This window comes from Ruegeria sp. AL7, assembly GCF_056536105.1.
The window spans coordinates 3,160,824-3,217,125 of sequence record NZ_JBQFJF010000001.1 but is presented as its reverse complement, the minus strand read 5'-3'; the positions used below and the strand labels follow the sequence as shown (position 1 = coordinate 3,217,125).

Below are 56,302 nucleotides of genomic sequence, written 5' to 3'. Positions count from 1 at the left end.
CGCTGGATGCTGGGGCTGGCAAAGGTGAAGGCGGTCGCAAAGTCATCCGCCCGGAAGGCCTGTATCTGTGCCGCGATATTGGCCTCGATCTCGGCACTCTGCGCAAATGCGCCCGACGCCAGCCCGGCGCTCAGGGATAATGCAAGCAGTAGTCGACGCATGGGGCCACCTCCTGTTCCAAGGATAGCCCCATGCCGGTTCAGGTCAAATCAGACCAGCTCTCCGGCCAGTGCCTTGTCGATCAGCGCGATGGTCTCGGGCACGCCGTAAAGCGCGATAAAGCCCCCGAAACGCGGCCCTTGCGAGGCCCCCAGCAGCACCTCATAAAGCGCCGAGAACCACCCTTTCATTGGATCAAACCGCTCGCGGCCGATGGCATAGACCACCGATTGCAACGCTTCATCCTCGGTCGGGCCATCATATGCCTCAAGCGCCGCCTTCAGCGCTTCCAGCGCCTCGCGCTCCTGATCCGTCGGCGCGCGATGCTTACGCGTCGGTTTGACGAAATCGTTGAAGTACCGCACGGCGAAACCGGCTGCCTTGTCCAGATCGGGATGGCTCTCTGCCGTTGCCTCGGGCGCATAGCGGCGAATAAAGCCCCACAGCGCCTCCTTGTCTTCGGCACCGGAAACCGATGCCAGATTCAGCAGCATCGCAAAGGGAACGATCAGGGTCGATTCCGGCACGTCGCCGCCGTGGATATGCCAGACCGGGTTGTTCAACTGCGCCTTCAGGTCCTGCCCCGGATAGGCGCGCAGCTGCTGATGATACTCATCATAGGCTTTCGGGATCACGTCGAAATGCATCCGCTTGGCCGTCTTGGGCTTTTGGTACATGAAATAAGCCAGCGACTCGGTCGGCGCATAGGTCAGCCATTCGTCAATCGAGACACCATTGCCCGACGATTTAGAAATCTTCTGTCCGTTCTCGTCCAGAAACAGCTCATAGCTGAAATGCTCGGGCGCGCGGCCACCCAAGGCCCGGCAGATCCCGTCATAGATCTTTTCGTTGGTCGCGTGTTCCTTGCCGTACATCTCGAAATCAACGCCCAGTGCCGCCCAGCGCGCCCCGAAATCCGGCTTCCATTGCAGCTTCACGTTGCCGCCGGTGACGGGAACGGTCCATTCCTTGCCGTCTTCATCATCGAAGGTGACGGTGTAGGTCTCGGCGCAGACCTTTTTCATCGGCACATACAGAACCCGCCCGGTTTCCGGGTGGATCGGCAGGAAGATCGAATAGGTCTGCTGGCGTTCTTCCCGCAGGCTTTTCAACATGATGGCCATCACGTCGTTATAGCGTTCAACCGCACGCTTCAGAATCTCGTCGAACTGGCCCGAGCGATAAAAGTCGCGCGCCGAATAGAACTCGTATTCGAACCCGAAGGTATCAAGGAACCGGCGCAGCATCGCGTTGTTGTGCTCGCCAAAGCTGTCATACTCGCCAAACGGATCAGGAACCGAGGTCAGCGGGCGCTGCAAATGCTCTTCCAACGCCTCGGGGTTCGGCACGTTGCTGGGCACCTTCCGCATCCCGTCCAGATCGTCCGAGAAACAGATCAGCTTGGTCGGGATGTCCGACAGCGCCTCAAAGGCACGCTTGACCATCGTGGTCCGCGCCACCTCGCCGAACGTGCCGATATGCGGCAGGCCCGACGGGCCATATCCGGTTTCAAACAGCACATACCCCTTTTCCGGAGCACCTTTCTGATAGCGTTTAAGCAACCGGCGCGCCTCTTCAAAGGGCCAGGCCTTGGACGACATCGCGGTTTCGCGCAGTTCAGACATTTCAATGTGCTCCATTGGGGAAACGGTCGCGGCTGCACCACGCAACCCGACCGGCCCCTCCTATTGTGCCAGTGCAGCATGAGTCAATGACAGGCAACACTTTTCGCGATCCTGCGGCACCAGATCACTGGCGCCACCCCGCAAGGACTGTCAGTTTTCCCAATAGGCACACGACCCTTCTTCCTCCACGTCCAGGCGCGAAAGCAACTCATGTACAGAATGAAACCCGGTGTTAAGAAAGACCCCGAGCGCAGGTGGGCGCTTCCGGACCGTATATTCTTCGGCAATGGCGCCTGCCACATACTCGCTGGCGTCTATCTGAAGATGTCGCCCCTGCCCGGTTTTTATGCAGAAAGAATTGTCCCTGCCGAAGGGTTTGCCGGAAGCCACATCTACGTCACCAATGGCTTGCTCGCGTTCGATTGCCACGGGTATACGATCCGGAACCGGCTTGTCAGGTATTACACGAACAATTGGGCCGGCGAATATGATGAAGGGTGGAATTGCTGGCTGGAACTGGTGAATTTCGACCTTCTGAGTACCGCAGATCTGAATGCACGCAAGTTTCTTGGCCCCGACCAGTACAGATATGACCCGGTTGAGCGGGCACAGAACTATCTCGCACGGATTGACCACAAAAATGCTTCAGAGAAAACCATGCTCCGGCACCTCCGGGTTATGCCCGACCGGGGTTAAACAGAATTCCTAACCCCCAGAACCTGCTTTTCCGCCTCAAATCACGAGCTAGGTGTTGAACCTCACCGCCCCCCCTCATATCGTGCGCGATCAGAAACACCCAAGCAGGATGCCCCGAATGACCGAGCAAGTTCCCCACCCGATGTCCCCACAGGATTGCCTTGTGGCGATCATGGTTGCGATCTCGGCCTCCGACGAAACCATCCGAACCGCCGAGCTGGTCAAGATCGAGGTCGCCGTGAACATGTTGCCGGTTTTCGCCGGGTACGACATCGACCGGATGCGCCACGTGTCGCAGGTCGTGTTTGACCTGTTCGAACAGGAAGACGGGCTGGATGCGCTGTTCGGCCTGATCCGGGACAACCTGCCCGAACGCCTGAACGAAACCGCCTATGCCCTGGCCTGTGACGTCGCTGCCGCTGACGGAACGCTGGCCGAATCCGAACTGCGCCTGCTGGAAGAAATCCGGTACGAGCTGGACATCGACCGCCTGCACGCGGCCGCGATCGAGCGCGGGGCCCGGGCGCGCCATACTGTCTGACGCCTGCTTCAGGCCGGTTTCAGGTTTCAGCTTCCGTAAAGTGCCCCCCAGCGCTCCAGCAAGGCGCGCTGCAATTTCCGTGATCTGCTGTTCCAGCTGCGTGCACCATCCGGGCGTTCACGCTGCGCGCGTGGGATCGTGGCGCGATGATCCACGTCGGCGGTGAATATCGCGAATGCCAGATCGACCCCGTCCGCAGTTGTCAGGAAACCGCCCAACCCGGATACAAAGTTCAATGTTCCGGTCTTGGCATCAACCTTGATCGGGTGGTTCTTGACGGGCCGCCCGTTCCGGTCGGTCAGTGCAAAAGGTTTCATCAGGGGCCGCAACATCCCCGACTTCTGCGTTGCAACAAGGGCCGCAACCAAATCCGCCGGTACCATGCGAGAGGCATCGCTCAGGCCCGAATGATCGACCATGGCGATCCCGGTCACGCCGAAACGACTGGCGGCCCACCGGTTCATCTCGGCTGCCGATTCCGCCAGGGTGTGCGGGTCAACACCGCGCGCCCTGGTCGCGGCCAGCCCGACCATCTCGGCCGTCAGGTTGGTCGAGTATTTCAGCATCCCGCGCAGGACATGGTCCAAACTGTCGCTGCGATGCACCACAAGATCAACACCCCGCACGCTCTGGTGTGTCACCTGAACACGCTTCAAAACGATCCCGTTCGACCGCGCCAAGGTGCGAAACACATCACCCGCGTACAAAGCGGGCTTGCGCACCGGCAACCAGCGGGCCCCGCCATTGCCCAACGCGCCCTTGGCCACGGTCCAGCGATCCTGCCGCGCGCTTGCCTGATAGGTATAGATCGGCAGGCTGCGATCCTCGACCCGCATGGCCGAGACATCCACCGCAGGCACATAACGCGCGCTGCGGGCATCCATGGTTATGTCATAGCCATTGCCTGCGCGTTTCCATTCAAAATGGACACGATTGAAGTTCAGGGAAATGCCGCTGACAGCCGGGCTATAGCCCACATGATCCGGCTGTTCGGGATCGATGCTGAACACATAAGGCAACGCCCCGTCATAAACCTTGAACGCGCCGCGCACTTCGATAATCCCGGCCTCGCGCAAATTGGCCGCCATCGCGGCCAGCGCATCCGTATCCAGCAGCGGGTCGCCGCCCCCAACCAGAATCAAATCGCCGTGCAGAACGCCGTTCTCGATCCGGCCATCCGCCACCAGGCGGGTCTCGAACCGGTGTTCCGGCCCCAGAACATCCAGCGCATAAAGCGCGGTCATTGCCTTTCCAACGCTGGCCGGGGGCAGACTTGCGCCCTCGCCAAACACTTCCAGTTGCGCCCCGGTCGCCACATCCGCAACCGCAAACACAACTTCGCCTTTCAGGCCTGCTGCGGCCACCAATCGCTCGGCACCGCTTAATATGACCCCACGCGCCTGCGGCCTCAGCGATACAAGCGGTGCCTGCGCAAGGCCCGCTGCCGGGATCAGGGACGCCCCTAATCCCCCCAGAAACAATCGACGTGAAAAACGACCAGCCATAGCCGAATTAAAATCCCACAGATCAAAAGCACACAACCACTGTGTTAGATTATGCGCCCGTTGGGGCTATTCCGGCAACACTTCCGCGCCCCATTCCCCGCGCGTCCGAAGATCGGTCGAACTGACATCGATCATCGGCACGTTCACGAAACACCACGCCGGGGCCTGTGCCTGCCCCAGAAGATGCCGCGCCTGCCCGTCGATCCGGTACTTCGCATAAACCCGCGCCGCAGGCGACATCCGGGCCGAGATCCGCTCGCCCGGCCGCGCCACCACGCCCACCGGCACAGTGTCCATGATCAGCCGCCAGTCTTTCCAGCGATGAAACTGCGCCAGATTATCCGCGCCCATCAGCCAGACAAACCGCACCTGCGGGTAAAGCCGTCTGAGCGCTGTCAGAGTGTCCGCCGTCGCCCGCGTGCCGACCAGCGCCTCGATATCCGTCACATCCACCTTCGGATGCTGCATCACCTGACGCGCCGCCGCCATCCGCCGCGCAATCGGCGCAGGCCCCCGCTCTTTCAACGGATTGCCGGGTGACACCAGCCACCACACCCGATCCAGCCCAAAGGCCTTCATCGCCTCACGCGTTACATGCACATGGCCCCGATGCGGCGGATCGAATGACCCGCCGAACAGCCCAACGACCTGCCCGGGCCGCGCGTATGGGATGTCGTATCGCTCCATACCCTGCTGATGTTCAGAACCGGGCCGCGTTGTCAATCAATCGGTTGCACGGCGTCGCCCAGCGCAACCCGCCCCGGCCTGACAACTTCGGCGCACCATCCCCCATGCCCCCGCACGGCAGAATAGCCGCCCTTGCCCAGCGCCTCTTCCATCCGGCTGCACGGCGCACAGATCACGGTAAAGCGCAAAACGGCCTCACCCACCTGCACCTCGCGCCCCTTGAGCGCGGCAAGATTGATCCCCGAAACCACCAGATTGCGCCGCAGGGTTTCCGGGGCCACGGGTCCCTGCCCCAGATAAGACCCAATCGCCGCCAGATGCTCCTGCTGGATCAAAGAAACCGCCCGCTTGCCCGCACGGCCCCGGTCGCCTTCCAGCCCATCGGCCGAGACCACCGCCTCCCTCACCACCTCCACCCCAACCCGCCGCTCGGGCCGGACGCCTATCCATTCGACACGTCCTGGCTGCGCCCAGCCTGATATCAGTTCCGCCAGTTCCACTACTTCATGCCCCTCATACAGCCCGGCAAACCTAGCCCATGCAGATACGGGACGAAATTCACAAAACCACCAGCTTGCCCCGCCCGCCCCGCTCGGATATCCAGCGTTTCAACCCAATTTCCCGACCCAGAGGACGCGACATGGCCGCCTATCAATATGTCTACCACATGCAGGGTGTCTCCAAGACCTATCCCGGTGGCAAGAAGTGCTTTGAAAACATCCACCTCAGCTTTCTGCCCGGCGTGAAAATCGGTGTTGTCGGCGTCAACGGCGCCGGTAAATCGACGCTGATGAAGATCATGGCCGGCCTCGACACCGACTTCACTGGCGAGGCTTGGGCGGCCGAGGGTGCCAAGGTCGGTTACCTGCCGCAGGAACCGCAATTGGATGAATCGCTCACCGTCCGCGAAAACGTGATGCTGGGCGTGGCCGCGAAAAAGGGCAAAGTTGACCGCTTCAACGAGATTGCCATGGAGATCGCCGAGAATTACTCGGACGAGCTGATGGAGGAAATGACCACCCTGCAGGACGCGATCGACGCGGAAAACCTCTGGGACCTCGACAGCCAGATCGACGTGTCGATGGAGGCGCTGCGCTGCCCGCCGGACGATGCCAATATCGCCAACCTCTCGGGGGGTGAGAAACGCCGCGTGGCGCTTTGCAAGCTGCTGCTCGAAGCGCCCGACATGCTGCTCCTGGACGAACCGACCAACCACCTGGACGCCGAAACCATCGCCTGGCTGCAACAGCACCTGATCGACTACAAAGGCACCATCCTGATCGTCACCCATGACCGTTACTTCCTGGATGACATCACCGGCTGGATCCTCGAACTCGACCGCGGCCGCGGCATTCCTTACGAGGGCAACTACTCCGCATGGCTGGAGCAAAAAGCCAAACGGCTGGAGCAGGAAGCCCGCGAGGACAAGTCCAAGCAAAAGACGCTGCAGCGCGAACTGGAATGGATGCGTCAGGGCCAGAAGGCCCGTCAGGCCAAATCCAAGGCCCGGATCAACGCCTATAACGAGCTGGCCGAACAGTCCGAACGCGAAAAGCTGACCCGCGCCCAGATCGTCATCCCCAACGGCCAGCGTCTTGGCGGCAAGGTGATCGAGGTCGAGGGCCTGTCGAAACACATGGGCGACAAGCAACTGATCGAAGGGCTGGACTTCGCCCTGCCCCCCGGCGGCATCGTCGGCGTCATCGGCCCCAACGGTGCCGGTAAATCGACGCTCTTCAAGATGCTCACCGGTCAGGAACAGCCCGACAGCGGCACCATCACGCTGGGCGACACGGTCGAGCTGTCTTATGTCGACCAGTCCCGCGACGACCTGAAAGACAACGACACAGTGTGGGAGGCGATCACCGGCGGTGCCGAGATCATTCAGCTGGGTGACGCGCAGGTCAATTCCCGCGCCTATTGCTCGTCCTTCAACTTCAAGGGCGGCGACCAGCAGAAAAAGGTCTCGCTGCTGTCAGGCGGTGAGCGCAACCGCGTCCACATGGCCCGCCTGTTGAAAGAGGGCGGCAACGTCCTGCTGCTTGACGAACCCACCAACGACCTCGACGTCGAAACCCTGCGCGCGCTGGAAGACGCGCTGGTCGATTTCGCCGGCTGCGCCGTCGTTATCTCACACGACCGCTTCTTTCTCGACCGGATTTGCACGCATATTCTGGCGTTTGAAGGCGACGCACACGTGGAGTGGTTCGAGGGCAACTTCGAGGATTACGAAGAGGACAAAAAGCGGCGGTTGGGGCCTGATGCGCTGGAGCCCAAGCGGTTGAAGCATAAGAAGTTCGTTCGATAAATCGCAAAGCGATTTTCGAACGGGCGCGAGGCAGCGTCCGCATAGCGGGCGCGTTCGCGCTCCGTTGAATTGAGTGCAAGCGTGAACATCTATTGTCAATCCGCTGCACAGCTACTATATTTAGCGCTGGTAGCGGAGGTGTTCAGACCACCGCGTGGCGGACCTGAAGACCCACGGAGTGGGCAACGTCAGCGTCTACCCAGAAGCTGCAAGCGCTTAGCGGCGCTGTGTTGAAACCCTAGCGGGAAGTAAGCTAAGGCGGTCCGACAGGCCTCGTGGCGGTGCCACGAATAATCTGAGCGGGTGGCCGTCGAAAGGTAGCTCCAAGTGATCATAGGAGCATACCAAACCGCTAAAAATTGGGGCGGTATATAAACACTGAGCGAAGTTTAACGCTCATCCGGATGAGCATCGCTGAGGTAAACTCCAATGCGGTTTTCATTCAAATTGAAAGGGCGAGTGTCTTATGCCGATGTTATTGGCACTATTGCACTCTTGCTAACGATACTCGGATTTTTCGTGTGACGTTGGGCGGTCTCTGGACCGCCCTTTCTTACTCCAGAGCAATCCTAGGATGAGCGCCCGCACCCCTCACACCAACTGGTAGGCCGGGCTTCAGCCCGGCACCACTCGAAACACCCACACCTTTACCAACATCCGCCGATGAATGGCCTCAAAACCCTTCAATCGCTCTGAGGGGAATGGTGAATGCCGGGCTGAAGCCCGGCCTACGGGGGGTGTTCTTTGTGTCACGGTTCTCCGAACGCGCCGCCCGTCACACCGCCGCTCCATTCCGGATCAACCCGGCCCGCACGGATATCGCGATGGATCGACGAATACGGCCAATCGGTCGGGCGCGCCACCAACCCGTGCTTGACCGGGTTCCCCCAACAATACTCCATGTGATTGCGGTAATCCCGTTCGTCACGAATGGTATGTTCCCAAAACCGACGCTGCCAAACCGCCCCTTCGCGTTTGTTGGCCCGTAGGCCGGGCTTCAGCCCGGCATATCTGCCGGATGTGACGACGGGTAGGTGCGTGAGTTCGGGTGCCGGGCTGAAGCCCGGCCTACGGTTTGCCTTGTTCACGCCCATGGTGAACCGCGCCTTGATCGCACCCCACCGCGTGGAATAATCCGCATCGCCCAGCGGCAGGGTCCACACCGCGTGCAGATGATCCGGCAACACCACAAACGCATCACACCAAAACGGACGCTCCCGCTGCGCTTCGGCAAAAGCCCCGCGCAGATGTGCGACCTCGCGGGTCAAAAGGTCGGATGACCGGTCGGCCAGCGACACCGTAAAGAAATATCTGGCTCCGGGAATGCGGACGCGGCGATAATCACTCATGCGCGCAAGGTGGCGCATGTATGACTACCAAGTGGTTAACACACACGCCTTTGCAGGCCACTGCCGCAGGTCGGCAGGTCCACCAACCTTCGGTGTCCCATATCACAGCATTCAAGGATGATTGCAGGTGCAGCGCTTATCCGAACCGGTTGCCGCGCAGCCGCCCGACGCCGAACAGCCCTGTCAGCGCCCCAACCAGCAGCAGCCAACTGGCCGGAAGCGGCACGGACGAGACGTTCACGTCCACCGGCGTTTCTTCGGACCCGGGCTCATTGCACCACAGCTCACAGAACTCGGGCCCGGAGTCCTCCTCGACCTCTGTCCGTTCAGCCAGAATCTCGGGCAAACGCTTGGGTCCTCCTAGCTCGACAAGACGACGACGTCTTTCCTTACGGCGCGGATTCTCCTTCGCGAAGACCGGTGCCTTAAGCTCGTGTTCAAATTCGAACATGTCGTAGAGTTTGAGCCCGCCTTCACGCGCGCCCGGCGTCGAACCCTCTGTCCCATATGGAACAGTCAGGGCCTGCGCGGCTCCGGCCCAGCACAACAAGGTTATCGTACAGACAACTTTCATATCCGCCCCCACGGCTGCCTGAAAGTATAGCACCGGATCGCAGATTTTCCAAACATAGTGATTAATGAATAATAACCGTCAGTTGTGAGAAGACCCCCCGCTCAATGGGTCAGAACAACACTGGTTCTGAACACGTGCCTGCAACGAAAAAGTGTCACTCTCCCGCGCAGGCGTGGCCCGTGGTGACCGCTCCGCATGGCTGACCGGGAAAGTGTGGGTCCGGTTTTTTCACCGCCGTCGCGCGTATCAACAGACAGGGTGGTCAGAGCGCTCGGGACGCTGTCAAACACCGCCAAATCAGCCTGAAACCCATCAGCGGATTCTTGTACATATTGGGCTTTCTGCCCTCTGGCCCCTGTACAATCCGTACAAACCACTCTTGCCACAGGCTTACCTCAATGCCATATGCAAGGTGCTAACGTTTTTCTATTTCGACCTACTGTCTCCTTCTACGGCGCTCAGTCTATCGATCCAGACCTACGACGCCAGGCTGCCGCAACTCCGTGGGCAGCACCAAACAGGAGACACGGATATGCCAGCAGGCACCGTAAAATGGTTCAACACCACCAAAGGCTACGGCTTTATCGCGCCCGAAGATGGCGGCAAGGACATCTTCGTCCACATCTCGTCCGTCGAACGCTCGGGCCTGACCGGTCTGGCCGACAACCAGAAAGTCACGTACGAACTGCGTTCGGGTCGTGACGGCCGCGAAAGCGCCGACAACATCCAGCTTGCATAAGCTATTGAAAGGATGAGGGAAACCCCTCATCCTTTTGTTCAACCGCTGCCGTTTCGGTGGCTGTTTGATCACATCACGGATGCGTGATGCTTGCCCCAGAATTGACCAAATAACATATCATGATGAAACTGACTCTTAGGTTTCATTGGTCAATTGATGAGGGTTTCGATGTTTACACGCCGAGTTTTTCTGGCCGGAACAGCGGCCACGCTGCTGCCAGGCATCGCCAGTGCAAAGAAAGCGGTCGAGTATGATCCGACACCGCAATTCGTGCGCATCAAAAAGCAGTTTCTGCCCGGGCAGCTGCTGGTCGCCCCCCGTTCATTCTATCTTTACTATGTCACCGAACCACGCAAAGCGATCCGCTATGGCTGCGGCGTCGGCAAGGCAGGTCTGGAATTCACCGGCACCGCTACCATCGATGTGAAGAAGGAATGGCCGACTTGGCGCCCGACCCAAGAGATGATCCAACGCGATCCGGTGGCCTACGCAAAATTCAAGGACAATGACTATGTCCAGCCGGGAGGTGGGGATAACCCTCTCGGCGCGCGCGCGATGTATTTGTTCCAGAACGGTGTCGATACCTATTTCCGAATCCACGGCACGACACAGCCACAAACCATAGGCAGGGCGGTGTCAAACGGGTGTATTCGGATGCTGAATGAACATGTCATCGATCTGTATAACCGGGTCCCCATCGGAACGGTTGTTACGGTCGTCTGATCGCTATCACGGGGATGGCTAACCTTCCCCGCCCGCCTGCGTCACGAGTTGCAGCACGGACGGACCCATTGCGTCGACGATCTTCGCCACCCCTGCCGCATTTGGATGAATGCCGTCCGATTGCATGAAGTGCGATACGGCCGCGGGGTCGCCCTCCGCTGCAAGCCCCTCGAAGAAACTGCTGAAAAACAGGACTTCAAACTCCTGCGCCAGCGCAGGGTACATGCCATCGAATGCCCGCTTGTATTCAGCACCGTAGTTGCCCGGCGCCTGCATTCCGATCAACAAGACAGGAACCTTCGCATCGCGTGCAACCTCAAGGATCTTGCGCAGATTGGCTTGCGAAACAGCAGGATCGATCCCGCGCAACACGTCATTCCCGCCTAAGGCAACGATCATTCCGTCCACATCCGGTGTCAGGGTCCATTGCACCCGTGCGGCACCACCCGCCGTTGTATCGCCCGAGACACCGGCGTTGATAACCCGGACATCTGCGCCCTGCGCCTGCAACCAACGGTCAAGCTGGGGAACAAACCCGTTCTCCTCCACCAGCCCGTAGCCTTGCGTCAGCGAATCCCCAAGGGCTGCAATCGCCACCTGTTCGGCTGTGGCCGCAAAACCGCAGAAAACAAATGGACTTGCCATCAAAACCTTGCGCAATACGGTGATCACTCCATATCCCAAAAACCGCTCCTTTATCGGGAAGACCCATGACGCCTGCTGTTCTCGCTCTTCAGAATGCCGCTTTATCGCTGGATGGCAATGCCGGGCGGGTCGTTATTTTGCATGACATTACGTTGACCGTGAACAGGGGGGAAACGCTGGGGCTGATCGGGCCATCGGGGTCGGGAAAATCGTCGCTGTTGATGCTGATGGGTGGGTTGGAACAGGCAACAAGCGGTCAAATCTTGGCCTTGGATCAGAATTTGACAAGCATGGACGAGGACGCCCTGGCGCGGTTTCGGCGCGACAACATGGGCGTGGTGTTTCAGAATTTCCACCTGATCCCAACGATGACCGCGTTGGAAAACGTGGCGACACCGCTGGAACTGGCAGGGCACAAAGATGCGTTTCACCGGGCCGAAACTGAACTGAATGCCGTGGGATTATCGCATCGCCGCGATCATTACCCAGCACAGTTGTCGGGTGGCGAGCAGCAACGAGTTGCCCTGGCGCGCGCATCGGCACCACGCCCCAAGATCTTGCTGGCGGATGAACCGACCGGGAATCTGGACGAAACAAACGGTGCCGCGATTGTCGATCTGCTGTTCGGGCTTCGGCGCAAATATGATGCGACGCTGGTTCTTGTAACGCACAGCCGTTCGCTGGCTGAACGATGTGACCGTGTGATCCGGCTGCGCGACGGCAGGATTGCCGACGAGACCCGGCAGGAGGCCGCAGAATGAGCCTTCGGCTCGCCGCGCGGCTGGCCCGTCGAGAGCTGCGCGGGGGCCTGCGCGGGTTTCGCATCTTTCTGGCTTGTCTGGCCTTGGGCGTCGCAGCCATCGCAGCCGTCGGATCGGTGCGTCATGCGATTCAGACCGGGCTGACCCGCGAAGGGGCATCCCTGCTGGGCGGCGATGCCGAGCTTGAGTTCACTTATCGTTTTGCCACTGAGGCCGAGCGCCTCTGGATGCAACAGGCATCCGAGCAGGTGTCCGAGATTGTCGATTTCCGCTCGATGGCGGTTGTACCCCGCGACACCGGGCCGGAACGTGCGCTGACCCAGGTCAAATCTGTGGATAAGGCTTACCCGCTGGTCGGATCGGTTAAGCTGGAGCCGGATATCACGCTGAGCGACGCCCTGAATGGCAGGGCCGGATTACCCGGTGCCGTTATGGAACCCGTTCTGATCGACCGGCTTGGTTTGTCGGTCGGTGATCACTTCGCGCTAGGCACGCAAGAGTTCATTCTGATGGCCGCACTTCGGAATGAACCCGACAGCGCCGCGGCTGGTTTTGCCTTGGGGCCACGTACAATGGTGCGTACCCAAGCGTTGCAGGCATCTGGCCTGCTGGAACCCGGAACGCTTTTTTCGACCAGGTACCGGCTGACCTTGCCCCAAAACGCGAACCTGTCGGAGGTGTCCGCACGTGCCAGCGCGGCGCTTGAAGGCTCGGGGATGCGCTGGAGCGACGCGCGTAACGGCGCGCCGGGCATATCGGAATTCGTCAACCGCCTGAGTGCCTTTCTGGTCCTTGTCGGGTTGTCGGGGCTTGCCGTCGGTGGCATCGGTGTGTCCGCCGCCGTACGGGCCTATCTGAGCCAGAAAACGGAAACCATTGCGACATTGCGGACATTGGGCGCGGATCGCTCCACCATTTTTCAAACTTACATGATTCAGATCGGGGTGCTGTCCCTGACTGGCATTGTAATTGGACTGCTACTGGGCGGGATGGCTCCGCTTTTGCTGGCGCCGCTGCTGGAAAACCGATTGCCGGTTCCAGCAGTGTTTTCTCTGTATCCGCAACCGCTGATCGAGGCCGCACTTTATGGCCTGCTGACAGCATTTCTGTTCACGCTCTGGCCGCTGGCCAGAACCGAAGATGTGCGCGCCGCAACTCTGTTTCGCGATGCGCTGAGTGCGGCTCGTCCCATCCCACGCGCAACTTACGTCGTGGCAACCGGGTTTGGATTGGCCTCCCTGATCGTGATTGCGTCCTGGTTCAGCGGCTCTACTCGCCTAACCCTGTGGACCAGTGGCGGACTTGCGGGCGCACTGATCCTGCTGGCGCTCGCAGCCTATGCCATTCGCAAACTGGCACGGGCCGGAACACCTTTGGCGCGGGGCCGCCCTGCCCTGCGATGGGCCTTGTCCGCCATCTCTGATCCGCGTGAAGGCGCGGGGTCGGTGGTTTTGTCGCTTGGCCTGGGTTTGTCAGTGCTGGCGGCGGTTGGGCAGATTGACGGAACGCTGCGCAATGCGATCTCCGGCAATCTGCCGGAAGTGGCGCCTTCATACTTCTTTGTCGATATTCAAAAAGACCAGATGCCCGGTTTTACCGAACGGCTGCAAACCGATCCTGCTGTCAGCCGCATTGAAAGCGCACCAATGCTGCGAGGGATCATCACTCAGATAAACGGCCGCCCCGCGCGCGAGGCAGCCGGAGATCATTGGGTACTGGAGGGAGATCGCGGCGTCACCTATTCAGCCCGACCCCCGGCAAATGCACGGGTGACAGCGGGGGAATGGTGGGCCGAGGATTATTCTGGCGCACCACAGATCAGCTTTGCAGCCGAAGAAGCCGAAGAGATGGGTCTGAAACTCGGCGATCAGATAACTGTCAACATCCTGGGGCGGGATATCACCGCAGAGCTGACCTCAACCCGAGAGGTGGATTTTTCCACAGCGGGTATGGGTTTTGTCATGTCGATGAACCCGTCGGCGCTGGCGGGCGCACCACATAGCTTTATTGCGACGGTATATGCAGAAGAACAGGCCGAGGCCGCTATTCTGCGAGATCTTGCGGGCCAGTTCCCCAACATCACGGCCATCCGTGTGCGCGACGCCATTGACCGTGTTTCGGGCCTATTGGCAGGGATCGCCGCTGCTACCTCGTATGGCGCGGGCGTGTCTTTGTTGACCGGATTTCTGGTTCTGATCGGTGCGGCAGCCGCCGGTGAACCCGCTCGCAGATACGAGGCGGCAATCCTCAAGACGCTGGGGGCTGACCGTGGCCGCATCCTGCGCAGTTTTGGACTGCGCTCGGTCCTGCTGGGTGCCGCGGCGGGTTGCGTCGCCTTGCTGGTTGGCATCCTGGGCGGCTGGGCTGTGGCCACCTATATCTTCGACACAGGTTTTACCGTGATCTGGTCTTCGGCCATTGGCATTGTTCTGGCCGGTGTCGGCGTCACGCTCTGCGCAGGATTTGCCTTCGCACTGCGCCCTCTCTCTGCCCGGCCAGCCCGCATTTTGCGGGCCAGCGACTAAGATCAGCGTATGCAGGCCACGGGCTGCAACAGCTTCAGCAACGGGTCGTTGTCACAAACCAGCGCATCCAACGACACTTCGTCCAGAGATGCATAGAAAACCTCCGCCGCATCCTGCAATGCCAGCCGCAGCCTACAGGCATCGGTCAAAGGACAGGTGTTATCCGCATCCGCAAAACACTCGGCGATGGGCAAGGCCCCTTCGACATGCCGAAACACCGCGCCGATCCGGATTTGGCTTGCCGGGCGCGCCAACGACATACCGCCGTTGCGGCCGCGCTGAGTGCTCAGGTAATTCAACTGGCTTAACTGGTTGATCACCTGAGCCAGATGGTTTTCCGAGATGTTGCAGACTTCGGCGATCTCGGCTTTGGTGACCAGCCGGTCCGGGTGTGCGGCGCAATACATCAACAGGCGCACAGCGATATTCGTCCGTTTGGTAATCCGCATGAGGGCCTCCCTGAATAAAAGATGAAGCCTTATTGCATGTCGCGGAAAAAAGCGGTTTGACATACATCAATCGACCCAAAGGACACCTCTCGCATGGCCGACCCCTATTTCTTTGGCTATGGAAGCCTTGTGAACCTCGCCACACATGATTTCCCCGACCCCCGCCCGGCAAAGCTGAAGGGTTGGAAACGCGCATGGCGTCATACCGATCTGCGGCCGGTCGCGTTCCTGACAGCTGTCCCGGACCCGGAGTCTGAAATTGAGGGAATGATCGCGCATGTCCCAAGGAACGACTGGGCTGCGCTGGATGAACGGGAATGGGCCTATGACCGAATTCCGGCAACCCGGTCGGTTTTACATCCGCTGACACATGACGTCGAAATAGCGGTCTACGCCGTCCCGCAGGGTCGGCACAACGAGCCCAGCAACCGCCATCCCTTGCTGCTCAGCTATATCGACGTTGTCGTGCAAGGCTATCTGCGGGCATTTGGAGAGGACGGGGCAGACCGATTCTTTGCAACAACCAGCGGCTGGGATGCCCCGATCCTGAATGACCGGGCCGAGCCCCGTTACCCACGACATCAACAACTGAAACCAGCCGAACGTGACTTCGTTGATGATCGACTGATCAGACTGTCGGCCCGGATTGAGCAGCTGGCATAAAAAGGGTCGCGCCTGGGCACGACCCTTTTTTCTGGAATAGTAGCGGTTTACCCGCGCGCGCGGATCACCTGCAGCAACGGCAGCAACGCAGCCATTTCCGGGCCACGTTCGGCACCGGTCAACGCCTTGCGCAGCGGCATGAACAGACCTTTCCCCTTGCGGCCTGTTGCCTCTTTCACGGCATTGGTCCAGGCCCCCCAGGTGTCGCCATCAAACGGGCCTTCGGGCAGCAGCGACATGGCCTGAGCGATGAACTCGCGATCTTCATCCGCAACCAACGGCTCGGCACCATCACGGCACAGGTCCCACCACCCTTTGAGGTCGGCTAAAGTGGTAATGTTTTCCCGCGCCATGGCCCAGAACGGCTCGGCCAACTCAGCAGGCACCCCGGCATCCGCGACAGCATCGGCCACATTCGCCAGCGGCAGCGATTGCAGGTATTTCGCGGTCAGCGGGAACAGGTCCTGCACGTCGAACTTGGTCGGCGCGGCACCAAACCGGCTCACGTCAAAGCCGTCGATCAACTCGGCCATTTCCGAGCGCAGTTCGACCGGATCGGACGAACCCAGACGCGCCATAAGGCTCAGCAGTGCCATCGGTTGCACGCCCTGTTCGCGCAGATCGCGCAGGGCCAGCGTACCCAGGCGTTTCGACAGAGCTTCGCCCTGCGGGCCGGTCAGCAGCGAGTGATGCGCAAAGCGCGGGCAATCCCCGCCCAGTGCCTTGATGATCTGAATCTGGGTCGCAGTGTTGGTCACGTGGTCCGAGCCGCGCACGACATCAGTCACGCCCATTTCAGTGTCGTCTACCACCGAAGCGATAGTATAAAGAACCTGCCCATCACCACGGATCAGCACCGGATCAGAAACCGAGGCCGCATCGATCGAGATGTCGCCCAAAATACCGTCGGTCCACTCGATCCGTTCGTGATCCAGCTTGAAACGCCAGACACCGTTGCCACGTTCCGCGCGCAAGGCATCCTTCTCGGCATCCGACAGGTTCAGCGCGGCTCGGTCATAAACCGGCGGCTTGCCCATGTTCAGCTGTTTCTTGCGCTTCAGGTCCAGCTCGGTCGGCGTCTCAAACGCTTCATAGAACCGCCCCATCGCGCGCAACTTGTCAGCCGCTTCGGCGTAGCGGTCCAAACGCTCGGATTGACGCTCGACACGATCCCAGTGCAAACCCAGCCATTCAAGATCCTGTTTGATGGCATCGACATATTCCTCTTTCGAGCGTTCGGGGTCGGTGTCATCGATGCGCAGGATGAACGTACCGCCTGCTTTGCGGGCGATCAGATAGTTCATCAGGGCGGTGCGCAGGTTGCCCACATGGATGTAACCGGTGGGCGACGGGGCGAAACGGGTGGTTGTCATGGGTGTCTCCTGTTGGCGCGGCTCTTGTCACATGGGCGCGTTTTTGTCCAGCCGCCGCTTGATCCCTCAGGTGATTCAACGCGGTTCCACGGGCCATATCCTGCCAAGGTCGTCCAACCCGGCGCGGATGAGTTCCGACAGAACCTGCATGTCGATATCCGCCAGCGTGTTCACATACAGGCAGGACTTTCCCAGCTTGTGCTTGCCCAACCGGGCAAGAATGCCGCCAAAATCCGCGTAACCCGGCATGATATAGATCACCAGCGCCGACTTGCGCGGGGAAAATCCGGTTGCAAGAAATTCGCCCTCCCGGCCCGAGGCGTAGCGATAGTGATAACGGCCATACCCTATCATCGACGGGCCCCACATGACCGGATCAAACCCGGTGGTGGCCCGAAACAGTTCATCCAGAGCGCGCGCCTCCTCGGCCCGACGTTCTGATTGGACCGAATTAAGGAAATCTTCTACGCTTTGATCCGTTGGAACGGTTTTGTTCTGCGATCGCGACATGAACAAAAATTAACACGTATTGTTCATCCATGCACCCTACGTGGATGTCGTAACATCTGGTCAGAATCTCACAACGTTCTAGTTTTTCTAAAGGTGTTCTGACAGGGAGAACGATAATGACAATCAAACTTACGCGCCGTGCCGCCTTGGGAACTGCTGCCGCCTTGCCGTTTGCCACGGCAGCAGCGCCGGTTTTGGCCGCAGGCTCTGACGCCAAGGCCAACTCGACCATCGCCAAATCCTTCAAGGTCGGCGACTTTACCGTCACGACCCTGCTGGATGGCAGCCTGCCGCGCGACGGCGCCAAGGATATCTTTGGCGGTGGCGCGTCTGATGAAGACTTCGCAAAGGTTTCGGCAGAGAACTTTATTCCCGCCGACACCGCCCAGTTCTTCTTCACCCCCTCACTGGTCAACACCGGATCGGAACTGGTGTTGTTCGACACCGGTCTGGGGCAGGGTGGCATTCAGGCCGCTTTGGCCGATGCAGGTGTCAGCCCGGATCAGATCGACGTTGTCGTGCTGACCCATATGCATCCAGACCATATTGGCGGCATGACAACGGATGGCGCACCGACCTTTTCCAACGCACGCTATGTGACCTCGGCAACGGAATACGATTTCTGGTCCGCGCAAGAGGCCGGAAACAATGTCGGTGATCTTGTGGCCGCAAAAGTCACGCCGCTGGCCGAGAAGATGAGCTTTATCGGTGATGGAGAGCAAGTGGCGTCGGGCATAACTGCGGTTGCGGCCCACGGCCATACTCCGGGCCATACGGTCTATCATCTGGAGAGCAACGGACAGCGCCTTCTGCTGACAGCGGATTTGGCCAACCATTACGTGTGGTCCTTTGCCCATCCGGAATGGGAGGTTCGGTTTGACATGGACAAGGCCGCCGCGACAGCCGCGCGCCGTAATGTTCTTGGCATGCTGGCAGCCGACAAGGTGCCGATGGTCGGCTATCACATGCCCTTCCCTGCCGCGGGCTTTGTCGAGACACGAGGCGAGGGCTTCCGCTTTGTTCCGGTCAGCTATCAGATGATGGGCTAAGCCCCTAGTAACCCGGATCCGGTCGCACCTTTGAGCCGTCGGTGAACCGAGACAGGCGGAACGCGGTCGGATCCACACAAGGGGTTGAATCAGTGACAAGGTCAGCCGTCAGGCGGCCGGCGCCGGGCCCGATGCCAAAGCCGTGGCCGGAAAAGCCCGTGGCGATATACATACCCGGCATGTCATCCACGCCCGAGATTACGGGAATGGCGTCGGGGGTAACATCAATCATACCCGCCCAACTTTGGACGATTTCACTGTCCTGCAAGGCAGGGAACCCTTTTCGTGCACTGGCCCAGGCTTGTCGCAAAAACTTCTGCGAAGGTTCAGGATCCAAAACCCGGCACAGCTCGAACGGGGTCACGTCGGTCGGCAACCATTTTCTGTTCTGACGGGCCTCGATAGCCCACTGTTTTGACCAGCGAAAACGCAGGGATTTCCATTCCTGCGCAAAGGCAAAACGAAACTGCAACCCCAGCCGGAAACTGTCTGGCACGATATCGACCGTGTTCTGATGTCCCGACGCGATGGTGTGCCCGCCATCTGCGCGCTTTCGGATCGCAAAATCATCCGACCATAGCGCAGTTTCGGGCCCATCTTTCACCGGAGAGGTCCGCAGAACTGTGTTCAGAACCTTAAGCTGCGGCAGGTTGATACCTGCATTACCCGCAAACAGACGCGACCACGCACCCCCCGCCAAAACCACGCGCCCGCAGGCGACCTTGCCGCGTTCGGTGAATACACCAGCAATACGCCCATCCTGAATGTCCACACTTCGCACAGCGCAGCCTGTCATGATCACAGCACCTAGACGACGTGCGGCTTCGGCAATGGCCGGGGCGGCCCATTGCGGTTCAGCCCGCCCGTCCTGCGGCATGTACAGAGCAGATGTCAGGCCGGTTTCGTGCCCGTGCAACAACTCTGCCAACTCGCGTCCCGACACCATTTTTGCCCCGGTCTGCAATCCTTCCACATGGCACATCCAACGCTTCAGGTTGACTTCTCCCCGCTTGCCGGACGCGCCGAAAAGAATGCCGGATTGCGCATAGCCGGTATTGCCATCCAGGCGGGCATCAAGGGTCTGCCAGATCCGCAACGCCTCTTGCATCAGGGGAATTTCGCGGGGGTCACGCATGCCCAAACGCACCCACCCCCAATTGCGCGAGCTTTGTTCAGCTGCAATCTGCCCCTTTTCGCACAAAAGGACGGAAGCGCCGCGTTCAGCCAGTTCCAGCGCGGTTGAAACGCCGATTATGCCGCCGCCAACAACGACAACATCAACAGATTTGGGAAGGGCAAGATCGGATTCTACGGGGTTCGGTTTTGGTGCCGTCATAAATACGCAATACTCTGTCGCCTGAACCCGTATGGGGACCAAGACCCAGAAGTTTGGCAACACGAATTGTCACAACGTCGGCACTATTTTTACGCCTGTGGCCCAGACGCCAATGGCAACGAAAATCCTCAGCACATCACGCTGCGCCGGACAGTTCCGCCCATTTCTGACGCAGCTTCGCGGTCAATCCGGTGTCTTTTTGCACGGTCTGCGCGGTTACGTCCTTCTGCGGCAACAAGCTTGGAAACTCAGCCCGAAGCGACGCCGCTGCCTGTTCGTCGGACAGCCGCTGTTCATTCAGGACACCGGCAATCGCCGCTTCCAGCTTTTCCTCATCCAGCTCCTGCGGCGGAGATTCCATCGTCCGCCGTTTCAAAAGAGCATGATGCGATCCTTGATATTCCTCATACATGTCAAAACCAAACCATTTACTCAGACATCCAACCCCGGATGCGTCACACTTCATCAAAATCAACTCGCGACTTTGAGAATTGCGTCGCACCCGCCCCACATAGGGCAATTTTCAAGCTAAAATGTGGCAGAAAGTTGTCACTGCGACAAGTCAGAGGCCGGTTTTCGCGCCCGTGGCAGGCCCATAACGAGAAATCGGAAAACAATCAAAGGGAGGGAAACTTTACTGTTTCCAAGTCAGCGCACGAATTGCGGCAATCAGGGGCGATCACGCCAGCGATTCACAATCGGATACCGCCGGTCCAGCCAGAACGCGCGGTTGCTCAGGCGCGTACCGGGGGCGGACTGAAACCGTTTATACTCGCTGATATAGACCAGATGTTCGACCCGCTGCGCATCTGCTTCGTTGTACCCGGCGGCGACGCAATCCGCGATCGATCCGTCCTGATCGACCAGGATCTCAAGTATTCCGTCCAGCACCGGGTAATCCGGCAGGCTGTCGCTGTCTTTCTGATCTTCGCGCAGTTCCGCACTGGGCGGTTTGTCGATGACAGAGGGACGGATCACTTCGCCTGCAGGGCCCATCATCCAGTCTCGGTGATTGGCATTGCGCCAGCGGCAGGTTTCGAACACACGGGTCTTGTACAGATCCTTGATTGGATTATAGCCGCCGTTCATGTCGCCATAGATCGTGGCATAGCCCACGGCGACCTCGGATTTGTTGCCGGTGGTCAACAGCATTTCGCCGAACTTGTTCGAGATCGCCATCAACAGCAACCCGCGCAGGCGGGATTGAATGTTTTCTTCGGTCAACCCTTCATCCAGCCCTGCAAACAGCGGTGCCAAAGTGCTGGTGACGGCTGCGCGGCTGTCCGAGATCGGCACGTAGTCATAATGCACGCCCAGCGCTTTGGCGACCGCCTCGGCATCGTCAAGCGAGGCCTGGCTGGTGTATTCCGACGGCAGCATCACGCAGCGGACATTTTCGGCCCCGATGGCATCGACCGCAATGGTCGCAACCAGCGCGGAATCGACCCCGCCGGACAAGCCCAGCAGCGCCTTCTTGAAACCGGTTTTTCCCATATAGTCGCGAAGGGACTGCACCATTGCGCGATAATCCTGCTCCCACTCATCCGGTTGAGGCACGATTTCACCTGATGCGATCCGCCAGCCGTCTTCGCCGCGCTCAAGATCGACTTGCGAGAGCAGTTCGTCAAAAACAGGCATCCGGAACGCCAGTTCCCCGCCCGGGTTCAGGCCAAAGCTGGCACCGTCAAAGACCTGATCATCCTGCCCGCCAACCATATTCAAGTAGATCAGCGGCAAGCCGGTTTCGACCACGCGCGCGACCATATGGTTCAGTCGCACATCGTATTTATCCCGGAAATAAGGCGACCCGTTGGGGATCAACAAAAACTCGGCCCCGGTTTCCTCCAGCGTTTCTGCCACGTCCGGGTGCCAGCTGTCTTCGCAGATCGGGCTGCCAATCCGGAAATTCCCTACCGAATACGGCCCACCCAATGGACCCGCATCATACAAGCGCACTTCGTCGAACACCGTCTCATTCGGCAAGTGGTGCTTCAGAACCTTGCTGGTGATCCGGCCACCCTTCAGGATCAGGTAGGCGTTGTACAGCTTTCCATCGTCGACCCAGGGACCACCAATGGCGATTGCAGGACCTTCAGCGCATTTTGCGGCCAGCGCTTCGACCGCAGCCATGGCTGCGCGGTGGAATACCGGTTTGAGAACCAGATCCTGCGTGTTGTAGCCGGTGATGAACATCTCGGGGAAGGCCACCAGATCCGCGCCCGCTGCCTTGCCTTGCTCCCATGCCGCAACGGCCTTGGCCGCGTTGCCTTCGATATCGCCAACGGTCGGGTTCAGTTGCGCCAGAGTGATGCGGAAACGGTCGGCCATGCTGCCCTCTTGCCTCGTAAGTCCTATTGCCATTTAGCAGATCACCGCGCGAGTAAAAGACCAATGCGGCAAAAGCCGTTGCTCTGCCCGCAACGGTACCTTAGTTTTGCGAAAGAGATATCACCAGCGACGACCGGGCAGACAGGACCAGAAATGAACGTGATCCGAAACTCAATTTTGGCGGCGGGGATGAGCCTGACAGCGGCCACTGCTTTCGCGCAGGACGGGACCGTCATCGTCAAGGATGATGAAGTTGGCGGTGTCTATGAAGGCACTTATGAGAACGGGTTGCGGCACGGGACAGGAACGTATCGGCTGCCGAACGGATTTGAATACACCGGGCAATGGGTAGAAGGCGAAATTCAGGGTCAGGGTACCACACACTACCCCGACGGGTCAGTCTACGAAGGCATGTTCGCCAAGGGTCAGCCCGAAGGGCGCGGCAAGATTATCTATGCCAATGGCAGCAGCTACGAGGGCGATTGGTCCAACGGGTCAATCAACGGCACCGGCATCGCTGAATTCACGAACGGCACGCGCTATGAGGGTGAATTCAGGAACGCCCAGCGACATGGCAAGGGCGTGCTGAGTTTTCCCGACGGATATATCTATGACGGCGACTGGGTCGACGGTGAACGGCAGGGCAAAGCAAAGATCACATATGCCGACGGCAGCGTTTACGACGGCGACGTCAACGCAGGTTTGCGCGATGGCACCGGCACACAGACAATGCCAGACGGGATGGTGTATTCAGGGGATTGGTCCGGGGACCAGATCACCGGGATGGGTAACCTGACCTACTCCAACGGTGACGTATACGAAGGCGAGCTTCTAGAAGGGCGCCGTCACGGCAAGGGCAAAGTGACCCACGCCCAAGGGGATGTGTACGAAGGCGATTTTGTCGACGACCGCCGCCACGGCAAAGGAACGTTCACCGGAACAGACGGCTTTGTGTATACCGGCGACTGGAACGCCGGGCAGATTGAAGGCCTTGGCGAAGTGACCTATCCGGATGGCTCTGTCTATGTCGGCGATTTCGTTGCCGATCTGGCCGAAGGAAACGGCAGCATCACCTATCCGGACGGATCGACCTATGAAGGCGAATGGATCGCGGGTGTTATCGAGGGTCAGGGCACGGCCACCTATACCAATGGTATGATCTACAAAGGCCAATTCAAGAACGCGCAAAGCCACGGCAAGGGTGTGGTTACGCGCGCAGATGGCTCGGTATATGACGGCGACTGGGTTGAAGGCGTGCGTCAGGGCAAAGGCAAGGCGACCTATTCCGATGGCACGGTCTACACCGGTGATTTCCTGAACGGAAAACGGCACGGCAAAGGGGAAATCATAACCCCTGCCGGGTTCAAGTATACGGGCGACTGGTCGGACGGAAAAATCAACGGCGTGGGTACCGCGACCTACTCGAACGGGGATGTGTATGAGGGCAGCTTTGTCGACAACAAACGGCAGGGCAGTGGGACGATGCGCTATGCCAACGGCCAGGAGGAAAGCGGTGTCTGGGAAAACGGCGTGTTGCCGGATCAGACCTCGGACCAGCAGAGCGACGCTGACACCCCTGCCCCGCAACCCAACCTGGACGCAAATACAGAGGCAACCGGAACCTCGGACGGGTGAAGGCTCACCACGGGACCGGCTTACCGGCCCAATCATAGAACCCGCCGGTATCAGCGAGCGTTAACCCGCGTAGCACGTTCAACAGGTTATCGGCGGCTGCTTCAGGTTCGACGGCAGGATGACGACCCAGGTATTTGTTCGTGAACTCTGTTTTTACCGTGCCGGGGTGAAGGGCGACGCAAATCGCCTGTTTATGTGTTCGGGCCAATTCAATTGCGGCAGTACGGACGACCTGATTGACCGCTGCCTTGGCCGCGCGGTAGCTGATCCAGCCGCCTGTTCGATTATCCCCGATTGATCCCAACCGCGCCGACAGCACCGCGAATACAGATCGTCTATGTCGCGGCAACAGATGATACGCGTGGCTTAGCACCAATGCCGGACCAACGGCATTCAACGCAAACTGATCCATCATGGCTTTGGCTGAAATCGCCCGAAGGGTTTTTTCTGGCACTGCGCCGTTTATCTCCAAGGCGCCCGAAGCCACCAGAATCAGATCAAACTGACCTGGTAGGTTTTCAAGCTTCAGCATCACCCCGTCCGGATCGGTCAGGTCAAAGCCGTCCTCCGACCGGGACAAACGCGTAACCGAAACGCCCTGCTCAACCAGCCGCCTGGTAACAGCTGCGCCAATCCCGCCAGAAGCACCAATTGTCAATGCAGTTTCCATCCATGATCAGCTAGCGGCGCTGTGCAAACAATCAAGGCGGTCGAAACAAGGGCAGTTGCCAGAAGTTCGCGTATTGCAAATTGGTTCTTTTCATTCCCGGCGGGCTCTGTATAACCTCAATCCCATGATCAACCGCGCAGATATCCCTTGTGTCGACACCGCCCTTCGCGGTGCGTCGCTGCGTGGCCTACTGATCCTAATCCGCCTCTGAGCGTGCCATCCGGCGCGCCCGCTCAGAGGAGGACGCCAGCGCGCCATAGGCTTTAGGACAGAAGAAGAAAGAGAACCCCATGACCAACGTGACCGACCAAGACCGCGTCTTGATCTTCGATACCACTTTGCGCGACGGCGAGCAGAGCCCCGGCGCCACCATGACCCATGACGAAAAGCTCGAAATCGCCGAGCTGCTGGACGACATGGGCGTCGATATCATCGAGGCCGGTTTCCCCATCGCGTCCGAAGGCGATTTCAAGGCTGTGACCGAAATTGCACAGCGGTCAAAGAACAGCCGTATCTGCGGTCTGGCCCGCGCAAATTTTGCCGATATCGACCGCTGCTGGGAGGCGGTAAAACACGCTGAGAAAAACCGCATTCACACATTCATCGGCACTTCGCCGCTGCACCGCGCCATCCCGAACCTGACGATGGACGAGATGGCAGACAAGATCCACGAAACGGTCAGCCACGCGCGCAACTTGTGCGAAAACGTGCAGTGGTCTCCGATGGACGCGACCCGAACCGAATGGGATTACCTGTGCCGGGTGATCGAGATCGCAATTAAGGCCGGGGCAACCACGATCAACATCCCGGATACGGTGGGCTATACCGCTCCGGTAGAAAGCGCGGACCTGATCAAGCGTCTGATCGAAACGGTGCCGGGGGCGGATGACGTGATCTTTGCCACCCACTGCCACAATGACCTTGGCATGGCGACCGCGAACTCGCTGGCCGCTGTGGCAGGTGGTGCACGCCAGATTGAATGCACCATCAACGGTCTGGGCGAACGCGCTGGCAACACGGCGCTGGAAGAAGTTGTCATGGCACTGCGCACGCGCAACGATATCATGCCGTGGCACACTGGCATCGACACCACCAAGATCATGCACATCTCGCGTCGGGTTGCGACGGTCTCGGGCTTTCCGGTGCAGTTCAACAAGGCGATTGTCGGCAAGAACGCTTTTGCCCATGAAAGTGGCATCCATCAGGACGGGATGCTGAAAAACCGCGAAAACTTTGAAATCATGCGTCCTGAGGACATTGGTCTTTCGGGAACATCCTTGCCGCTTGGCAAACATTCGGGCCGCGCAGCCTTGCGCGACAAGCTCGAAACGCTGGGGTTTGAGGTGGGCGACAACCAGCTCAAGGATATCTTCGTCCGGTTCAAGGACCTGGCAGATCGCAAGAAAGAGGTGTTCGACGACGATCTCATTGCACTGATGACGCTGGACGAGGCTGACGACCACCTGCAACTGGTTTCGATGAAGGTGACTTGCGGCACGGGTGGTCAGGCGGAATCGACGGTCGAACTGGAGGTTGAAGGCGTGGACAAAATCGCCACCGAACATGGCGACGGCCCGGTGGATGCGACCTTTAAGGCGATCCGTGCGATTTACCCTAACACAGCACGGCTTCAGCTTTATCAGGTTCATGCCGTAACCGAGGGCACAGACGCACAGGCGACGGTTTCCGTGCGCCTGGAAGAGGATGGCATGATCGCAACCGGCCAGTCGGCAAACACCGACACCGTCGTGGCGTCAGCAAAGGCTTATATCCACGCTCTCAACCGCCTGATTGTGCGCCGTGAAAAAGCTGGACCAGGCGCGGATGCGCGCGAGATCAGCTATAAAGACCTGACGTGATTGCATAAATCATCCGGGCAACCGCAAGTTTGGTTGCCCGGAAAATCCAACACGACCCACGGTGATGGATTGGGTGCTTTATCCCGACCAGCGTCTCGTCTGCTGCTAAAGCTGCGCGAAAAGCTTGGAAAGGCGGTTCATTTCGTCGCCGATACCGAACGGCGCGTTCACAACAAACATACCTGACCCAGTCATCCGGTGCCCCTCACGCGCAGGCGGGAATGTCACTTCGTGGCAAATGGCTTTGGGGTAGTTTCGCGATTTGAGCGCCGCAGTCATCCCGGTATGTCGATTGTCCGTCAGGATCGGGTACCAAAGGGCGATCACGCCCACATTCCACTTGCGGTGCAGCTTGGCGAAAATGCCGGGCAAGCGGTCATAATCGGCTTTCACCTCGTAACTGGGGTCAATCAGCATCATGCCCCGGCGCGGGGCCGGAGGCAGCAAGGACTGCGCCAGATCGAACCCATCCTGCTGATAGACTTTCGCCCCAAACGGCGACATCGCCAACGACAGGGCCGCAAATTCCTGTGGGTGCAGTTCCGCGAGGTGCAAACTGTCCTGTTCCCGCAACATAGTCGCTGCAATCATCGGCGATCCCGGATAGGCCATGTCGCCGTACCGGGCCTGTACCTGCTTCAGGACCTGCGCCATCGGATGGTCGGGCCCGAACCACCCTTGCCGCTGTGCGCGACCGATCCCTGCCTCTGCCTCTCCTGTCCGAATGGATTCGTCTGCATCCAACCGGTACAACCCACGCCCGGAATGCGTTTCGATATAGCTGAGCGGCTTGTCCTTGCGTGTCAGATAATCCAGCACCCACGCCAGTAAAGCGTGCTTTTGGACATCCGCCAGATTCCCGGCGTGGTAAATGTGTTGATAAGAGAGCATTTTGCCTTCTAAAGTCCCATTCAATAAGGCGGAAAGGTGCTGATTGTCGCGGAATCAGCCCTTTTACCGGGCGTGATGGCACCCTATAAGTCATCCGTCCCGGAACCGTCGAGTCGCGGGCAGTAGAAAACCGACATTACAGGATCAGGGAAAACATGGGGATCTTTGGCAATCTGGGCGGCCTGTTCACAGCGGACATGGCTATCGACCTTGGAACAGCAAACACGCTGGTTTACGTCAAGGGGCGCGGTGTCATCCTGTCTGAACCTTCGGTTGTGGCCTACCACGTCAAGGACGGTGTGAAGAAAGTTCTGGCAGTTGGCGAAGATGCCAAGCTGATGCTGGGTCGGACGCCCGGTTCGATCGAAGCCATCCGCCCCATGCGCGAAGGTGTGATCGCGGATTTTGATACTGCCGAAGAAATGATCAAGCACTTCATCCGCAAGGTGCACAAACGCTCGACCTTCTCGAAACCCAAGATCATTGTCTGCGTTCCTCATGGCGCAACCCCGGTCGAAAAACGTGCAATTCGGCAGTCGGTCCTGTCAGCAGGTGCCCGTCGCGCGGGCCTGATTGCCGAACCGATTGCGGCCGCAATCGGGGCCGGCATGCCGATCACCGACCCGACCGGCAACATGGTTGTTGATATTGGCGGGGGCACTACCGAGGTTGCTGTTCTGTCGTTGGGAGACATTGTCTATGCCCGTTCGGTCCGCGTTGGTGGTGACCGGATGGACGAGGCCATCATTTCCTACCTGCGTCGCCAGCAGAACCTGCTGGTAGGTGAATCCACGGCTGAACGCATCAAGACAACCATTGGTACCGCCCGCATGCCCGACGACGGGCGCGGTCAGTCGATGCATATCCGGGGGCGTGATCTGTTGAACGGCGTGCCCAAGGAAATCGAGATCAGCCAGGCCCAGGTGGCCGAAGCGCTGTCAGAGCCCGTGCAACAGATCTGCGAGGCGGTTATGACCGCGCTTGAGACAACGCCCCCCGATTTGGCTGCGGACATTGTCGACCGTGGTGTGATGCTGACCGGCGGCGGCGCGCTGCTGGGCGATTTGGACCTGGCCCTACGCGAACAGACCGGCCTGGCGGTATCCATTGCGGACGAAAGCCTGAATTGTGTGGCTTTGGGCACCGGCAAAGCACTGGAATATGAAAAACAGCTGCGCCACGCGATTGACTACGAAAGCTAAGGCGCGCACCCTCGGAAGATAGGGTTATATCGGCGCGAGCAGCACGGGAAGGTAACCTGTGGCAAAAGACCGATCACAGCGCGATGAGTACACGACCCCCCTGCGACGTTTGTTGCTGGGGATTGTTGTGCTGTGCCTGCTTGGTATCTTCCTTCTGTGGCGCATCGACAGCCCGCGCGTAGAACGGTTCCGCGCGCGAATCGTGGATACGGTTGTACCATCTATGGAATGGGCCATGGTCCCGGTGACTGCCGCCGTCAATCTGGTGCGTGACTTCCAAAGCTATCAGCGCCTGAGCGAGCAGAACAGGGAACTGCGTAGCGAACTGCGCCTGATGCGCGCCTGGAAAGAGGCTGCTTTGCAGCTTGAACAGGAAAACGCACGACTGCTGGATCTGAACAATGTCCGCCTTGACCCTCGTCTGACCTACATCACCGGCGTTGTCATGGCCGACAGCGGGTCGCCATTCCGGCAATCCGTTCTGCTGAATGTCGGAGAGCGTGACGGGATCGTGGATGGATGGGCCACGATGGACGGCATTGGCCTGGTCGGCAGGATATCAGGTGTTGGCCCTGACACGGCACGCGTGATCCTTGTGACGGACGCCACCAGCGCCATTCCCGCAACCATTCAGCCTTCTGGCCAAACCGCTTTGATCAAAGGCGACAACAACCCCGCACCCGCGGTGGAGTTTCTTGAAAACCGCGAGTTGGTTCGCCCCGGCGACCGGGTGATCACTTCGGGTGATGGCGGCGTTTTTCCTGCGGGCCTGCTGATCGGTCAAATCGCGGCAGATCCCGGGGGGCGCCTGAGGGTCCGCTTGTCGGCAGATTTCGAAAGGCTCGAATTTCTTAGGGTTCTGCGGTTTCACTCGGCTCCGCCCATTCAGGATCCGGGCAGTATCGTCGGGCCTACCCGCCCAGAGGCAGCGCTGACCCCGGATGAGGTCAGCGATGGATAGACCGGCCTCGCAAATCTGGGCCATGCGCAGCCTTTATGCCTTGCTGGCATTTGCTGTACTGTTTCTGCATCTGTTGCCGTTGGACGCTCAACCCGATCGCTGGCCTTTTCCCGACGTCCTGATTGCCCTGACTTTTGCCTGGGTGCTGCGGCGGCCCGATTACGTCCCGACTGTATTGGTTGCGCTTGTCATGCTGATGGCCGACTTTCTACTGCAACGTCCACCGGGCCTTTTGGCCGCGCTGACCGTAGTCGGGTCGGCCTATTTGCGGTCAGCGGCGTTGGGTATGAGGGATGCGGGATTTGCCGGAGAATGGATGTCTGTCGGCATTGTGATCACGGCGGTCATTTTGATGAACAGGGTCGTACTATCGGTGATGTCCGTGCAACAGGCCGCATTGGGGCCGGTCGTGATTCAGCTTGTGCTGACGGTCGCTGTCTACCCGTTGGTCGTGCTGCTTAGCCAAAGCGCGTTGGGGGTTCGCCGCATATCCGCTGCTGATGTCAGCGCTGTGGGAAGCCGGGCATGAAACAGCGTAAACCCAAATCCCAGGGCCTTGCCTATAAGCGCCTGCCACGCAGAGCGCTGTTGCTGGGTGGTCTACAGGCGGTGTTCATAGGCGGTCTGGCGGCACGAATGCGGTTCATGCAGGTCGAACAGGCCGACGAATACCGCCTGTTGGCCGAAGAAAACCGTATCAACATCCGGCTTATCCCGCCGACCCGTGGGCGTATCTATGACCGGAACGGCCAGATCATCGGCCAGAACTCACCTTCCTATCGCATCGTCATCGTGCGTGAAGACGCCGATGACGTGGAAAAAGTCATCGCCAAACTGTCGGAACTGATCCCTCTGAACGAAGATGAGATCGAGCGCGCGAGGACTGAAATGCGCCGCTCGGCTCCGTTTCTGCCGGTGACGCTGGCGGATCAGGTTACGTGGGAGGATATCTCGAAGGTTGCGGTCAATGCTCCGGCGCTGCCGGGCGTAACGCCCGAGGTCGGCCTGACACGGCAATACCCACGATACGAGGATTTCGCACATATCGTCGGCTATGTTGGCCCGGTCAGCGACTATGACCTCAGCAAGATAGAAGACCCTGAGCCGGTATTGCGCATTCCAAGGTTCCAGATTGGAAAGGTTGGCCTTGAGGCCAAGCAGGAAATCGAACTGCGCGGCAAGGCCGGTGCAAAGCGGGTCGAGGTCAACGCGACGGGCCGCGTCATGCGCGAGCTTGACCGGCAGGAAGGACAACCCGGCGCAGACCTGCAACTGTCCATCGACGCTGATCTGCAACAATATGCACAGGCGCGACTGGCAGGCGAAAGTGCAGCCGCAGTTGTCATAGACTGCGAGACCGGTGACTTGCGTGCGGTCGCCTCGGCACCCAGTTTTGATCCGAACCTGTTTGTACGTGGCATTTCGGTCGCCGATTACCGGGCATTGACAGAAGACAAGTACCGCCCTCTGGCGAATAAATCCGTGCAAGGAACTTATCCTCCGGGATCGACCTTCAAGATGGTCACCGCGCTGGCCGCGTTGGAAGCTGGCGTAGTCTCTCCCGGCAACACCGTGTACTGCCCCGGACACCTGAAGGTCGGCAGCCGTCGCTTCCATTGCTGGAAGCGTGGTGGGCACGGGACGGTTGACCTCAACCTCTCGCTGAAACGCAGCTGCGATGTCTATTACTATGACGTGGCTCTGCGGGTTGGCATCGACAAGATCTCCGACATGGCCCGCACTTTGGGACTGGGCGTCAAGCATGACATCCCGATGTCGGCGGTGGCGGATGGGCTGGCCCCCAATCAGGAATGGAAGCAGCGCGCGCACGGTCAGGAGTGGCTTGTGGGCGATACGGCAAACGCGTCCATCGGCCAGGGATTCATGCTGGCTTCACCGCTGCAGCTTTCTGTGATGGCCGCCCGCATCGCCACCGGTCGCGCGGTCACGCCGCGCCTGGTGCGCTCGATCGACGGTGTTGAACAACCCTCGGGCGCCGGAGAACCACTGGGCCTTAATTCTTACAATCTGGAACAGGTCCGCAAGGCCATGTTCTCGGTCTCGAATGACAGGCGGGGAACGGCATATCGAAGCCGCATCATCGCGGATGAGTTCCGGATGGCGGGGAAAACCGGAACCAGCCAGGTTCGAAACATCACCAAAGCAGAACGGGCCGCAGGCGTGATCCGAAACGAGGACTTGCCGTGGGAGCGTCGCGACCACGCGCTGTTCGTTTGCTTTGCACCGTATGACAACCCAAAATACGCCGTGGCCGTGGTTGTTGAGCATGGCGGCGGCGGGTCCACAGCCGCAGCCCCGGTTGCACGCGACATCATGCTGCAAGCTCTTTATGACGGCACACCGCCGCTTGAAGCCTACCCCGTCGCCGACCGCGAACGCATCAAGGAACAGCAAAAACGGCTGGAGGGTGACAAGCGCCCCAAGGCGCGACCGGATGAAAAGGACCGTGCATGAGCTATCTTGAATATGCCGTCAAGTCCACGCCGTCGGGGTTTCGCAAGTTTCTGTATATGAACTGGCCGCTGACATTGCTGTTGATCAGCACCGCCAGCGCGGGCTTTTTGATGCTGTATTCTGTTGCGGGCGGTTCGTGGACGCCCTGGGCCGAGCCGCAAATGGAACGTTTCGGGCTTGGCCTGACAGTGATGTTCATCATCGCACTGGTTCCGATCTGGTTTTGGCGCAACATGTCGGTGCTGGCCTATCTCGGCTCGGTGGCATTGCTGGTATTTGTTGAACTGTTCGGCACCATCGGCATGGGTGCGCAGCGCTGGATCGACCTTGGGTTCATGCGCCTGCAACCCTCGGAGGTCATGAAAGTCACGCTGGTCATGTTGCTTGCCGCTTATTACGACTGGCTTCCTTCGCACAAAACGTCTCGTCCGCTTTGGGTTCTTATCCCGGTTGTCCTGATCATCCTGCCTACTTTGCTGGTTCTGAAACAGCCCGATCTTGGCACATCCATCCTGCTTCTCGCCGCAGGAGGTGGGTTGATGTTTCTGGCAGGGGTTCACTGGGCCTATTTTGCCGCCGTTATTGCTGCTGTCGTGGGCCTGATCGCCGCTGTGTTCAACAGCCGGGGGACCGACTGGCAATTGTTGAAGGACTATCAGTTTCGGCGCATCGACACCTTTCTGGACCCGTCCACCGACCCATTGGGGGCCGGATACCACATTACCCAGTCCAAGATTGCCTTGGGGTCCGGGGGATGGAACGGGCGTGGTTTCATGCAAGGCACGCAGTCCCGCCTGAACTTCCTGCCCGAGAAGCATACTGATTTCATTTTCACGACGTTGGCCGAAGAGTTCGGATTTGTCGGGGGAACGACCCTGTTGACCCTTTATGCCTTGATTCTGGTTTTCTGCATGGTCACGGCCCTGGCAACCAAGGACCGGTTTTCATCTCTGGTCACGCTGGGTATCGCGCTGAACTTCTTCCTGTTTTTTGCCGTCAACATGTCGATGGTGATGGGCATGGCCCCGGTCGTGGGTGTACCACTGCCAATGGTCAGCTATGGTGGCTCGGCCATGCTGGTTCTGATGGCGGCCTTTGGCATCGTCCAAAGCGCCCATATTCACCGCCCCCGTTGATCTGAAAGGGCTCTGATGTCTGTGAACGTCCTGTTTTCCGCGCGCCCTGCCCTTTGGCCGGTGTATCAGCCGCTGCTGACACAATATCTTGATGAGGCGGGACTGGACGTCCAGCTAGGAACCGAGTTCGAACCGGATCAGGTCGATTACGTTGTTTACGCCCCAAACGGAGGGGTACAGGATTTCAGACCTTTCACGCGCCTGAAAGCGGTGCTGAGCCTTTGGGCCGGTGTCGAAAAAATCGTGGGTAACGAAACACTGACCGTTCCATTGGCGCGGATGGTGGATCACGGCCTGACGCAAGGCATGATCGAGTGGGTGGTTGGCCACGTTCTGCGCTACCATCTGGGGATGGACCGGCACATCACGGTACAGGACGGTGTCTGGACCCCAGATATCCCACCGCTGGCCCAAGAGCGCAACGTTTGTATTCTGGGGCTTGGAGCATTGGGCGAAGCCGTGGCCCGCGCGCTGACCGCGCTTGAGTTTCGGGTCTTAGGCTGGAGCCGTACAGCCAAGAACATCCCCGGCGTAACCTGCCTGCATGGTGCCGAAGGGCTGCGCCAGGCGCTTTCTCATGCCGAAATCGTAGTCTTGTTGCTGCCTGACACACCTGCCACTGAAAACGCGCTGAATGCGGAAACGCTGGCCCTGCTTCCCAAAGGTGCGCGTATCATCAACCCGGGACGCGGGCCGCTGATTGATGATGATGCGCTATTGGATGCCCTGAACTCGGGCCAGGTGGGCCACGCAACGCTGGATGTGTTCCGTGTCGAGCCCTTGCCCACCGATCACCCCTATTGGGCGCATCCGAATGTCACCGTGACCCCGCATATCGCGTCCGAGACCCGCCCGATCACTGCCGCACAGGTCATTTGCGAAAACATCCGGCGCGGGGAATCCGGCGAGCCCTTTGTGCACCTTGTCGACCGCACGCTGGGCTACTGAAGTCACGCCGCAATCAGACCGCGGCCTTTCAACAGGGCATCCACGCCCGGCAATCGCCCCCGGAACGCCAGATACAAATCCTCTGCCTCGCGCGAACCGCCGGTGGACAAGATATTGTCTTCCAGCGCTTTGGCCCGTTCAGGATCAAAGGCACCACCTGCTTCTTCGAAGGCCGCAAAGGCGTCAGCATCCATCACCTCGGACCACATATAGCTGTAGTAGCCCGAGCTATAGCCATCGCCTGCGAAAACATGCGCAAAGTGGGGCGTGGCATGGCGCATTCCAATGGCTTTCGGCATCCCCAACCCGGCAAGAAGTTCGTCCTGTTTTGCCATCGGGTCTGCCGGGGCGTCGCCATCGTGGAAGGCCAGATCGACAAGGGCCGAGGCGACATATTCCACCGTCTGGAACCCCTGGTCGAAATTGGCGGCATTCAGCACTTTTTCAAGCATCTCCTTCGGCATCGGTTCGCCCGTTTCGGCATGGGTGGCGAACTCGGCCAGAACTTCGGGCACTTCCAGCCAGTGTTCATAAAGCTGGCTGGGCAGTTCGACAAAATCGCGCGCAACAGAGGTGCCCGAGATGCTTTCATAGGTCACATTGGACAGCATCTGGTGCAATGCATGGCCAAATTCGTGGAACAGGGTGCGTGCATCGTCATAAGACAGCAGCGCCGGATCACCCTTGGCGAAGTTGCAGACATTGATGACAATCGGTGCCTGTTCTTTCGGGAATCTGGCCTGTGCCCGCATCGCGCTGCACCAGGCACCTGACCGCTTGGACCCTCGTGCAAAGTAGTCACCGATGAACACGGCGACATGCCGACCGTTGCGCGTAACTTCCCACGCGCGGCAATCCGGGTGATAAAGCGGCACGTTCAAAGGCTTGAATTCCAGCCCGAACAGGCGGTTTGCACAAGCAAACGATGCCTCGATCATCCGGTCCAGTTGCAGGTAGGGTTTCAGTTCCGCCTCATCCAGATCATGTTCCGCCTTGCGCCGCTTTTCAGCGTAATAGCGCCAGTCCCATGCTTCCAGCGGGCCGTTGACACCGTCTTTCTGCATCATCCGGGTCAGGATTTCCGCGTCCGCATCGGCGCGGGCCTTGGCAGGTTCCCACACCTGCATCAACAACTCACGTACCCGGTCCGGAGTACGAGCCATTTCAGTTTCCAGCTTGTAATCGGCGAAGTTGTCATAGCCCAACAGCTTGGCGCGTTCCTCACGCAAGCCCAGAATCTCAGCCGCGATGTCGCGATTGTCGGTCTCGCCACCATTCGCCCCGCGGGCAGCCCAGGCGCGATAGGCTTTTTCGCGCAGATCCCTACGGGGTGAAAACTGAAGAAACGGCACGATCAGCGACCGGGAGAGGGTAACAACCGGCCCCACGGCGCCCTTTTCCGCACCAGCAGCGCGCGCCGCATTCACAACGAAATCCGGCAGGCCCTGCAGATCTCGTTCGGTCAGATCCATGAACCAATCCCGCTCATCCGCCAGCAGGTTCTGGGTAAAGGATGTCCCCAATGAGGCTAGGCGCGACTTGATTTCTTGCATACGAGCGTCTTCGTCCCCGTCCAACGCCGCGCCTGCACGAACAAATCCTCGATGGGTCAGCATCAGAACGCGTACCTGTTCCTCGGTCAGGTTCAGGTTTTCGCGCCGCGCCCAAAGGTCGGCAACGCGTTCAAACAGCGCCTTGTTCGAGGAAATTCCCGAGAAATGGGCCGACAACTTGGGGGAAAACGCGCGCTGCAACTCTTCCCGCTTGGGGTTGCTGTCTGCGCCTGCAACGGTGAAGAAGACCGACAGAACCTTGTCCAGCTGCTCGCCCGCAGCCTCAAGGGCTTCCACCGTGTTCGCGAAAGTAGGGGCCTCTGCATTTGCTGCAATCGCGTCGATCTGCGCGTTATGCGCAGTCATCGCCTGATCCAAAGCCGGGGCAAAATCTTCATCCGAAATATCGGCGAAAGGGGCTATTTCGAATGGGGTGGTCCAGTTGGACAGGATCGGGTTGGTCATGCGGATCTCCTTTGATCCTATAGCTAGTTCGCCATGGCCGGGTGTTCCAGAACCCCCAGCCCACATTAAGAAAGGTTAATTGCTTGCGGCACCACAAATGGGGCAATCGGCACGGCGGGTCAGAGTGATCTTGCGACTTTCACCGTACAGGGCGTCGTAGATCAGCATCTCGCCCCGCAGCGCCATGCCAGCGCCCGTTATCACCTTGATCGCCTCGACCGCCATCATCGATCCGACGACGCCCGGCAATGGGCCAATCACACCAGCCTCGGAACAGGACGGGGCCAGACCGGGGGCCGGGGCTTCGGGAAAGATACACTGATAGCACGGGCTGCCATTGGCTGGGTCAAACACGCTGAGCTGCCCTTCCCACTGCGACAAGGCCCCCGAAATCAGTGGCTTGCCCAACGCGGCGGCGGTTCGGTTTGCCAGGTACCGGGTCTCAAAATTATCCGTACCGTCAAGGATCAGATCGAAGTCGGCAAAAAGATCTGCTGCGATTTCATCGCTTAATCTGCGATGAAAGGGCAGAACCTCCACATTCGGGTTCTGCGCCTCCATAGCTTGCTGGGCGGAAAAGACCTTGGGCATATCGATATCTGCATCGCGGTGGATCACCTGCCGCTGCAGGTTCGCATTCTCGACTATGTCGTCGTCAATGACCCCGATTGTACCCACACCTGCGGCCGCCAGATATTGCAGCGCCGGGGCGCCTAAACCTCCCGCGCCGATCACCAGAACACGGGCCTGTTTCAACTTTTTCTGACCCGGCCCGCCCAATTCGCGCAGCACAATGTGACGGGCATACCGGTTCAGTTCGGTTTCGGTGAAACGGTCAGAGGGCATGGTGGTTTCCGGCTTGGATGCTTGTACTGCGCGGTTACGCAGGGCCTTCAGCACACGGCCATATAACAAAACGATGCCCGCGAAACCTGCAAGGATCAGCCACAACGCCGCAGACCCACCGGTTGCTTCGCGCAGAGGATGCCCATCCGGCAAGATCAGATGAGACAGGATCACCCCGACCAACAACACACTCACCGACACCACGCGCGCGGTTTTTGACGTGCCGACGACATAGCCAACGCCCCATAACCCCGCTGCCAGAACAAGAACCAGCAGCATCAGCCGCGCCCGGTCGAGCCGAAACCGCCAGCCCCGCGATCTGTTTTACCCAATGCCTCAGCCAGTTCGAATGCCGCCTGCACGACAGGGGCAACTACCAGCTGCGCGATACGATCACCATGGGCAATCTCGAACGGTTCCTGACCGGCATTCATCACGATCACCCCCAGAGGTCCGCGATAGTCACTGTCAATAGTGCCCGGCGTATTGGGCAGCGTGATCCCGTGTTTCAGTGCAAGGCCCGAGCGGGGACGAACCTGAACCTCGTATCCCTGCGGGATTTCAATGCGCAGACCGGTCGGAACAAGCGCCCGCTGTCCGGGCTCCAGTATGATCGAAGCCCCCTGGGGCAAGTTGGCCCGCACGTCCGCGCCAGCAGCACCCGCAGTTTCGTAAGACGGAAGCGCCACGGCGGGGTCTGCCCCGTCTTCGCGGATCACTCGAATTGCAACCATGGTTTTGCCTTTCCTTCAGCCCGCCAACGCGTCCGCGATCCTGCTTGCCAACCGCCGCGCAACCTCGGCCTTGCCCATACGCGGCCATTCCTCGGCTCCGCTGTCCGAAATCAGGATAACCGCATTCTCGGACCCGCCCATGATCCCGGTGGCAGGGCTGACATCGTTGGCAACAATCCAGTCACAGCCTTTGCGCAGCCGCTTGGCGGTGGCATGTTCGATCACGTCATCGGTCTCGGCCGCAAAGCCGACAACCAAAGGTGGGCGCCCATTTTCCATTCGTGAGACACGTTTGAGAATGTCGGGGTTCTCGGCAAACTCCAGAACCGGCAAACCGTCTCGGCTTTTCTTCAGCTTCTTGTCTGACGCACTGGCCACGCGCCAATCTGCCACCGCCGCCGCAAACACGCCCGCATCGACGGGCAGCGCCGCATCAACCGCGTCCGACATCTGTTGCGCGGTCTCGACCGGCACGACCTGCACACCCGACGGTGGCGGTACCTCCGCGGGGCCCGTGACAAAGATCACCTCGGCCCCTAATTCCGCAAGTGCCTGTGCCACGGCCGAGCCCTGCGCCCCGGAAGAGCGGTTCGCGATATACCGGACCGGATCAATCGGCTCATGCGTCGGACCCGAAGTTACCAGCACGCGCTTACCCACCAAAGGTCCTGCCGCAAATTGCGCCTCAACCGCCGCGACGATTTCCAGCGGTTCCGACATGCGCCCAGGGCCATATTCACCGCAGGCCATATCACCTTCGTTTGGGCCAACAAAGCACACGCCATCCGCTTGAAGCTGCTTCAGGTTGCGTCGCGTCGCCGGGTGTTCCCACATGCGTACATTCATCGCGGGTGCACACAGAACGGGCGTGTCCGTTGCCATCAGAAGGGTCGATGCCAGATCATTTGCCAACCCCCCCGCCATCTTGCCCATCAGGTCCGCTGTTGCGGGGGCCACGACGATCAGATCGGCAGAGCGTGACAGCTGGATATGACCCATCTCGGCCTCGGCGGTCAGATCGAACAGGTCACCATAGACCTTTTCTGAGGCAAGGGCAGACACGGACAGAGGTGTTACAAATTCCTCTGCCGCACGCGTCAGCACAGGCGTTACGGCCGCGCCACGTTCACGCAGCCTGCGGATCAGGTCCAGCGACTTGTAGGCCGCGATGCCGCCGCCGACGATCAGCAGAATGCGTTTGGATGACAGCATGTTCAGCCCTTCCTGTCCCGGTCGGCCCCGACATTAGGCAAGCCCAGCAGGTTGTTCCAGCGATTAATTCTGAACCTGAAACGCCGCACAGGGATCTTCACGCTCAACTGTGGGGCTATCGATTACGATATCAAAGTCACCGTCGATGATGTTGTCCTCGGACTGTCCGACCGAGACCACCTTCCACCCGGGTTGAAGGCGTTCAAGAAATGTCGGGATACCTCGGTCTTTGCGCGCATGTCCGTTCCCAGTGATCACGGCAACCGGGCCGCCGGTTTCTTCCATCGCGCGTATCACCGCGCGCGCAAGAACCGCATCGCGCAAACGCTGGATCGCGACCATCTGGGGTAACATTTCGGGTGGGAGAGCATCGCAATGCGCGGCCATTTGATCCGTCTCACGCGCCGCCTGCTCCTCGGGCGTCAGCGGTACAGTCAAACCATAGCGCGCCGCGTCTGCACCCAGCGCCGTGGCGGCCCCGCGTTCCATCGCAGCCCGCGCGGCAGCACGCGGCACCATGGCCCCGTAAACCGGCGCACCGGAGGCCTTGAACACCGGATAATACAGCCTAAGTGGTGGCCAGCCGCTTTCTGCCCATTGCAGAATACGGCTCAACTCTTCCGGGTTGGACACCGCTTTTTGCGCCAGCCGTTGCGCGCCTTCTTCGGTGACCATCTCCCAGACGACGGCCGAGGGTGAGATCTTCATAATCGCTTCAGCTTGAACAAGGTGGTGGCGGGGATTGTCGTGAACCTCTCCCAGAATCACCACATCTGCATCCCGCATCGCGAGAGCCGCATCATCGGAAATAAGATCTTCCGCCAGTCCGGGTCGCGCCGCTGTAACCGTAAGGCCCAGAACACACGCAAGAATCGCAAGCTGTTTCATGCGATGAAGTGTTGCACCTCGCTCGACTGGGCTTCAAGGTTCTTGCGCATTTTTGCGAACGCTGCGGCCTCAAGCTGTCGCACCCGCTCCTTGGACAGTCCCAACTCGACGCCGAGACTCTCCAGTGTCCGCGCAGGCTCGCGCAGTTTGCGTTCGCACACAATGAACCGCTCGCGGTCATTCAGTGCGTTCATCGCGATCAGCAACCACTGGCGCAATTGTTCGGTATCGTGGGTGTGCTCAACTGCTTCAGCGGCCTGTTCGCGTTCATCTTCCAGCGCATCGATCCATTCGCGCCCGTCTTCGTCGGCGGATTGCACCGCGTTCAGTGAAAAATCCGACCCTGACAGCCGACCTTCCATCAGTTCAACGTCGCGCAAAGGAACCCCGATTTCCGTGGCGATCATCTGATGCAGCTGGTGGCGGTCCAGTTCAAGCCCTTCGGTTGCGGCCTCGCGTTCCAGCCGGGCCTGAACCCGACGCATGTTAAAAAACAGCGATTTCTGCGCCGAGGTGGACCCCGTTCGCACCATGGACCAGTTCCGCATCACATAATCCTGAATGCTCGCCTTGATCCACCACACCGCATAAGTCGAAAACCGCACCCCGCGATCAGGGTCGAACTTGTCTGCGGCCTTCATCAAACCCAGACCGGCCTCCTGGATAAGGTCATTCATCGGCGCGCCATAGCGTTTGAACTTGGCCGCCATCGAAATTGCCAGCCGCATATACGCTGTGATCAGGCGGTGCAGCGCCTGTTCATCACGCTGGTCACGCCAGGCATAGGCCAGCTTCAGTTCCGTTTCCGCATCCAGCAACTCGGCCTTCATCGCTTGCCGGGACATCGAAAAATCTGTCGCGTTGTCCAGTGCCATAAACCTCTCCCCTGATTTGCAGGCGTTGGCCGGGCTTGCCATGCCGACCTATGACCGATACGCAAAACAGCACCAATTGGATCATCTTTAGGTAAGTACTGTGGCGTCAGATTTAACCTTAATTCTGGGCGGAGCTGCTTCGGGCAAGTCGGCATTTGCCGAGAACCTCGTTGTTTCCACAGGGAAAAATCGAGTTTACCTAGCGACATCACAAGTGTTTGATGACGAGATGCGGCAGAAGGTTGATCGCCATTTGGTACAGCGGGGCGGCGGTTGGACCACGATTGAAGAGCCCCTTGACCTGAGGCCGGTGCTGTCCAGCCTGTCCTCGGATCAGGTGTGTCTGGTCGATTGCGCCACCATGTGGCTCAGCAATCACTTGTTGGCCGAAACCGATCTGGGCGCAGTCCAAACTGACCTGCTAAAGGCCCTGCGTGCATGCCCCGCGCAGATTGTGATCGTGTCGAACGAAGTCGGGCACGGTATTGTTCCGGATAACGCGCTTGCCCGCCGCTTTCGCGAAGCGCAGGGCCGGCTGAACATCGCACTTGCGGCGCAGGCTGGTCTGGTAGTGCAAGTGACCGCCGGGTTGCCGTTGGTCCTGAAAGGGCAGCTACCGTGACACGACTGCATCTTGTTCGCCACGGGCCCACGCATGCAAAGACGATGGTTGGCTGGTCCGATCTGCCTGCTGATCTAAGCGATACAGCGGCGCTGAAGCGCCTGCACGACCATTTGCCATTCGATGCATTTGTGATTTCGTCCGACCTGTCGCGCGCGATTGACACTGCTTCGGCCATTCAGGGCCAGCGTCACCGTCTGCCACATCATCCAGACCTGCGGGAAATCCATTTCGGTCAGTGGGAGCTTCGCGGGTTTGCCGATATTGAAGCCGAAGACCCCGAGCTGGCTTTTGCCTATTGGGACAACCCCGGTGATGTCCGCCCACCGCAAGGTGAAAGCTGGAATGAGGTCCGCGACCGGGTCGATTCCGCGATCGACGCGCTTATGTCCGCGCATACGGGCCGCGATCTGGTGATCGTCGCGCATTTCGGCGTAATCCTGACGCAAGTACAACGCGCCCTCGATCTGGACGGGCAGCAGACGTTTGCGCATCGGATCGACAACCTTTCCGTTACGGATATTGCTGTCAACGGCGGGGTGTGGACTGTCGGATCGATCAATCACCTTCCGTGAACAGGTCTAACACAAATCACTGATTTACCGGTCCGCAAAGCTGAGGCATCGTCCGCGCATGACTTATGACCTTTATATCGGCGATCGCCTCTTCTCCAGCTGGTCAATGCGCGGCTGGTTGATGCTTGAGAAATTCAACCTGCCCTATCGCAGCCACATGATCGGCCTCTATTCCGGCACCATGGCGCAAGATATGGAACCGCTGGCCCCTGCCCGCCTTGTTCCTGCATTGCGCCTGCCGGATGGAACGGTTGTGGGGGAAAGCTTGGCGATGGCCGAAACCCTGGCCGAACGCCACCCCGATGCCGGGTTGTGGCCTTCGGATGCTGCACCCCGGGCAACCGCCCGCTGGCTATGCGCCGAAATGGTAGCCGGATTCAGCGCCCTGCGTGGAGAATGCGCCATGCAGCTGCGCCACGTGTGGCAAGGCTTTACGCCGTCTGAGGCGACTTTGTCAGACCTGGAGAGGATTGAAACACTCTGGGCACATGCGCGGAGCGTGTCAGGGGCAGACCAAGGCCCGTTATTTGGTGCCTATTCACTGGCAGACGTCTTCTACACACCCGTTGCTGCGCGGATCGTCGGCTATGGGCTGCCGGTGTCAGAGGCGAACCGGGCTTATTGCATGGAATTGCTCTCTGATCCCATAGTCAGACAGTGGCGCGCCATGGGATTGACCGTAGAGTACGACACCTTCCCATACGCGCAGGACTTGCCGTCCAGCCCTTGGCCGGTCGGGGGTGTATCTGCCGCGAAGCCGGTTTCAGGTGGTCCGTCAATCAACACCGCCTGCCCGTATTCCGGCAAGCCTGTGACTGAGTTCCTGGAGCTAGACGGGCAATGCTGGGGGTTCTGCAACCCATTCTGCCGGAACAAAACCGTGGCCGATCCCGAAGCATGGCCCAAATTCGCGGCCATGCGCGCAGCCGTTAACGACTCTTAAACCAGAACCGTGGCAGCAACGTCCTGTTAACCAAAACAGGACTGCCATGGTCGCCCGCGCCCACACCGTTGCTTTTCAAGGAGTCGATGCCCGCCCGGTCGAGGTGCAATGCGCAGTCTCACCCGGACTGCCAGCCTTTTCCATCGTGGGCCTGCCCGACAAAGCCGTGTCCGAGGCGCGTGACCGCGTCCGCAGCGCGCTGAACGCTATGGCCATTGCGCTGCCGTCCAAGCGGATCACCATCAATCTGTCCCCTGCCGACCTTCCTAAAGAAGGCAGCCATTTCGACCTGCCCATTGCGGTCGCGCTTTTGTCCGCGCTCGACATCATCCCTGCCGATGCCGCGGAAAGCACCGTTGCGTTGGGGGAGTTGTCACTCGACGGTTCTCTGGTGCCCGTTGTCGGTGCTTTGCCCGCCGCGATGACGGCCGCGTCAGAAGACCGCACATTGCTTTGTCCGCGCGCCTCCAGCGCCGAGGCGGCCTGGGTCGATGCCACTCAGGTGATCGGTGCCGGATCGCTTGGAGAGGTCGTGCGGCATTTTTCGGGCCAATCCCCTTTGCCAGCGGCACAACCCGGCGAAGTGAACCTGACGCCGTCCAACCGCGACCTGCGCGATGTGAAAGGGCAGGAGCGCGCCAAACGTGCCTTGGAAATCGCCGCGGCCGGACGTCACCATCTGATCATGATCGGCACGCCGGGATCGGGCAAATCCATGCTGGCAGCGCGGCTTCCCGGAATTCTACCGCCGCTTACAGCCGTGGAAGCCCTGGAAACGTCGATGATCCAATCGCTATGCGGATTACTGGATGAAGGTGGAATAAACCGCACACGCCCATTTCGCGAACCGCACCACACGGCCTCGATGGCAGCCATAGTTGGTGGTGGAAAAGGGGCCAAACCGGGTGAAATCTCATTGGCCCATAATGGTGTGTTGTTCATGGATGAATTCCCTGAGTTTCCACGAACGGTTCTGGAAACCCTGCGACAACCCATTGAAACCAGAGAAGTCATGGTGGCGCGCGCGAACGCCCATGTGAAATACCCCTGTCGTTTCATGCTGGTCGCCGCCGCCAACCCTTGCAAATGCGGTTATCTGACAGATCCATCGCGCGCCTGTTCGCGAGCACCGGGATGTGGTGAAGATTACCTGAATCGAATCTCGGGCCCGTTAATGGACAGATTCGACCTGCGGATCGAAGTTCCGCCTGTGGGCTTCACCGATCTTGATCTGCCCCCATCCGGCGACAGCTCGGCGACAGTTGCAGCACGTGTCGAAAGGGCGCGTGCCATTCAGGCAGACCGGTTTCGTGACACGCCGGAGTTACGACAAAACGCTGATGCAGAAGGCAAAATACTGGAAGAAGTCGCCACACCCGATGCCGAAGGAAAAGAGCTACTGTTGAAAGCTGCAGATCGGTTCGGCCTGTCAGCCCGGGCCTTCCATAGAATCCTGAGGGTGGCGCGCACCATTGCCGATCTGGACGGTGCGACCGATATCCGCCGCCCACACGTGGCTGAAGCGCTGAGTTTTCGCATCTCTGCCCGGGTTATGGCTTAAAGCCTGGCCTCGATGGTCTGCCATATCTTTTCGGCAATATTTACGCCGTCAAACCGTTCCAACTCCTGAATGCCGGTCGGTGAAGTCACGTTAATCTCGGTCAGATAGTCGCCAATAACGTCAATTCCGACAAAGACCTGACCCTTTTCCTTCAGCAAAGGCCCAATCGCCGCGCAGATCTCAAGATCGCGGTCAGACAAGCCGATCTTTTCCGGACGTCCGCCAACATGCATGTTCGACCGCGTTTCGCCTTTGGCGGGTACCCGGTTGATTGCGCCGACCGCTTCTCCATCCACCAGGATCACCCGTTTGTCGCCATTGCTGACATCCGGCAGGAATTTCTGCACGATCAAAGGTTCGCGCGAGAATCCGGTGAACAGCTCATGCAAGGAAGTCAGGTTGCGGTCATTGGCATCAAGCCGGAACACACCCGCGCCGCCATTCCCGTAAAGCGGCTTGAGGATGATATCGCCGTGCTTTTCCTTGAACGCCTTGATCGTCTGCAAATCACGCGCAATCGTTGTTGGCGGAGTCAGGTCGGGGAAATCCAGCACCAGCAGCTTTTCCGGGTAGTTGCGCACCCAGAACGGATCGTTGACGACTAGCGTCTGACCCTTGAGACGATCCAGCAAATGCGTGGACGTGATGTAATGCATGTCAAAAGGCGGGTCCTGACGCAGCCAGACGACATCGAAATCGGCAAGATCCACCTCACGTTCGGGACCCAGAACCGCAGGATCTCCGGCAACCCTTTGCACAGTCATGTCGTGACCTCGCGCGGTGATGCGACCCTGCTGATAGGCCAAATGATCCGGACCATAGAAAAACAAAGAATGCCCGCGCGCCTGTGCCTCTTCCGCCAGACGGAACGAACTGTCGGCATTGATATCCACGGCCCCGATCGGGTCCATTTGAAAGGCGATTTTCATGACATGTCCCTCAGTTTCCCGCCAGATACATGGACCAGCACGCCTGTGGGTTCAATGGGGCTTAGCCAAAACCAAAGGCGTTTTCGATGATTTGAACCGCGCCAGAACCATCCACAAGCGCCGCGTCAAAGCGCACGTTTGTCAGCTGCCCGTCCGGCTCGTTTTCCAAGAACTGCGCGGCAGAGGCGTAAATCCGTTCGATCTGCTTGCGGCTGATCCGGGCAGCGGCTTTTTCAAAGCTGGTGCTTTTCTTAACTTCGATAAACACAAGCCCGTCGCCGTCGCGCGCAATCAGGTCGATCTCTCCGCCAGCGCCCCGCCAGCGACGATGCGCTATGGCAAAGCCCCGACGTTCGTAATCTGCAGCGACCTGTGACTCTGCGGCCTGTCCGGCGTGGTAAGAGATCGAACCCTGTCGTTCACGCCGCCCCATGTCATCCCTTGCCCAATTTCAGAGCTTTCTGGTAAATCGGTCGGCGCGGCAAGTTATACATTTCCGATACAAGATCCGCTGCATCCCGAACTGAGTGATTTTCCAAAGCCCGTTTCAAAGCTTCTTCTAGATCGGATTCGTTAACACTTTGCGAATGACCGCGGTCCACCAGCAGGACGATCTCGCCTTTGACCGTCTTGCCCCGATACTCCTCTGCCAGTTCGGACAGGCTGCTGCGACGGACCTCCTCAAACTTTTTTGTCAGCTCTCGACAAAGCGCAGCCTGCCGTTCAGGCCCCAAGCATTCAGCCAGGTCCGACAGACAGGCGGCAACGCGTTTCGGAGATTCGTAGAACACCAATGTGCCGGGGATGTCCTTCAACGCCTCGATACGGGTGCGGCGTGCTTTGGATGCGTTGGGAAGGAAGCCTGCAAAAAAGAAGGCGTCCGTGGGAAGCCCCGCCAACGTCAGGGCCGTTACAACGGCAGACGCGCCCGGGGCGCAGGTCACGGTATACCCGGCTTCGGCGGCCTGCTTGCCCAAATCATAGCCCGGATCGGCAATTAGCGGCATTCCTGCTTCGGACGCGTAGGCCACCGATTGCCCTTGCGCCAGCGCCTCCATGATCTTGCCGCGTGCGCCTGCGCCGCTGTGGTCGTGATAGGCTTGGATTCGTCGGCCTTCCAGCGGGATGCCATGTATTTCCATCAAGCGACGTAAACTGCGGGTGTCTTCTGCCGCAATCACATCGGCTGAGGCCAAAACATCCAAGGCCCTGAGCGTAATGTCGCGTGCTGTTCCAATCGGAGTGGCAACAAAATACAGGCCCGCAGCCAACTTGATCTTTTGGAAATTCAAAGCTGGACCCTCACAGCGTGACGTTTATTATCGCGGCTCAACAGAACAGAAGCATTCGCAGCCGCCGGATCAGGGAGTTTTCATTTAGATGTTTACCGTTTGCAAGCCCGTAAGCAAGCTGGCGAAAGTCGCCGCTGCCCTGACGACCGCAGCGTTTCTTGCTGCCTGTGAACCAGGTGGTCTTGGCGGAGGTCCCTCGATCAATACCGCAAAGCCGGTTCCTGTCGCCTTGCTGGTTCCCAGAGGATCTGCGCAATCTGGTGATGCAGCGCTGGCGCAAAGCCTTGAGAATGCTGCGCGGCTTGCAATGTCGGATTTGCCAAATGTCCAGATCGACTTACGCGTTTATGACACGGCCGGAAACCCGAACACGGCGACAGCCGTTGCACAACAGGCTGTTGCGGACGGGGCAAAAATCATCATTGGTCCAGTATATGCCCAAGCAGCGAATGCTGCGGGATTGGCGGTGCTGAGCAAGAACGTCAACGTTCTTTCGTTTTCAAACAACGCCAGCATTGCAGGCGGCAACGTCTTTGTATTGGGCCCGACCTTTGACAACACGGCCAACCGGCTGGTGAATTATGCGGGCAGTCAGGGCAAGGTCAACACCGTGGTCGTGCACAGCAACGACGCCGCAGGACAGTTGGGCCGGTCCGCAATCGCCAATGCCATAGCGAACAGTCGGGTCAACAATGCAGGGACCGTCGCATACGACCGGTCGCAACAGGGTGTCATTAATGCGGTTCCCACGATCAAGGCCACTGTCGATTCGACGGGCGCGGATTCGATCTTTCTGACGGCGACCACGGCGGGGGCATTGCCGCTGTTCTCGCAATTGCTGCCAGAGGCCGGTGTTTCTCCGGCAACCACGCAATTCATTGGCCTGACACGTTGGGATATCCCTCCGCAAACTCTGGAGCTTCCGGGGGTTCAGGGGGGGTGGTTTGCGTTGCCTGACCCGTCCAAGGCACAAGCCTACCGTCAGCGTTACAACGCAACCTACGGCGAAGCACCGCACCCGATCAGCGGCTTGGCCTATGACGGCATCGCCGCAATTGGTGCCTTGGTCAGCCAGGGCAAATCAGACGCCCTGACCGCTTCGGCCCTGACGCAGAACGCCGGTTTCCAGGGTGTTGGCGGCATCTTCCGCCTACGCCCGGACGGCACCAACGAACGCGGTCTGGCCGTTGCCACGATCCAGAACAAACAGGTGGTTGTGATTGACCCTGCCCCACAAAGCTTCTCTGGTGCCGGTTTCTGATCTGACGGGCGCGATCAACGTGCCCGAAAGCGCGTTGATCTGCCCCGCCGGAGACATCTTCGACAGCACTGCCGTCAATGATGCACTGGCTCAGGCCTTTGAGGTCTGCCCGGACAACACCAAAATGCGGTCCGAGACGGTGCGCATTCTGCGCGAGGCTCAAAAGTCTGGCCGCGCGGCCATTGCAGAGGCATTTGGCGAACGTCCTTTCGACGCGCGCGCACTCACGCGCTCATATACATACCTGACGGATCAACTGGTTGGGACGGCGATGCTGGTCTCAAGCACACGCCTGCATCCGCTTGCAACACCCACCCAAGGTGAAAAGATCGCCGTTCTGGCTGTTGGCGGTTACGGGCGTGGGGAAATGGCGCCGTTTTCAGATGTCGACCTGTTGTTCCTCACCCCCTACAAGATCACCGCATGGGCCGAGAGCGTCATCGAGTCGATGCTTTATATCCTGTGGGATTTGCGGCTTAAGGTCGGGCATTCGTCACGCACGATCAAAGATTGTCTGCGGTTGGGTGCCGAGGATTTCACGATCCGCACAGCGATGTTGGAGCAACGCTATCTGGCCGGTGACAAGGCACTGGCGGACGGGTTGGACCGAAGGCTGAAAGACGAACTGTTCAAGGGAACCGAACGCGAGTTCATCGAAGCCAAGTTGCACGAACGTGACGAACGCCACCACAAACAAGGCGAGCGTTACATGGTCGAACCCAACGTGAAGGAAGGCAAAGGCGGCCTGCGTGACCTGCAATCCCTCTACTGGATCGCGAAATATATCTATGGCGTTCAGGACGTGGCCGAACTGGTGCCTTTAGGCTTGTTCACCCCCGAAGAGTTCAAGACCTTCGTTCAGGCCGAAGAGTTCCTTTGGGCTGTACGCTCGCACCTGCATCTAGTCACCGGTCGCGCGACCGAGCAGCTTACCTTTGACATGCAGGTCGAGGTCGCCGCACGCATGGGGTACGAGGACCGCGCCGGGCGTCGCGCGGTCGAAGTGTTCATGCAGCGGTATTTCCGCGAAGCCACACGCGTAGGTGAGTTGACGCGCATCTTCCTGACCAAACTCGAAGCGCTGCACATGAAAGGTGCGCCCCTGCTGGAACGCATTTTCCGCAGGCGTCGACGGGTCAAGGCAGGGTACAAGGTGGTTCACGGTCGTCTGGATCTGGTGGAACCTGAGAAATTTCTCTCCGACAAAATGAACCTGCTGCGCCTGTTCGAAGAAGGTTTGCGGACAGGTATGCTGATCCATCCTGATGCCATGCGGCTGGTGAGCGCGAACCTGCATCTGATCGATGACGAAATGCGCGGCGACAAGGAAGCTCAGCGCATTTTCCTGGATCTGATGTTGAAACACGGCAACCCGGAACGCGCATTGCGACGGATGAACGAGTTGGGCGTGCTGTCCGCTTTCCTGCCCGAGTTCGAGCACATCGTGGCAATGATGCAGTTCAATATGTATCACAGCTATACGGTGGACGAGCATACAATCCAGTGCATCGTCAATCTTGCCCAGATCGAACGCGGAGAGCTGGTCGAATCTCTGCCTCTGGCCTCTTCGATTCTGAAAGGCGGGGTCAATCGCAAGGTGCTGTATGTCGCGCTTCTTTTGCACGACATTGCGAAAGGTCGCCCCGAAGACCACTCGATTCTCGGGGCGCAGATCGCGCGCAAGGTGGCGCCTCGGCTCGGCCTGAACAAATCGGATTCCGAAACCGTTGAATGGCTGGTGCGCTATCACTTGCTTATGTCCGATATGGCCCAAAAACGCGATATCTCCGACCCTCGGACAGTGCGCGATTTTGCCAAGGCCGTTCAGACAACCAAACGGCTGGATCTGCTGACGGTTCTGACGGTTTGCGACATTCGCGGCGTTGGCCCGACCACCTGGAACAACTGGAAAGCCACTCTGCTGCGCGCCCTGCATGCTGAAACAAAGCGTGCACTGGAAACCGGTATGGAAGATCTGAACCGGGCAAATCGGGGGGCCGAAGCCAAAACAGCGCTGCGCCGTGCTTTGGACAACTGGTCCAAATCTGACCTCAAGGTCGAGACCGGGCGCCACTACGCCCCGTATTGGCAGGGCCTGAATCTTGCGACGCATATCGAATTTGCCGAGATGCTGCACGCGCTGGAACAAAGCGGCGATCCAGGCGCGATGGAAATTCGCCTGCAACCTGATGAAGACCGTGATGCGACGCGGGCCTGTTTCGCGATGGGCGATCACCCCGGTATTTTTGCCCGCATCGCCGGGGCACTGGCCTTGGTTGGCGCGAATGTCGTCGATGCCCGCAGCTATACCACCAAAGACGGCTATGTAACGGACGCGTTCTGGATACAGGACGCCGAGGGGCACCCGTTCGAGGCATCGCGCCTTCCTCGCTTGACGCAGATGATTCACAAGACCCTGCGCGGTGAAGTCGTCGCCAAGGAAGCACTGAAGTCACGTGACAAGATCAAGAAACGCGAACGCGCTTTCAACGTGCCAACACATATCACGTTCGACAATGAGGGCTCTGAAATCTACACGATCATCGAAGTAGACACACGCGACCGCCCCGGCCTGCTGTTTGACCTGACACGGACCTTGGCCGCGGCGAACGTGTATATCGCCAATGCCGTGATTGCGACCTATGGCGAGCAGGTGGTCGATACGTTCTACGTCAAGGACATGTTCGGCTTGAAGTATTACTCGGAAAGCAAGCAGCGCGGACTTGAGGCGAAGCTGCGCACGGCAATCACCGAAGGCGCCGAGCGTGCGGCCTCATGAAGCAAATACGCTTGTTCTCGGGCCTGTTCACGGTCGGCTTCTGGACGCTCGCCAGCCGAATTTTAGGGTTTCTACGGGAAATACTGCTGACGGCCTATATCGGACCGGGCCCAGTGATGGATGCCTTTGTTGCAGCCTTTCGCCTGCCCAACATGTTCCGCCGCTTTTTCGCCGAGGGGGCATTTAACGCGGCCTTTGTGCCGATGTTTTCCAAACGGCTGGAAGCAGAAGAAGACCCTCAGGGTTTTGCGCAGGACGCGTTCAATCTTCTGGCCGTGGCTGTTCTTGCGCTGGTCGGGCTGGCCATGGTTTTCATGCCCGGTCTGGTGTGGCTGACCGCCGAAGGGTTTTACGGCGATGAACGGTTCGATCTGGCGGTGGACTATGGATATGTTGTGTTTCCATACATCCTGTTCATGTCTCTGGCTGCCTTGTTTTCAGGTGTTCTGAACGCAACCGGGCGGTTCGCGGCGGCGGCAGCCGCACCTGTTCTGCTGAACATTTTCGCCTGCACCGCCCTGATCGCCGGTGCCATGTCCGGCGGCGAGGTGATCCGGTGGTTGATCCCTGTCATTCCAGTGGCCGGTGTCGCGCAGCTGGCGTTGGTCTGGGTTGCTACCGAACGCGCCGACATCCGCATCCGCCCCAGCCTGCCGCGCCTGACGCCTGAAATGCGACGGATGGTACGTATCGCAGTCCCGGCCGCGCTGGCGATGGGGGTCACGCAGGTCAATCTGGTTGTCGGGCAATTGGTTGCGTCGAAAACCGAAAAGGCCGTCAGCTGGTTGTTTGCCGCAGACAGGCTCTACCAGTTGCCTTTGGGTGTGGTAGGCATTGCTGTCGGCATAGTCTTGTTGCCGGACCTGTCCCGCCGCTTGCGCGCGGATGACAAAGAGGGCGCACGCAATGCCTTTTCCCGGGCCGGTGAGTTCACACTGCTGCTGACGCTGCCTTCGACTGTCGCCCTCGTGGTTATGCCAACCTCCCTCGTATCCGTGCTGTTCGAACGCGGCCAGTTCGGCCCCGAGGATACGGCCGCCACGGCCCTTGCGGTTGCCATCTACGGGGTAGGGCTTCCGGCTTTCATGTTGCAAAAATTGCTGCAACCGCTGTTTTTTGCGCGCGAGGATACACGTTCCCCGTTTCACTACGCGGTTGTTGCGATGATCGTGAACGCTGCTCTTGCGTTTGGTCTGTTTCCACTGGTGGGCTGGATCGCGCCAGCAATTGCCGCATCGACTGCGGGGTGGGCGATGGTGGTGCTACTGGCTTTCGGCGCACGACGTATGGGTGAAGAGGCGCGCTTTGATGTCCGGTTCAAAAAGCGCGCGGGCCGGATTGTGGCCGCTTCGCTTGGGATGGGCGCGATATTATACGCAGCGCTCTACCTGTTCGGGTGGGCATTGGATGTTCCCGGCTGGCGCTATCTGGCACTGCTGGTCCTGATCATGGTCGCGGCCGTCTCATATTTCCTTCTGGGCCATATCTTCGGCGCTTTCAAACTGTCGGAGTTCAAGCACGCCCTGCGCCGGTCCTGATCAATCCCGGCGAATGCGGCCGACGATCCGGGACCACGCGCCCGGTGCAACAAGAAAAGACATGCCAAAACCGGTGGCAAACCCACCCAGATCAGCAACCCATTCCCAGTTGCCACCAAAGATCAGGCCGAAAAGAAATTGTATGCCCATAAGGACGGCAATCAATTGAAATGCCCGTGCTTGGTTTGCACCTACAAGTGACAGTTTGCGCCACAACAACCACGTAAATGCGCCTATCAGACCGTACACCGGCGGGAACCCTCCGATCAGCGGATAGCGCGGGTCCAGTAACACGGCGTAGGCCAATGCGCCGCCAATGCCCGACACGACAAAAATCAGCAGCATTGGGAAACTGCCGAACACTTCGCCAACCATTTTGCCCATCGCCAGCACGAAAACACAGACGAAAATCGCCTGGGTGAAATTGGCGGATACAAAGGGGTAGGTCACGAAGCGGATGACATGTTCGAATGGCCAGCGCCCGTTCAGAACCATCCAGTCGAAAATATCCGCCGAGAACGCGTAATGCTGTATCGCATCCAGCCGCCAGCCCACCGCTGTTGGCCCTCCGACCAGCCCGCGTGATCCCAGCGTGAAGGCAATTTCTATCCCGATTATGAACAGAACCAACGCCACCACAGCAGGTGGCAGAGGGTTCACAGGCGGTGTGTAATGTCCACTGCTCATTGGGCTGGCCTTTCGCGGCTGTTGACGTCCCTTTGCCTCATGGGTAAGCGACGGGGGCTGATTTTTCCAGACAGGAGTTCCCTTTGATGACTGAGTCCCAATTCACGCCACGCGTGTTTTCCGGCATCCAGCCTTCGGGAAACCTGCACCTTGGGAACTACCTTGGTGCACTCAAGCGTTTTGTCGATATGCAGGGTCCCGAATTCGAAACCGTCTATTGCATGGTCGATTTGCACGCCATCACCGTATGGCAGGACCCAGATCGTCTGCGCGAAAAAACACGCGAGGTTTGCGCGGGCTTTATCGCGGCGGGTCTTGATCCAGAAAAATCAATCCTGTTCAACCAAAGCCAGGTGCCCGAACACACTCAGCTGGCCTGGATTTTCAACTGCGTCGCCCGAATGGGCTGGATGCAACGGATGACGCAGTTCAAGGACAAGGCGGGCAAAAATGCGCAAAATGCCTCGCTTGGCCTGTTTGCGTACCCTGCCCTGATGGCAGCCGATATTCTTGTCTACCACGCGACACATGTTCCTGTGGGTGAAGACCAGAAGCAGCACCTGGAATTGACCCGCGATATCGCGATCAAGTTCAACCACGACTACGGCGTCGACTTCTTTCCCGTGACTGAGCCCGTGATTGGAGGCCCTGCCCCGCGCGTGATGAACCTGCGGGACGGTTCGCGCAAAATGTCGTCCTCCGACCCCTCGGACATGAGTCGGATCAACCTGACCGACGATGCAGATGCGATCGCAAAGAAAATCCGCAAGGCCAAGACCGACCCTGACGCTTTGCCGTCGGATGTCGAAGGTCTGGAGGGCCGCCCCGAAGCGCGTAATCTGGTCAATATCTACGCAGCACTCAGCGAACAGAGCATAGCGCAGGTTCTGGCCGAAGTTGGCGGCAAGCAGTTCGGTGATTTCAAACCGATGCTGGCTGATCTGGCGGTCGCCAAGCTGGCCCCAATCTCGACTGAGATGTCGCGCCTTATGGGAGAACAGGCCGAGATTGACCGGATTCTGGCTCACGGGGCCGAACGCGCCCGCCAGATCGCTGCTCCGATCCTGCAAAAGACCTATGAAATCGTCGGTATGGTCGGATCGGCATCACGCTGAATGCACTGGACCTTCGCCTGACGCCCACCTAGGGTCTGCCTGAACCAGAGGAGGGCGTCATGGCAACCGGCAAAAACATCCGGACCTACTTTCAGGGCCAATGGCATGACGGGGATACACCCATCATGCGCGCAGCGGATCATGGGGCCTGGCTTGGATCATCCGTATTCGATGGTGCCCGCTATTTCGACGGGCTGGCCCCTGATCTGCACGCCCATTGCGCCCGGGTGAACCGGTCCGCCGAAGCCCTGATGCTGACACCCACCATGACAACCGAACAGATGGTCGAATTGGTGCATGAAGGGTTGCAAGCCTACAGCCCTGACACAGCTGTTTATATCCGCCCGATGTATTGGGGCATTGATGGCGACAGCACGGCAATCGTTCCGCAGGAAAACAGCACAGGGTTTGCCATCTGTCTGGAAGAAATCCCGATGGCACCGGAAACGGCTTCAGCCACGCTGTCGACCACGCGGTTCCGTCGCCCGGTACTGGAATCAGCAGTGGTCAACGCCAAGGCCGGGTGCCTTTACCCCAACAATGCGCGCATGTTGCAAGAGGCGCGCTCCAAGGGATTCTCGAACGCACTGGTCGCTGACGCGATGGGCAATGTGGCCGAAACGGCAACAGCCAACATCTTCATGGTCAAGGATGGCGAGGTCTTTACCCCGATCCCCAACGGCACATTTTTGGCAGGGATCACGCGGGCGCGACATATCAAGAATCTGCGCGAGGATGGTGTTACAGTTCATGAAACGGTCTTGGGTTTCGAGGATTTTCACCAGGCGGACGAGGTTTTCATGTCCGGCAATATGAGCAAGATCACACCTGTGACTGCGCTAGAAGACACACAGTTTCAGGTTGGTCCAATTGCCCGCCGTGCCCGCGCACTTTACTGGGACTGGGCTGCAAGCGAACGCTAGTAATCGACATGAACGTGTCCGAGTTGCCAGCACGCAAACGCTCGGGCATGATCTCTTAAAATTGAAGAGGACACCCATGCGTAAGTTCTTAGTTGTTCTGGATGACAGCCGTGAATGCCTGAACGCAATGCGGTTCGCCGCGATGCGTGCCGCGCATACAGGTGGCGGAGTGACGATCTTGTCGGTTATTCCGCCGGACGAGTTCAATCACTGGATCGGTGTTGCCGAAACCATGCGCGAAGAAGCCCGGGAACGTATCCATGCCCATTTCGAAGTCTTCGCCAAATGGATGCGCGACAAACAGAACGTAGAACCTGAACTGGCCATTCGCGAAGGTGATCCGGTGCCGCAGATCATCGAACACGTTCAGTCTGACCCTGAGATCGGCGTTCTTGTTCTTGGGGCGGGGACTGACAAGAAAGGCCCCGGTCCGCTGGTAACCCAGCTCACAAAAAACTCTGGCAGCCTACCGATCCCGATCACGATTGTTCCAGGTGACCTGAGCAAGGAAAAGTTGGAAGAAATCACCTGAGGATCGAACATGGCGAAGACGTTGCAGTTCTGGTTCGACTTCGCCTCGACCTATTCCTATCTCAGCGCGATGCGGATCGAACAGGCTGCGCAGGACAAAGGCGTCCCGGTCGACTGGCAGCCTTTTCTGTTGGGTCCGATTTTCGCGGATCAGGGATGGCGCACGTCACCGTTCAACCTGTATCCGGCCAAAGGGCGCTATATGTGGCGCGACATGGAACGTCTTTGCGGCGCACGAGGGCTGCCGTTGGTTCGGCCTGACCCGTTCCCGCAAAACTCCCTCACCGCAGCGCGCCTGGCTCTGGCCCTTGCGCATCGCGAAGAACGGGCTTCCTTCGCAAAGGCTGTCTTCAGCGCTGAATTTGGGGGCGGGAGGGACATTTCTGACGAAGACGTGCTTGAGGATTGCCTGAAGATGGCGGGTCTGCCTGCGGCAGTGATGAATCGTGCAAAAGATCCGAGCATCAAGGCTGCTCTGTTCGAGCAATCTGCGCGCGCAAAAGCACTTGGCCTGTTTGGTGCGCCGAGTTTTGTGGCGGGGACAGAGCTGTTTTGGGGAGATGACCGGCTGGATGACGCGATTCGTTACGCGGTCACGATTTAGAATCGTTCCAAATATTGACTTCTCCGACCCCTGAGCGCATATCAGAA

General features: G+C 59.0%; 54 protein-coding genes (1 of these 54 running past the window's edge). 28 read left to right on the top strand and 26 right to left on the bottom strand.

The window, feature by feature from the left end; translation table 11 throughout:
• Together ACR3E2_RS16150 and ACR3E2_RS16145 are read right to left on the bottom strand one after the other, a co-directional pair.
• Positions 1-161, bottom strand: the 5' portion of a protein-coding gene (locus tag ACR3E2_RS16150) for a DUF4864 domain-containing protein (protein ID WP_480475250.1). It extends 241 nt beyond the left edge of the window; the window shows 161 of its 402 coding nt (coding positions 1-161); the start codon lies at positions 159-161; the stop codon falls past the left edge of the window.
• A gap of 48 nt (positions 162-209) precedes the next feature.
• Positions 210-1,784 carry a lysine--tRNA ligase gene (locus ACR3E2_RS16145; RefSeq protein ID WP_480483277.1) on the bottom strand — a complete coding sequence of 525 codons (1,575 nt, stop codon included), beginning with the start codon at positions 1,782-1,784 and terminating at the stop codon, positions 210-212.
• A gap of 219 nt (positions 1,785-2,003) precedes the next feature.
• Between ACR3E2_RS16145 and ACR3E2_RS16140 the strand changes: the two genes are divergently transcribed.
• Together ACR3E2_RS16140 and ACR3E2_RS16135 are read left to right on the top strand one after the other, a co-directional pair.
• The gene (locus tag ACR3E2_RS16140) at positions 2,004-2,480 is read left to right on the top strand and encodes a hypothetical protein (RefSeq protein ID WP_480492798.1); all 477 of its coding nucleotides are present in this window, start codon (positions 2,004-2,006) and stop codon (positions 2,478-2,480) included.
• A 118-nt stretch (positions 2,481-2,598) separates the two neighbouring features.
• Positions 2,599-3,021, top strand: coding sequence for a tellurite resistance TerB family protein (locus ACR3E2_RS16135; RefSeq protein WP_209598583.1), 423 nt, complete (start codon positions 2,599-2,601; stop codon positions 3,019-3,021).
• Between the two features lie 26 nt (positions 3,022-3,047).
• On the opposite strand, the gene dacB is transcribed toward ACR3E2_RS16135, so the two are convergent.
• The 3 genes from dacB to ACR3E2_RS16120 all read right to left on the bottom strand — a co-directional run bounded on the left by dacB (position 3,048) and on the right by ACR3E2_RS16120 (position 5,713).
• Positions 3,048-4,526: a D-alanyl-D-alanine carboxypeptidase/D-alanyl-D-alanine endopeptidase gene (gene dacB, locus ACR3E2_RS16130; protein ID WP_480483273.1), complete on the bottom strand. Its 1,479-nt coding sequence runs from the start codon at positions 4,524-4,526 to the stop codon at positions 3,048-3,050.
• 66 nt (positions 4,527-4,592) lie between these two features.
• Positions 4,593-5,213, bottom strand: a complete 621-nt coding sequence (locus ACR3E2_RS16125; protein ID WP_480483271.1) for a nicotinate-nucleotide adenylyltransferase — start codon at positions 5,211-5,213, stop codon at positions 4,593-4,595.
• Positions 5,214-5,245: 32 nt separating this feature from the next.
• The gene (locus tag ACR3E2_RS16120) at positions 5,246-5,713 is read right to left on the bottom strand and encodes an MOSC domain-containing protein (RefSeq protein ID WP_480483269.1); all 468 of its coding nucleotides are present in this window, start codon (positions 5,711-5,713) and stop codon (positions 5,246-5,248) included.
• A gap of 140 nt (positions 5,714-5,853) precedes the next feature.
• On the opposite strand from ACR3E2_RS16120, the gene ettA reads away from it, so the two are divergent.
• Positions 5,854-7,521, top strand: a complete 1,668-nt coding sequence (gene ettA, locus ACR3E2_RS16115; RefSeq protein ID WP_480483267.1) for an energy-dependent translational throttle protein EttA — start codon at positions 5,854-5,856, stop codon at positions 7,519-7,521.
• Positions 7,522-8,270: 749 nt separating this feature from the next.
• On the opposite strand, the gene ACR3E2_RS16110 is transcribed toward ettA, so the two are convergent.
• Both ACR3E2_RS16110 and ACR3E2_RS16105 read right to left on the bottom strand, forming a co-directional pair.
• Complete coding sequence (locus ACR3E2_RS16110) at positions 8,271-8,870, bottom strand: REP-associated tyrosine transposase (protein ID WP_480483369.1); 600 nt, start codon at positions 8,868-8,870, stop codon at positions 8,271-8,273.
• 136 nt (positions 8,871-9,006) lie between these two features.
• Complete coding sequence (locus tag ACR3E2_RS16105; RefSeq protein WP_480492797.1) at positions 9,007-9,477, bottom strand: hypothetical protein; 471 nt, start codon at positions 9,475-9,477, stop codon at positions 9,007-9,009.
• A gap of 499 nt (positions 9,478-9,976) precedes the next feature.
• Between ACR3E2_RS16105 and ACR3E2_RS16100 the strand changes: the two genes are divergently transcribed.
• Together ACR3E2_RS16100 and ACR3E2_RS16095 are read left to right on the top strand one after the other, a co-directional pair.
• Positions 9,977-10,183 (top strand): cold-shock protein, encoded by a 207-nt coding sequence (locus ACR3E2_RS16100; protein ID WP_209506380.1) that lies wholly within the window; start codon positions 9,977-9,979, stop codon positions 10,181-10,183.
• Between the two features lie 168 nt (positions 10,184-10,351).
• Positions 10,352-10,906: a L,D-transpeptidase gene (locus ACR3E2_RS16095; protein WP_209506382.1), complete on the top strand. Its 555-nt coding sequence runs from the start codon at positions 10,352-10,354 to the stop codon at positions 10,904-10,906.
• An 18-nt stretch (positions 10,907-10,924) separates the two neighbouring features.
• Here the strand turns inward: ACR3E2_RS16095 and ACR3E2_RS16090 are convergent, their stop codons facing one another.
• Positions 10,925-11,551 (bottom strand): arylesterase, encoded by a 627-nt coding sequence (locus tag ACR3E2_RS16090; protein ID WP_480483262.1) that lies wholly within the window; start codon positions 11,549-11,551, stop codon positions 10,925-10,927.
• 65 nt (positions 11,552-11,616) lie between these two features.
• Here ACR3E2_RS16090 and ACR3E2_RS16085 point away from each other — a divergent pair, with 65 nt between their 5' ends.
• Positions 11,617-12,312: an ABC transporter ATP-binding protein gene (locus ACR3E2_RS16085; protein WP_480483261.1), complete on the top strand. Its 696-nt coding sequence runs from the start codon at positions 11,617-11,619 to the stop codon at positions 12,310-12,312.
• Positions 12,309-14,837: an ABC transporter permease gene (locus tag ACR3E2_RS16080; protein ID WP_480483259.1), complete on the top strand. Its 2,529-nt coding sequence runs from the start codon at positions 12,309-12,311 to the stop codon at positions 14,835-14,837. The genes ACR3E2_RS16085 and ACR3E2_RS16080 overlap by 4 nt, the downstream gene beginning before the upstream one ends.
• Before the next feature lie 2 nt (positions 14,838-14,839).
• On the opposite strand, the gene ACR3E2_RS16075 is transcribed toward ACR3E2_RS16080, so the two are convergent.
• Positions 14,840-15,286 carry an RrF2 family transcriptional regulator gene (locus tag ACR3E2_RS16075; RefSeq protein ID WP_209598591.1) on the bottom strand — a complete coding sequence of 149 codons (447 nt, stop codon included), beginning with the start codon at positions 15,284-15,286 and terminating at the stop codon, positions 14,840-14,842.
• Between the two features lie 93 nt (positions 15,287-15,379).
• Between ACR3E2_RS16075 and ACR3E2_RS16070 the strand changes: the two genes are divergently transcribed.
• Positions 15,380-15,949, top strand: coding sequence for a gamma-glutamylcyclotransferase family protein (locus ACR3E2_RS16070; RefSeq protein WP_480483257.1), 570 nt, complete (start codon positions 15,380-15,382; stop codon positions 15,947-15,949).
• 47 nt (positions 15,950-15,996) lie between these two features.
• On the opposite strand, the gene gltX is transcribed toward ACR3E2_RS16070, so the two are convergent.
• Positions 15,997-17,322, bottom strand: coding sequence for a glutamate--tRNA ligase (gene gltX / locus ACR3E2_RS16065; RefSeq protein WP_480483255.1), 1,326 nt, complete (start codon positions 17,320-17,322; stop codon positions 15,997-15,999).
• A 75-nt stretch (positions 17,323-17,397) separates the two neighbouring features.
• Positions 17,398-17,832 carry a DUF1801 domain-containing protein gene (locus ACR3E2_RS16060; protein ID WP_480483253.1) on the bottom strand — a complete coding sequence of 145 codons (435 nt, stop codon included), beginning with the start codon at positions 17,830-17,832 and terminating at the stop codon, positions 17,398-17,400.
• Positions 17,833-17,948: 116 nt separating this feature from the next.
• On the opposite strand from ACR3E2_RS16060, the gene ACR3E2_RS16055 reads away from it, so the two are divergent.
• Positions 17,949-18,881, top strand: a complete 933-nt coding sequence (locus ACR3E2_RS16055) for an MBL fold metallo-hydrolase (RefSeq protein WP_480483251.1) — start codon at positions 17,949-17,951, stop codon at positions 18,879-18,881.
• Between the two features lie 4 nt (positions 18,882-18,885).
• Here ACR3E2_RS16055 and ACR3E2_RS16050 read toward each other — a convergent pair whose 3' ends face one another.
• The 3 genes from ACR3E2_RS16050 to ACR3E2_RS16040 form a co-directional block, all read right to left on the bottom strand.
• A complete protein-coding gene (locus ACR3E2_RS16050; RefSeq protein WP_480483250.1) occupies positions 18,886-20,217 on the bottom strand; it encodes an NAD(P)/FAD-dependent oxidoreductase in 1,332 nt (443 codons plus the stop codon).
• Positions 20,218-20,353: 136 nt separating this feature from the next.
• The gene (locus ACR3E2_RS16045) at positions 20,354-20,578 is read right to left on the bottom strand and encodes a hypothetical protein (RefSeq protein ID WP_245220582.1); all 225 of its coding nucleotides are present in this window, start codon (positions 20,576-20,578) and stop codon (positions 20,354-20,356) included.
• A 308-nt stretch (positions 20,579-20,886) separates the two neighbouring features.
• Entirely contained in the window at positions 20,887-22,545 is a 1,659-nt protein-coding gene (locus ACR3E2_RS16040; protein ID WP_480483248.1) for an NAD+ synthase, read from the bottom strand.
• Between the two features lie 153 nt (positions 22,546-22,698).
• Between ACR3E2_RS16040 and ACR3E2_RS16035 the strand changes: the two genes are divergently transcribed.
• Entirely contained in the window at positions 22,699-24,180 is a 1,482-nt protein-coding gene (locus tag ACR3E2_RS16035) for an MORN repeat-containing protein (RefSeq protein WP_480483246.1), read from the top strand.
• Positions 24,181-24,184: 4 nt separating this feature from the next.
• On the opposite strand, the gene ACR3E2_RS16030 is transcribed toward ACR3E2_RS16035, so the two are convergent.
• Complete coding sequence (locus tag ACR3E2_RS16030) at positions 24,185-24,850, bottom strand: SDR family NAD(P)-dependent oxidoreductase (protein ID WP_480483244.1); 666 nt, start codon at positions 24,848-24,850, stop codon at positions 24,185-24,187.
• 290 nt (positions 24,851-25,140) lie between these two features.
• Here ACR3E2_RS16030 and ACR3E2_RS16025 point away from each other — a divergent pair, with 290 nt between their 5' ends.
• Positions 25,141-26,709: a 2-isopropylmalate synthase gene (locus tag ACR3E2_RS16025; RefSeq protein ID WP_480483242.1), complete on the top strand. Its 1,569-nt coding sequence runs from the start codon at positions 25,141-25,143 to the stop codon at positions 26,707-26,709.
• A 105-nt stretch (positions 26,710-26,814) separates the two neighbouring features.
• Here the strand turns inward: ACR3E2_RS16025 and ACR3E2_RS16020 are convergent, their stop codons facing one another.
• Complete coding sequence (locus ACR3E2_RS16020; protein WP_480483240.1) at positions 26,815-27,600, bottom strand: 23S rRNA (adenine(2030)-N(6))-methyltransferase RlmJ; 786 nt, start codon at positions 27,598-27,600, stop codon at positions 26,815-26,817.
• 155 nt (positions 27,601-27,755) lie between these two features.
• Between ACR3E2_RS16020 and ACR3E2_RS16015 the strand changes: the two genes are divergently transcribed.
• The 6 genes from ACR3E2_RS16015 to ACR3E2_RS15990 are packed head-to-tail and all read left to right on the top strand — an operon-like array spanning position 27,756 to position 34,322.
• Entirely contained in the window at positions 27,756-28,802 is a 1,047-nt protein-coding gene (locus ACR3E2_RS16015; protein WP_039523195.1) for a rod shape-determining protein, read from the top strand.
• Positions 28,803-28,860: 58 nt separating this feature from the next.
• On the top strand, positions 28,861-29,763 hold the full coding sequence (mreC, locus tag ACR3E2_RS16010) for a rod shape-determining protein MreC (RefSeq protein WP_209506411.1): 903 nt from the start codon (positions 28,861-28,863) through the stop codon (positions 29,761-29,763).
• Entirely contained in the window at positions 29,756-30,292 is a 537-nt protein-coding gene (locus ACR3E2_RS16005) for a rod shape-determining protein MreD (protein WP_480483238.1), read from the top strand. The genes mreC and ACR3E2_RS16005 overlap by 8 nt, the downstream gene beginning before the upstream one ends.
• Complete coding sequence (mrdA, locus tag ACR3E2_RS16000) at positions 30,289-32,238, top strand: penicillin-binding protein 2 (protein ID WP_480483236.1); 1,950 nt, start codon at positions 30,289-30,291, stop codon at positions 32,236-32,238. The genes ACR3E2_RS16005 and mrdA overlap by 4 nt, the downstream gene beginning before the upstream one ends.
• Positions 32,235-33,374 carry a rod shape-determining protein RodA gene (gene rodA / locus ACR3E2_RS15995; protein WP_209506418.1) on the top strand — a complete coding sequence of 380 codons (1,140 nt, stop codon included), beginning with the start codon at positions 32,235-32,237 and terminating at the stop codon, positions 33,372-33,374. Before mrdA ends, rodA begins: the two co-directional genes overlap by 4 nt.
• A 15-nt stretch (positions 33,375-33,389) precedes the next feature.
• A complete protein-coding gene (locus ACR3E2_RS15990; protein WP_480483233.1) occupies positions 33,390-34,322 on the top strand; it encodes a 2-hydroxyacid dehydrogenase in 933 nt (310 codons plus the stop codon).
• A 2-nt stretch (positions 34,323-34,324) separates the two neighbouring features.
• Here ACR3E2_RS15990 and ACR3E2_RS15985 read toward each other — a convergent pair whose 3' ends face one another.
• The 6 genes from ACR3E2_RS15985 to ACR3E2_RS15960 form a co-directional block, all read right to left on the bottom strand.
• Entirely contained in the window at positions 34,325-36,340 is a 2,016-nt protein-coding gene (locus ACR3E2_RS15985; RefSeq protein WP_480483232.1) for a M3 family metallopeptidase, read from the bottom strand.
• 75 nt (positions 36,341-36,415) lie between these two features.
• A complete protein-coding gene (locus ACR3E2_RS15980) occupies positions 36,416-37,465 on the bottom strand; it encodes a HesA/MoeB/ThiF family protein (RefSeq protein ID WP_480483230.1) in 1,050 nt (349 codons plus the stop codon).
• Positions 37,465-37,920, bottom strand: coding sequence for a dUTP diphosphatase (gene dut / locus ACR3E2_RS15975; protein ID WP_480483228.1), 456 nt, complete (start codon positions 37,918-37,920; stop codon positions 37,465-37,467). The genes ACR3E2_RS15980 and dut overlap by 1 nt, the downstream gene beginning before the upstream one ends.
• A 15-nt stretch (positions 37,921-37,935) precedes the next feature.
• Positions 37,936-39,132: a bifunctional phosphopantothenoylcysteine decarboxylase/phosphopantothenate--cysteine ligase CoaBC gene (coaBC, locus tag ACR3E2_RS15970; protein ID WP_480483226.1), complete on the bottom strand. Its 1,197-nt coding sequence runs from the start codon at positions 39,130-39,132 to the stop codon at positions 37,936-37,938.
• Positions 39,133-39,195: 63 nt separating this feature from the next.
• Positions 39,196-40,020: a ChaN family lipoprotein gene (locus ACR3E2_RS15965; RefSeq protein WP_480483224.1), complete on the bottom strand. Its 825-nt coding sequence runs from the start codon at positions 40,018-40,020 to the stop codon at positions 39,196-39,198.
• The gene (locus tag ACR3E2_RS15960) at positions 40,017-40,895 is read right to left on the bottom strand and encodes an RNA polymerase factor sigma-32 (RefSeq protein ID WP_480483222.1); all 879 of its coding nucleotides are present in this window, start codon (positions 40,893-40,895) and stop codon (positions 40,017-40,019) included. The genes ACR3E2_RS15965 and ACR3E2_RS15960 overlap by 4 nt, the downstream gene beginning before the upstream one ends.
• Positions 40,896-40,995: 100 nt before the next feature.
• Between ACR3E2_RS15960 and cobU the strand changes: the two genes are divergently transcribed.
• The 4 genes from cobU to ACR3E2_RS15940 are packed head-to-tail and all read left to right on the top strand — an operon-like array spanning position 40,996 to position 44,596.
• The gene (gene cobU, locus ACR3E2_RS15955) at positions 40,996-41,517 is read left to right on the top strand and encodes a bifunctional adenosylcobinamide kinase/adenosylcobinamide-phosphate guanylyltransferase (protein WP_480483220.1); all 522 of its coding nucleotides are present in this window, start codon (positions 40,996-40,998) and stop codon (positions 41,515-41,517) included.
• Positions 41,514-42,092: a histidine phosphatase family protein gene (locus ACR3E2_RS15950; protein ID WP_480483218.1), complete on the top strand. Its 579-nt coding sequence runs from the start codon at positions 41,514-41,516 to the stop codon at positions 42,090-42,092. Before cobU ends, ACR3E2_RS15950 begins: the two co-directional genes overlap by 4 nt.
• A gap of 58 nt (positions 42,093-42,150) precedes the next feature.
• Complete coding sequence (locus ACR3E2_RS15945) at positions 42,151-43,035, top strand: glutathione S-transferase (RefSeq protein ID WP_480483216.1); 885 nt, start codon at positions 42,151-42,153, stop codon at positions 43,033-43,035.
• 46 nt (positions 43,036-43,081) lie between these two features.
• Positions 43,082-44,596 carry a YifB family Mg chelatase-like AAA ATPase gene (locus ACR3E2_RS15940; RefSeq protein WP_480483214.1) on the top strand — a complete coding sequence of 505 codons (1,515 nt, stop codon included), beginning with the start codon at positions 43,082-43,084 and terminating at the stop codon, positions 44,594-44,596.
• Here the strand turns inward: ACR3E2_RS15940 and gshB are convergent.
• The 3 genes from gshB to rsmI form a co-directional block, all read right to left on the bottom strand.
• Positions 44,593-45,525, bottom strand: coding sequence for a glutathione synthase (gene gshB, locus ACR3E2_RS15935; protein WP_480483212.1), 933 nt, complete (start codon positions 45,523-45,525; stop codon positions 44,593-44,595). The genes ACR3E2_RS15940 and gshB overlap by 4 nt on opposite strands.
• A 61-nt stretch (positions 45,526-45,586) precedes the next feature.
• Positions 45,587-45,958 (bottom strand): YraN family protein, encoded by a 372-nt coding sequence (locus ACR3E2_RS15930; protein ID WP_480483210.1) that lies wholly within the window; start codon positions 45,956-45,958, stop codon positions 45,587-45,589.
• A 1-nt stretch (position 45,959) separates the two neighbouring features.
• Entirely contained in the window at positions 45,960-46,817 is an 858-nt protein-coding gene (rsmI, locus tag ACR3E2_RS15925; RefSeq protein WP_480483208.1) for a 16S rRNA (cytidine(1402)-2'-O)-methyltransferase, read from the bottom strand.
• Positions 46,818-46,905: 88 nt separating this feature from the next.
• Between rsmI and ACR3E2_RS15920 the strand changes: the two genes are divergently transcribed.
• The 3 genes from ACR3E2_RS15920 to murJ are packed head-to-tail and all read left to right on the top strand — an operon-like array spanning position 46,906 to position 52,395.
• A complete protein-coding gene (locus tag ACR3E2_RS15920; RefSeq protein WP_480483206.1) occupies positions 46,906-48,078 on the top strand; it encodes a penicillin-binding protein activator in 1,173 nt (390 codons plus the stop codon).
• Entirely contained in the window at positions 48,038-50,857 is a 2,820-nt protein-coding gene (locus ACR3E2_RS15915; protein WP_480483204.1) for a [protein-PII] uridylyltransferase, read from the top strand. The genes ACR3E2_RS15920 and ACR3E2_RS15915 overlap by 41 nt, the downstream gene beginning before the upstream one ends.
• The gene (murJ, locus tag ACR3E2_RS15910) at positions 50,854-52,395 is read left to right on the top strand and encodes a murein biosynthesis integral membrane protein MurJ (RefSeq protein WP_480483202.1); all 1,542 of its coding nucleotides are present in this window, start codon (positions 50,854-50,856) and stop codon (positions 52,393-52,395) included. The genes ACR3E2_RS15915 and murJ overlap by 4 nt, the downstream gene beginning before the upstream one ends.
• Here the strand turns inward: murJ and ACR3E2_RS15905 are convergent, their stop codons facing one another.
• Complete coding sequence (locus ACR3E2_RS15905) at positions 52,396-53,082, bottom strand: rhomboid family intramembrane serine protease (RefSeq protein WP_480483200.1); 687 nt, start codon at positions 53,080-53,082, stop codon at positions 52,396-52,398. It abuts the gene before it with no gap.
• An 86-nt stretch (positions 53,083-53,168) separates the two neighbouring features.
• On the opposite strand from ACR3E2_RS15905, the gene trpS reads away from it, so the two are divergent.
• The 4 genes from trpS to ACR3E2_RS15885 all read left to right on the top strand — a co-directional run bounded on the left by trpS (position 53,169) and on the right by ACR3E2_RS15885 (position 56,255).
• Entirely contained in the window at positions 53,169-54,197 is a 1,029-nt protein-coding gene (trpS, locus tag ACR3E2_RS15900) for a tryptophan--tRNA ligase (protein WP_480483198.1), read from the top strand.
• Between the two features lie 59 nt (positions 54,198-54,256).
• Positions 54,257-55,120, top strand: a complete 864-nt coding sequence (locus ACR3E2_RS15895; protein WP_480483196.1) for a branched-chain amino acid aminotransferase — start codon at positions 54,257-54,259, stop codon at positions 55,118-55,120.
• A 76-nt stretch (positions 55,121-55,196) separates the two neighbouring features.
• The gene (locus tag ACR3E2_RS15890) at positions 55,197-55,652 is read left to right on the top strand and encodes a universal stress protein (protein ID WP_267366250.1); all 456 of its coding nucleotides are present in this window, start codon (positions 55,197-55,199) and stop codon (positions 55,650-55,652) included.
• A gap of 9 nt (positions 55,653-55,661) precedes the next feature.
• Positions 55,662-56,255 (top strand): DsbA family protein, encoded by a 594-nt coding sequence (locus ACR3E2_RS15885; protein WP_480483194.1) that lies wholly within the window; start codon positions 55,662-55,664, stop codon positions 56,253-56,255.
• The last annotated feature ends 47 nt before the right edge of the window (positions 56,256-56,302 follow it).

Bases quoted from the DNA above. Each gene is read 5' to 3' on its own strand.
- ACR3E2_RS15960 (WP_480483222.1), bottom strand. From the start codon at position 40,895: ATGGCACTGGACAACGCGACAGATTTTTCGATGTCCCGGCAAGCGATG.
- ACR3E2_RS15930 (WP_480483210.1), bottom strand. From the start codon at position 45,958: ATGGGGCGGCGTGAACGACAGGGTTCGATCTCTTACCACGCCGGACAG.
- ACR3E2_RS16100 (WP_209506380.1), top strand. From the start codon at position 9,977: ATGCCAGCAGGCACCGTAAAATGGTTCAACACCACCAAAGGCTACGGC.
- ACR3E2_RS15990 (WP_480483233.1), top strand. From the start codon at position 33,390: ATGTCTGTGAACGTCCTGTTTTCCGCGCGCCCTGCCCTTTGGCCGGTG.
- ACR3E2_RS16005 (WP_480483238.1), top strand. From the start codon at position 29,756: ATGGATAGACCGGCCTCGCAAATCTGGGCCATGCGCAGCCTTTATGCC.
- ACR3E2_RS16080 (WP_480483259.1), top strand. From the start codon at position 12,309: ATGAGCCTTCGGCTCGCCGCGCGGCTGGCCCGTCGAGAGCTGCGCGGG.
- ACR3E2_RS16020 (WP_480483240.1), bottom strand. From the start codon at position 27,600: ATGCTCTCTTATCAACACATTTACCACGCCGGGAATCTGGCGGATGTC.
- ACR3E2_RS15940 (WP_480483214.1), top strand. From the start codon at position 43,082: ATGGTCGCCCGCGCCCACACCGTTGCTTTTCAAGGAGTCGATGCCCGC.
- ACR3E2_RS16145 (WP_480483277.1), bottom strand. From the start codon at position 1,784: ATGTCTGAACTGCGCGAAACCGCGATGTCGTCCAAGGCCTGGCCCTTT.
- ACR3E2_RS16040 (WP_480483248.1), bottom strand. From the start codon at position 22,545: ATGGCCGACCGTTTCCGCATCACTCTGGCGCAACTGAACCCGACCGTT.
- ACR3E2_RS15980 (WP_480483230.1), bottom strand. From the start codon at position 37,465: ATGCTGCTGGTTCTTGTTCTGGCAGCGGGGTTATGGGGCGTTGGCTAT.
- ACR3E2_RS15885 (WP_480483194.1), top strand. From the start codon at position 55,662: ATGGCGAAGACGTTGCAGTTCTGGTTCGACTTCGCCTCGACCTATTCC.
- ACR3E2_RS16075 (WP_209598591.1), bottom strand. From the start codon at position 15,286: ATGCGGATTACCAAACGGACGAATATCGCTGTGCGCCTGTTGATGTAT.
- ACR3E2_RS15890 (WP_267366250.1), top strand. From the start codon at position 55,197: ATGCGTAAGTTCTTAGTTGTTCTGGATGACAGCCGTGAATGCCTGAAC.
- ACR3E2_RS16110 (WP_480483369.1), bottom strand. From the start codon at position 8,870: ATGAGTGATTATCGCCGCGTCCGCATTCCCGGAGCCAGATATTTCTTT.
- ACR3E2_RS15985 (WP_480483232.1), bottom strand. From the start codon at position 36,340: ATGACCAACCCGATCCTGTCCAACTGGACCACCCCATTCGAAATAGCC.
- gshB (WP_480483212.1), bottom strand. From the start codon at position 45,525: ATGAAAATCGCCTTTCAAATGGACCCGATCGGGGCCGTGGATATCAAT.
- ACR3E2_RS15920 (WP_480483206.1), top strand. From the start codon at position 46,906: ATGTTTACCGTTTGCAAGCCCGTAAGCAAGCTGGCGAAAGTCGCCGCT.
- dut (WP_480483228.1), bottom strand. From the start codon at position 37,920: ATGGTTGCAATTCGAGTGATCCGCGAAGACGGGGCAGACCCCGCCGTG.
- ACR3E2_RS16140 (WP_480492798.1), top strand. From the start codon at position 2,004: ATGAAACCCGGTGTTAAGAAAGACCCCGAGCGCAGGTGGGCGCTTCCG.
- rodA (WP_209506418.1), top strand. From the start codon at position 32,235: ATGAGCTATCTTGAATATGCCGTCAAGTCCACGCCGTCGGGGTTTCGC.
- trpS (WP_480483198.1), top strand. From the start codon at position 53,169: ATGACTGAGTCCCAATTCACGCCACGCGTGTTTTCCGGCATCCAGCCT.
- ACR3E2_RS15895 (WP_480483196.1), top strand. From the start codon at position 54,257: ATGGCAACCGGCAAAAACATCCGGACCTACTTTCAGGGCCAATGGCAT.
- ACR3E2_RS16125 (WP_480483271.1), bottom strand. From the start codon at position 5,213: ATGGAGCGATACGACATCCCATACGCGCGGCCCGGGCAGGTCGTTGGG.
- ACR3E2_RS15905 (WP_480483200.1), bottom strand. From the start codon at position 53,082: ATGAGCAGTGGACATTACACACCGCCTGTGAACCCTCTGCCACCTGCT.
- mrdA (WP_480483236.1), top strand. From the start codon at position 30,289: ATGAAACAGCGTAAACCCAAATCCCAGGGCCTTGCCTATAAGCGCCTG.
- ACR3E2_RS16035 (WP_480483246.1), top strand. From the start codon at position 22,699: ATGAACGTGATCCGAAACTCAATTTTGGCGGCGGGGATGAGCCTGACA.
- ACR3E2_RS16015 (WP_039523195.1), top strand. From the start codon at position 27,756: ATGGGGATCTTTGGCAATCTGGGCGGCCTGTTCACAGCGGACATGGCT.
- gltX (WP_480483255.1), bottom strand. From the start codon at position 17,322: ATGACAACCACCCGTTTCGCCCCGTCGCCCACCGGTTACATCCATGTG.
- ACR3E2_RS15945 (WP_480483216.1), top strand. From the start codon at position 42,151: ATGACTTATGACCTTTATATCGGCGATCGCCTCTTCTCCAGCTGGTCA.
- murJ (WP_480483202.1), top strand. From the start codon at position 50,854: ATGAAGCAAATACGCTTGTTCTCGGGCCTGTTCACGGTCGGCTTCTGG.
- ACR3E2_RS16085 (WP_480483261.1), top strand. From the start codon at position 11,617: ATGACGCCTGCTGTTCTCGCTCTTCAGAATGCCGCTTTATCGCTGGAT.
- ACR3E2_RS16090 (WP_480483262.1), bottom strand. From the start codon at position 11,551: ATGGCAAGTCCATTTGTTTTCTGCGGTTTTGCGGCCACAGCCGAACAG.
- ACR3E2_RS16030 (WP_480483244.1), bottom strand. From the start codon at position 24,850: ATGGAAACTGCATTGACAATTGGTGCTTCTGGCGGGATTGGCGCAGCT.
- coaBC (WP_480483226.1), bottom strand. From the start codon at position 39,132: ATGCTGTCATCCAAACGCATTCTGCTGATCGTCGGCGGCGGCATCGCG.
- ACR3E2_RS16055 (WP_480483251.1), top strand. From the start codon at position 17,949: ATGACAATCAAACTTACGCGCCGTGCCGCCTTGGGAACTGCTGCCGCC.
- ACR3E2_RS16060 (WP_480483253.1), bottom strand. From the start codon at position 17,832: ATGTCGCGATCGCAGAACAAAACCGTTCCAACGGATCAAAGCGTAGAA.
- ACR3E2_RS15965 (WP_480483224.1), bottom strand. From the start codon at position 40,020: ATGAAACAGCTTGCGATTCTTGCGTGTGTTCTGGGCCTTACGGTTACA.
- ettA (WP_480483267.1), top strand. From the start codon at position 5,854: ATGGCCGCCTATCAATATGTCTACCACATGCAGGGTGTCTCCAAGACC.
- ACR3E2_RS16135 (WP_209598583.1), top strand. From the start codon at position 2,599: ATGACCGAGCAAGTTCCCCACCCGATGTCCCCACAGGATTGCCTTGTG.
- ACR3E2_RS16050 (WP_480483250.1), bottom strand. From the start codon at position 20,217: ATGACGGCACCAAAACCGAACCCCGTAGAATCCGATCTTGCCCTTCCC.
- ACR3E2_RS16045 (WP_245220582.1), bottom strand. From the start codon at position 20,578: ATGGAATCTCCGCCGCAGGAGCTGGATGAGGAAAAGCTGGAAGCGGCG.
- dacB (WP_480483273.1), bottom strand. From the start codon at position 4,526: ATGGCTGGTCGTTTTTCACGTCGATTGTTTCTGGGGGGATTAGGGGCG.
- ACR3E2_RS16070 (WP_480483257.1), top strand. From the start codon at position 15,380: ATGGCCGACCCCTATTTCTTTGGCTATGGAAGCCTTGTGAACCTCGCC.
- ACR3E2_RS16095 (WP_209506382.1), top strand. From the start codon at position 10,352: ATGTTTACACGCCGAGTTTTTCTGGCCGGAACAGCGGCCACGCTGCTG.
- ACR3E2_RS16025 (WP_480483242.1), top strand. From the start codon at position 25,141: ATGACCAACGTGACCGACCAAGACCGCGTCTTGATCTTCGATACCACT.